54 protein-coding genes (2 of these 54 only partly in view) are annotated in these 56,142 nt (G+C 73.5%); 34 read left to right on the top strand and 20 right to left on the bottom strand.

All coding sequences use genetic code 11. The annotated features are described in order from the left end of the window. A protein-coding gene (locus tag ACSDG8_RS04530; protein ID WP_210890873.1) for a Gfo/Idh/MocA family protein crosses the window boundary here: on the bottom strand, positions 1-562 show its 5' portion. The gene continues 497 nt to the left of window position 1, outside the view; 562 of the gene's 1,059 nt are visible here — the first part of the coding sequence; it begins with the start codon at positions 560-562; its stop codon lies off the left edge, out of view. A gap of 102 nt (positions 563-664) precedes the next feature. On the opposite strand from ACSDG8_RS04530, the gene ACSDG8_RS04525 reads away from it, so the two are divergent. The 18 genes from ACSDG8_RS04525 to ACSDG8_RS04440 all read left to right on the top strand — a co-directional run bounded on the left by ACSDG8_RS04525 (position 665) and on the right by ACSDG8_RS04440 (position 20,234). Further along, complete coding sequence (locus tag ACSDG8_RS04525; RefSeq protein ID WP_210942718.1) at positions 665-1,990, top strand: Zn-ribbon domain-containing OB-fold protein; 1,326 nt, start codon at positions 665-667, stop codon at positions 1,988-1,990. After that, entirely contained in the window at positions 1,983-3,176 is a 1,194-nt protein-coding gene (locus ACSDG8_RS04520) for a thiolase family protein (protein WP_210942717.1), read from the top strand. Before ACSDG8_RS04525 ends, ACSDG8_RS04520 begins: the two co-directional genes overlap by 8 nt. Beyond that, on the top strand, positions 3,173-4,957 hold the full coding sequence (locus ACSDG8_RS04515; protein WP_210890879.1) for a CoA-transferase: 1,785 nt from the start codon (positions 3,173-3,175) through the stop codon (positions 4,955-4,957). Before ACSDG8_RS04520 ends, ACSDG8_RS04515 begins: the two co-directional genes overlap by 4 nt. Beyond that, complete coding sequence (locus tag ACSDG8_RS04510) at positions 4,935-5,459, top strand: gamma carbonic anhydrase family protein (RefSeq protein ID WP_210942716.1); 525 nt, start codon at positions 4,935-4,937, stop codon at positions 5,457-5,459. Before ACSDG8_RS04515 ends, ACSDG8_RS04510 begins: the two co-directional genes overlap by 23 nt. Positions 5,460-5,478: 19 nt before the next feature. Then, the gene (locus ACSDG8_RS04505; RefSeq protein ID WP_210890883.1) at positions 5,479-6,273 is read left to right on the top strand and encodes an enoyl-CoA hydratase/isomerase family protein; all 795 of its coding nucleotides are present in this window, start codon (positions 5,479-5,481) and stop codon (positions 6,271-6,273) included. After that, complete coding sequence (locus tag ACSDG8_RS04500; RefSeq protein ID WP_210890885.1) at positions 6,270-7,058, top strand: enoyl-CoA hydratase-related protein; 789 nt, start codon at positions 6,270-6,272, stop codon at positions 7,056-7,058. The genes ACSDG8_RS04505 and ACSDG8_RS04500 overlap by 4 nt, the downstream gene beginning before the upstream one ends. 12 nt (positions 7,059-7,070) lie before the next feature. After that, positions 7,071-7,820 carry an SDR family NAD(P)-dependent oxidoreductase gene (locus ACSDG8_RS04495; RefSeq protein WP_210890887.1) on the top strand — a complete coding sequence of 250 codons (750 nt, stop codon included), beginning with the start codon at positions 7,071-7,073 and terminating at the stop codon, positions 7,818-7,820. A 5-nt stretch (positions 7,821-7,825) separates the two neighbouring features. Continuing rightward, positions 7,826-8,983 carry an acyl-CoA dehydrogenase family protein gene (locus tag ACSDG8_RS04490; protein ID WP_210890889.1) on the top strand — a complete coding sequence of 386 codons (1,158 nt, stop codon included), beginning with the start codon at positions 7,826-7,828 and terminating at the stop codon, positions 8,981-8,983. Further along, the gene (locus ACSDG8_RS04485) at positions 8,980-9,732 is read left to right on the top strand and encodes an SDR family NAD(P)-dependent oxidoreductase (protein ID WP_210890891.1); all 753 of its coding nucleotides are present in this window, start codon (positions 8,980-8,982) and stop codon (positions 9,730-9,732) included. Before ACSDG8_RS04490 ends, ACSDG8_RS04485 begins: the two co-directional genes overlap by 4 nt. A 13-nt stretch (positions 9,733-9,745) precedes the next feature. Continuing rightward, a complete protein-coding gene (locus tag ACSDG8_RS04480) occupies positions 9,746-10,888 on the top strand; it encodes a CaiB/BaiF CoA transferase family protein (RefSeq protein ID WP_210890893.1) in 1,143 nt (380 codons plus the stop codon). A 228-nt stretch (positions 10,889-11,116) separates the two neighbouring features. After that, the gene (locus ACSDG8_RS04475) at positions 11,117-12,316 is read left to right on the top strand and encodes an ABC transporter substrate-binding protein (protein WP_210890895.1); all 1,200 of its coding nucleotides are present in this window, start codon (positions 11,117-11,119) and stop codon (positions 12,314-12,316) included. 60 nt (positions 12,317-12,376) lie between these two features. Continuing rightward, positions 12,377-13,243: a branched-chain amino acid ABC transporter permease gene (locus ACSDG8_RS04470; protein WP_210890897.1), complete on the top strand. Its 867-nt coding sequence runs from the start codon at positions 12,377-12,379 to the stop codon at positions 13,241-13,243. Positions 13,244-13,247: 4 nt separating this feature from the next. After that, a complete protein-coding gene (locus ACSDG8_RS04465; protein WP_210890899.1) occupies positions 13,248-15,140 on the top strand; it encodes a branched-chain amino acid ABC transporter ATP-binding protein/permease in 1,893 nt (630 codons plus the stop codon). Beyond that, positions 15,137-15,871 (top strand): ABC transporter ATP-binding protein, encoded by a 735-nt coding sequence (locus tag ACSDG8_RS04460; RefSeq protein WP_210890901.1) that lies wholly within the window; start codon positions 15,137-15,139, stop codon positions 15,869-15,871. The genes ACSDG8_RS04465 and ACSDG8_RS04460 overlap by 4 nt, the downstream gene beginning before the upstream one ends. Next, positions 15,871-16,605 (top strand): SDR family NAD(P)-dependent oxidoreductase, encoded by a 735-nt coding sequence (locus ACSDG8_RS04455; protein ID WP_210890903.1) that lies wholly within the window; start codon positions 15,871-15,873, stop codon positions 16,603-16,605. The genes ACSDG8_RS04460 and ACSDG8_RS04455 overlap by 1 nt, the downstream gene beginning before the upstream one ends. After that, positions 16,596-18,266 (top strand): AMP-binding protein, encoded by a 1,671-nt coding sequence (locus ACSDG8_RS04450; protein ID WP_210890905.1) that lies wholly within the window; start codon positions 16,596-16,598, stop codon positions 18,264-18,266. The genes ACSDG8_RS04455 and ACSDG8_RS04450 overlap by 10 nt, the downstream gene beginning before the upstream one ends. A 29-nt stretch (positions 18,267-18,295) precedes the next feature. Beyond that, positions 18,296-19,603, top strand: coding sequence for a hypothetical protein (locus tag ACSDG8_RS04445; RefSeq protein ID WP_210890907.1), 1,308 nt, complete (start codon positions 18,296-18,298; stop codon positions 19,601-19,603). Between the two features lie 10 nt (positions 19,604-19,613). Continuing rightward, positions 19,614-20,234 carry a maleylpyruvate isomerase family mycothiol-dependent enzyme gene (locus ACSDG8_RS04440; RefSeq protein WP_210890909.1) on the top strand — a complete coding sequence of 207 codons (621 nt, stop codon included), beginning with the start codon at positions 19,614-19,616 and terminating at the stop codon, positions 20,232-20,234. A 4-nt stretch (positions 20,235-20,238) separates the two neighbouring features. On the opposite strand, the gene ACSDG8_RS04435 is transcribed toward ACSDG8_RS04440, so the two are convergent. Beyond that, positions 20,239-21,174 (bottom strand): LLM class flavin-dependent oxidoreductase, encoded by a 936-nt coding sequence (locus ACSDG8_RS04435; protein ID WP_210890911.1) that lies wholly within the window; start codon positions 21,172-21,174, stop codon positions 20,239-20,241. Positions 21,175-21,230: 56 nt separating this feature from the next. Between ACSDG8_RS04435 and ACSDG8_RS04430 the strand changes: the two genes are divergently transcribed. Genes ACSDG8_RS04430 through ACSDG8_RS04420 form a run of 3 tightly spaced genes read left to right on the top strand, consistent with a single transcriptional unit; the run spans position 21,231 to position 23,479 of the window. Next, positions 21,231-22,403 carry an acyl-CoA dehydrogenase family protein gene (locus ACSDG8_RS04430; protein ID WP_210890913.1) on the top strand — a complete coding sequence of 391 codons (1,173 nt, stop codon included), beginning with the start codon at positions 21,231-21,233 and terminating at the stop codon, positions 22,401-22,403. Then, a complete protein-coding gene (locus ACSDG8_RS04425; protein ID WP_210890915.1) occupies positions 22,396-22,842 on the top strand; it encodes an acyl-CoA thioesterase in 447 nt (148 codons plus the stop codon). Before ACSDG8_RS04430 ends, ACSDG8_RS04425 begins: the two co-directional genes overlap by 8 nt. Further along, positions 22,832-23,479 carry a carboxymuconolactone decarboxylase family protein gene (locus ACSDG8_RS04420; protein WP_210890917.1) on the top strand — a complete coding sequence of 216 codons (648 nt, stop codon included), beginning with the start codon at positions 22,832-22,834 and terminating at the stop codon, positions 23,477-23,479. The genes ACSDG8_RS04425 and ACSDG8_RS04420 overlap by 11 nt, the downstream gene beginning before the upstream one ends. Positions 23,480-23,490: 11 nt before the next feature. Here the strand turns inward: ACSDG8_RS04420 and ACSDG8_RS04415 are convergent, their stop codons facing one another. Further along, positions 23,491-24,159: a GntR family transcriptional regulator gene (locus ACSDG8_RS04415; RefSeq protein WP_210890919.1), complete on the bottom strand. Its 669-nt coding sequence runs from the start codon at positions 24,157-24,159 to the stop codon at positions 23,491-23,493. A gap of 133 nt (positions 24,160-24,292) precedes the next feature. Here ACSDG8_RS04415 and ACSDG8_RS04410 point away from each other — a divergent pair, with 133 nt between their 5' ends. Genes ACSDG8_RS04410 through ACSDG8_RS04395 form a run of 4 tightly spaced genes read left to right on the top strand, consistent with a single transcriptional unit; the run spans position 24,293 to position 28,631 of the window. Beyond that, the gene (locus ACSDG8_RS04410) at positions 24,293-25,456 is read left to right on the top strand and encodes an acyl-CoA dehydrogenase family protein (protein ID WP_210890922.1); all 1,164 of its coding nucleotides are present in this window, start codon (positions 24,293-24,295) and stop codon (positions 25,454-25,456) included. After that, positions 25,453-26,283 carry an SDR family NAD(P)-dependent oxidoreductase gene (locus ACSDG8_RS04405; protein WP_210890924.1) on the top strand — a complete coding sequence of 277 codons (831 nt, stop codon included), beginning with the start codon at positions 25,453-25,455 and terminating at the stop codon, positions 26,281-26,283. The genes ACSDG8_RS04410 and ACSDG8_RS04405 overlap by 4 nt, the downstream gene beginning before the upstream one ends. 18 nt (positions 26,284-26,301) lie before the next feature. After that, a complete protein-coding gene (locus ACSDG8_RS04400; RefSeq protein WP_210890926.1) occupies positions 26,302-27,150 on the top strand; it encodes an amidohydrolase family protein in 849 nt (282 codons plus the stop codon). An 11-nt stretch (positions 27,151-27,161) separates the two neighbouring features. Further along, a complete protein-coding gene (locus ACSDG8_RS04395) occupies positions 27,162-28,631 on the top strand; it encodes a class I adenylate-forming enzyme family protein (protein WP_210890928.1) in 1,470 nt (489 codons plus the stop codon). Positions 28,632-28,633: 2 nt separating this feature from the next. Here ACSDG8_RS04395 and ACSDG8_RS04390 read toward each other — a convergent pair whose 3' ends face one another. Then, positions 28,634-29,380, bottom strand: a complete 747-nt coding sequence (locus tag ACSDG8_RS04390; protein ID WP_210890930.1) for a DUF6193 family natural product biosynthesis protein — start codon at positions 29,378-29,380, stop codon at positions 28,634-28,636. 89 nt (positions 29,381-29,469) lie between these two features. On the opposite strand from ACSDG8_RS04390, the gene ACSDG8_RS04385 reads away from it, so the two are divergent. From ACSDG8_RS04385 to ACSDG8_RS04375, 3 genes are all read left to right on the top strand, one after another. Continuing rightward, on the top strand, positions 29,470-29,934 hold the full coding sequence (locus tag ACSDG8_RS04385; protein ID WP_210890932.1) for a hypothetical protein: 465 nt from the start codon (positions 29,470-29,472) through the stop codon (positions 29,932-29,934). Between the two features lie 93 nt (positions 29,935-30,027). After that, a complete protein-coding gene (locus ACSDG8_RS04380) occupies positions 30,028-30,444 on the top strand; it encodes a hypothetical protein (RefSeq protein ID WP_210890935.1) in 417 nt (138 codons plus the stop codon). A 490-nt stretch (positions 30,445-30,934) separates the two neighbouring features. Beyond that, the gene (locus ACSDG8_RS04375) at positions 30,935-31,672 is read left to right on the top strand and encodes an alpha/beta fold hydrolase (protein ID WP_247677900.1); all 738 of its coding nucleotides are present in this window, start codon (positions 30,935-30,937) and stop codon (positions 31,670-31,672) included. Positions 31,673-31,713: 41 nt separating this feature from the next. Here the strand turns inward: ACSDG8_RS04375 and ACSDG8_RS04370 are convergent, their stop codons facing one another. The 12 genes from ACSDG8_RS04370 to ACSDG8_RS04315 form a co-directional block, all read right to left on the bottom strand. Continuing rightward, on the bottom strand, positions 31,714-31,890 hold the full coding sequence (locus ACSDG8_RS04370; protein WP_247677901.1) for a hypothetical protein: 177 nt from the start codon (positions 31,888-31,890) through the stop codon (positions 31,714-31,716). A gap of 46 nt (positions 31,891-31,936) precedes the next feature. Further along, positions 31,937-33,127: a cellulose binding domain-containing protein gene (locus ACSDG8_RS04365; protein WP_210942712.1), complete on the bottom strand. Its 1,191-nt coding sequence runs from the start codon at positions 33,125-33,127 to the stop codon at positions 31,937-31,939. Between the two features lie 148 nt (positions 33,128-33,275). Continuing rightward, complete coding sequence (locus tag ACSDG8_RS04360) at positions 33,276-35,399, bottom strand: AfsR/SARP family transcriptional regulator (RefSeq protein WP_210890939.1); 2,124 nt, start codon at positions 35,397-35,399, stop codon at positions 33,276-33,278. Between the two features lie 85 nt (positions 35,400-35,484). Further along, positions 35,485-36,285 carry a methyltransferase domain-containing protein gene (locus ACSDG8_RS04355; RefSeq protein WP_210890941.1) on the bottom strand — a complete coding sequence of 267 codons (801 nt, stop codon included), beginning with the start codon at positions 36,283-36,285 and terminating at the stop codon, positions 35,485-35,487. Next, entirely contained in the window at positions 36,270-37,421 is a 1,152-nt protein-coding gene (locus tag ACSDG8_RS04350) for an aminotransferase class V-fold PLP-dependent enzyme (protein ID WP_210890943.1), read from the bottom strand. The genes ACSDG8_RS04355 and ACSDG8_RS04350 overlap by 16 nt, the downstream gene beginning before the upstream one ends. Further along, positions 37,418-38,395, bottom strand: a complete 978-nt coding sequence (locus tag ACSDG8_RS04345) for an NAD-dependent epimerase/dehydratase family protein (RefSeq protein WP_210890944.1) — start codon at positions 38,393-38,395, stop codon at positions 37,418-37,420. The genes ACSDG8_RS04350 and ACSDG8_RS04345 overlap by 4 nt, the downstream gene beginning before the upstream one ends. 41 nt (positions 38,396-38,436) lie before the next feature. Beyond that, positions 38,437-39,492 (bottom strand): NAD-dependent epimerase/dehydratase family protein, encoded by a 1,056-nt coding sequence (locus ACSDG8_RS04340; protein ID WP_210890946.1) that lies wholly within the window; start codon positions 39,490-39,492, stop codon positions 38,437-38,439. A 335-nt stretch (positions 39,493-39,827) separates the two neighbouring features. Next, on the bottom strand, positions 39,828-40,874 hold the full coding sequence (locus tag ACSDG8_RS04335; protein ID WP_210890948.1) for a glycosyltransferase: 1,047 nt from the start codon (positions 40,872-40,874) through the stop codon (positions 39,828-39,830). Further along, the gene (locus ACSDG8_RS04330) at positions 40,871-42,133 is read right to left on the bottom strand and encodes an FAD-binding oxidoreductase (protein WP_210890950.1); all 1,263 of its coding nucleotides are present in this window, start codon (positions 42,131-42,133) and stop codon (positions 40,871-40,873) included. Before ACSDG8_RS04330 ends, ACSDG8_RS04335 begins: the two co-directional genes overlap by 4 nt. After that, entirely contained in the window at positions 42,126-44,255 is a 2,130-nt protein-coding gene (locus ACSDG8_RS04325; protein ID WP_210890952.1) for an ATP-binding cassette domain-containing protein, read from the bottom strand. The genes ACSDG8_RS04330 and ACSDG8_RS04325 overlap by 8 nt, the downstream gene beginning before the upstream one ends. After that, entirely contained in the window at positions 44,252-45,415 is a 1,164-nt protein-coding gene (locus tag ACSDG8_RS04320; RefSeq protein WP_210890953.1) for a hypothetical protein, read from the bottom strand. The genes ACSDG8_RS04325 and ACSDG8_RS04320 overlap by 4 nt, the downstream gene beginning before the upstream one ends. After that, positions 45,412-46,416: a hypothetical protein gene (locus tag ACSDG8_RS04315; protein ID WP_210890955.1), complete on the bottom strand. Its 1,005-nt coding sequence runs from the start codon at positions 46,414-46,416 to the stop codon at positions 45,412-45,414. Before ACSDG8_RS04315 ends, ACSDG8_RS04320 begins: the two co-directional genes overlap by 4 nt. 222 nt (positions 46,417-46,638) lie before the next feature. Between ACSDG8_RS04315 and ACSDG8_RS04310 the strand changes: the two genes are divergently transcribed. Beyond that, positions 46,639-47,589 (top strand): hypothetical protein, encoded by a 951-nt coding sequence (locus ACSDG8_RS04310; protein WP_439427671.1) that lies wholly within the window; start codon positions 46,639-46,641, stop codon positions 47,587-47,589. Here the strand turns inward: ACSDG8_RS04310 and ACSDG8_RS04305 are convergent. The 4 genes from ACSDG8_RS04305 to ACSDG8_RS04290 all read right to left on the bottom strand — a co-directional run bounded on the left by ACSDG8_RS04305 (position 47,541) and on the right by ACSDG8_RS04290 (position 52,164). Further along, complete coding sequence (locus ACSDG8_RS04305) at positions 47,541-48,377, bottom strand: hypothetical protein (RefSeq protein WP_210942708.1); 837 nt, start codon at positions 48,375-48,377, stop codon at positions 47,541-47,543. The genes ACSDG8_RS04310 and ACSDG8_RS04305 overlap by 49 nt on opposite strands. Continuing rightward, on the bottom strand, positions 48,370-51,060 hold the full coding sequence (locus ACSDG8_RS04300; RefSeq protein WP_210942707.1) for a thiopeptide-type bacteriocin biosynthesis protein: 2,691 nt from the start codon (positions 51,058-51,060) through the stop codon (positions 48,370-48,372). Before ACSDG8_RS04300 ends, ACSDG8_RS04305 begins: the two co-directional genes overlap by 8 nt. A gap of 95 nt (positions 51,061-51,155) precedes the next feature. After that, positions 51,156-51,344 (bottom strand): hypothetical protein, encoded by a 189-nt coding sequence (locus tag ACSDG8_RS04295; RefSeq protein WP_210890963.1) that lies wholly within the window; start codon positions 51,342-51,344, stop codon positions 51,156-51,158. Positions 51,345-51,450: 106 nt separating this feature from the next. Next, complete coding sequence (locus ACSDG8_RS04290; protein WP_210942706.1) at positions 51,451-52,164, bottom strand: Clp protease N-terminal domain-containing protein; 714 nt, start codon at positions 52,162-52,164, stop codon at positions 51,451-51,453. 224 nt (positions 52,165-52,388) lie between these two features. Here ACSDG8_RS04290 and ACSDG8_RS04285 point away from each other — a divergent pair, with 224 nt between their 5' ends. The 5 genes in view from ACSDG8_RS04285 to ACSDG8_RS04265 are tightly spaced (each overlapping or abutting the next) and all read left to right on the top strand, a layout consistent with a single transcriptional unit that may run on beyond the window. Beyond that, positions 52,389-53,108: a class II aldolase/adducin family protein gene (locus tag ACSDG8_RS04285; protein ID WP_210890967.1), complete on the top strand. Its 720-nt coding sequence runs from the start codon at positions 52,389-52,391 to the stop codon at positions 53,106-53,108. Further along, positions 53,105-54,079 carry an ABC transporter substrate-binding protein gene (locus ACSDG8_RS04280; protein ID WP_210890969.1) on the top strand — a complete coding sequence of 325 codons (975 nt, stop codon included), beginning with the start codon at positions 53,105-53,107 and terminating at the stop codon, positions 54,077-54,079. Before ACSDG8_RS04285 ends, ACSDG8_RS04280 begins: the two co-directional genes overlap by 4 nt. Continuing rightward, the gene (locus ACSDG8_RS04275; protein ID WP_210890971.1) at positions 54,076-54,837 is read left to right on the top strand and encodes an ABC transporter permease; all 762 of its coding nucleotides are present in this window, start codon (positions 54,076-54,078) and stop codon (positions 54,835-54,837) included. The genes ACSDG8_RS04280 and ACSDG8_RS04275 overlap by 4 nt, the downstream gene beginning before the upstream one ends. Then, complete coding sequence (locus ACSDG8_RS04270) at positions 54,834-55,598, top strand: ABC transporter permease (protein ID WP_439427670.1); 765 nt, start codon at positions 54,834-54,836, stop codon at positions 55,596-55,598. Before ACSDG8_RS04275 ends, ACSDG8_RS04270 begins: the two co-directional genes overlap by 4 nt. Further along, a protein-coding gene (locus ACSDG8_RS04265) for an ABC transporter ATP-binding protein (RefSeq protein ID WP_210942704.1) crosses the window boundary here: on the top strand, positions 55,595-56,142 show its 5' portion. 268 nt of this gene lie beyond the right edge of the window; 548 of the gene's 816 nt are visible here — the first part of the coding sequence; it begins with the start codon at positions 55,595-55,597; its stop codon lies beyond the right edge, outside the window. Before ACSDG8_RS04270 ends, ACSDG8_RS04265 begins: the two co-directional genes overlap by 4 nt.

Below are 56,142 nucleotides of genomic sequence, written 5' to 3'. Positions count from 1 at the left end.
GTCCGAACGGCACGGACAGCAGCGTCGCTCCGTACGCGGGGTCGAGGGTGTAGGCCGCGTAGGAGCCGTAGGTCGGTCCCCACAGCCCGCCGGCGCCGGTCATCGTGGTCGACAGCACCCGGCCGACGTAGCCGTCGGCCACCAGGTCGCGCAGGTACCGGATCGGCGCCGCCGACCGGGCCTGGAGGCCGACGGCGGTGCGTGTGCCGCGCGCGGCGGCGGCGAGTTCCTCGGCCTCGGCGAGGCCGGTTCCCAGCGGCCATTCGCAGAGCACGGGTTTGCCGGCCGCGAGCGCCGGCAGCAGGCAGGCCCGGTGCCGGTCGGCCCGCACGGCGACGACGACCAGGTCGACGCTCTCGTCGGCGACCAGGTCATCGACGGTGCCGTACGCGCGCGGGACGCCGTACCGTCGCCCGGCCTCGGCCGCCGCGGCGTCGTCGCTGGCCGCGAGCGCCCGCAGTTCGTAGCCCGGGAGCGCGGCGAGCGCGGGCAGGTGGGCCCGTGCGGCCCAGCCGCCCTTCGCGCTGAGGCCTACCAGGCCCACACCTACAACATCGGTCATGGGAGCACACCTTAGCGTCAATCTCCGTTGCTCGTATCCGGGATTCGGTATACAGTCTGCCCCACGACCGATCACGACGGACAGGGGCCGAGCGTGCATGAGGTGGGGATTTCCGATGTCTCCGGATACGTGCCGGCATACCGGCTCGACGACTACCTGACGCGCGAGACAGCGACCTCGCCGGACGTCCCGGTGCCCGGCCCGGACGAGGACGCGTTCACTCTCATGTGGACCTCCCTGAGCGGCCTGCCCCGCGCCGAGACGGAGGGCCCGGTACTGCTTCGCGTGCCGGACAGTGACATCGAGACGCGTGCCCTCGTGGCGCACGCCCGGGCGACCGGCGTGCTCGGCGAGCCGGCTGCGGTGGTTCCACTCGCCCCCGACGCCGGGGTGCCGGACCTGCTGGCGATCGCCACCCGGCTGGCGCAGCCCGGCCTCGGCCTGCTGGTCGACCACCGCCGCCCGGCCGGGGCCGGCGTGCCGGCGACGGCCTCCGCCGCGGCCGCGGTCCGCTTCGGCCCGCCACGGGTGGCCCGGGTGGCGGCGGTCGCGTCCCGCCACACGCTGACCTTCGACAGGTGGCGCACCGGCCCGGCGCCGGACCAGCAGGACGCGCGGTTCGTCGAGGAGGCACTCGTCGCGGCGGAGGGCGACGCGCTGCTCGCCGATCTGCTCAAGTCCGCCGGCCGGACCGCTGCCGACCTCGCCGGTGTCGTCGTCACGTGCGGCACCCGGCTGCGCGGCGCGCGCTGGGCCAAGCGGTGGGAGGTGCCCTCGGTGTGGCAGTCCGGCGGCGCGGCAGACGGCCCCGGCGCCTCGGCCGCGCACGCGTTGCTCACCGCGCTCGACCGCCTGCGCGTCGCCGGGCCCGACGGCGCCGTGGCCATCCTCGACCTCGGCTGGGGCGGCGGCGGCGCGATCCTCACCGCGGGCACCGACACCGCGGAGGACACCGCGAAGCCGGCCGCGAGCGCGGCGACCACGGCGCGCGGCACGAAGGCGTACGGCCTCGCCGCCTGGCACGGACGCGCCACCGAGGCCCCCGGGCCGTGGACGTCGCCGGCCGAGCTGTGGCGGGAGATGCCGGCCCTGCTCGGGCCCGTCGGATACCGGTGCTCCGACTGCGGCGGCATCGGCTTCCCGCGGGCCGGCGTCTGCGAGCTGTGCGGGTCGTTCGAGGTCACCGACCAGCCGCTGCGGCGCACCGGCGTCGTGGCGACCCACTCGGTCGACCACCTCTTCGACGCGTCCGACCCGGTGCAGATGGTCGTGGTGGACCTCGACGGAGGCGGCCGATTCTTCGGGCAGGCGGTTCGCGACGTGCCACGCCGGCTCGCCGTCGGCGACCGCGTCCGGCTCGTGCTCCGCCGGCTGCACACCGCATCCGGTCTGCCGCACTACTTCTGGAAGGTCGATCTCGATGGGTGAAGACGTCGTCGCCATCGGCGCGGCGAGCACGAAGTTCGGCGAGTTCTTCGACCGCGGGTACGCCGACCTCGTCCGCGACGTGGTGCGGGCGGTCACCGCCGACGCCGGCATCACGCTCGCCGACGTCGACGCCGCGTGGCTCGGCACCGCGTTCGCCTACACCTACTCCGACGAGGGCAACGCCGGCACGTCGCTCGCCGAGCCGATCGGCATGCACGGACGGCCGGTCACCCGGGTCGCGGCGTACTGCGCGTCCGGCCTGGACGCGATCCGGCAGGCCGTGGCCGCGCTGCGCGCGCACGCCTGCGACGTCGCGCTGGTCGTGGGCGCGGAGAAGATGCGCGACGTGGGCCCCCGCGGCAGCCTCGTCATGCAACACGTCAACCGCGGCCATCCGGTGCTCAGCAAGGGCCGGACAGCGCCGGGCATCTTCGGACTGGTCGCCGAGCGGTACCGGGCCGTCTACGGGGATCCACGACCGGCGATGACGGCCGTCGCGATGAAGAACCACGCGTACGGCGAACTCAATCCCCGGGCCCACTTCCGCCGGACTGTCACGGCGGAGCAGGTCGAGGCGGCGCCGCCGCTGTCGGGCCCGATCGGCCTGCTCGACGCCTGCCCGACCACCGACGGCGCCGCGGCGCTGATCCTGGTGCGCGAGTCCGACGCCCGCGGGCGACGGGCCGCCGCGATCAGCGGTATCGCGATGTCCAACGACCTCGGGTACTTCACCGCGAACACGAGTTCCCGCTCGGACCTGCTGGGGTTCGAGTCCACCCGCTCGGCCGCCGCGAGCGCGTACCGGCAGGCGGGCGTCCTTCGGCCGTTCGACGAGATCGACGTCGTCGAACTGCACGACTGCTTCACGATCACCGAGGTCGTCAACTACGAGGACCTGGGCCTGTGCGGCAAGGGGGAAGGGCGTGACCTGGTGCTGAGCGGCGCCACCGGTCCGGGCGGCGCGCTGCCGGTCAACACCAGCGGTGGCCTCAAGGCATGCGGGCACCCGATCGGCGCGACCGGCGTACGGATGGTCGTCGACGTGTGCGACCAGGTGTGGGGACGCGCAGGCGTTCGGCAGGTGCCCGGCGCCCGCACGGGTCTCGCCCACGCGCTCGGCGGTCCGGGATCGCTGGCCTGCGTCGCCGTGGTCACCGACGCCGGTCCCGCGCGGGCGGCGGCGTGACGGCGGCGACCGGTGCGCGTCCGGACGGGCGGTCGCCGGACAAGGTCAGCACGCTCGCGGCCGCTGTCGAGAGGCACGTGCGGCCGGGCGACGTCGTGCACGTCGCGTACGCCGATGCCCGGCCCAACGCGGCGCTGCACCAACTGGTCCGCCGGTTCGCCGGCCGGCCTGCCGGGTTGACGCTGGTCACCGCCGGCCTGGTCAGCAGCCAGCATGCGCTCGTCGAACTCGGCGTGCTCGACCGTCTGGTGGCCTCGTTCGCCGGCGAGAACCTTCCCGCGCCCCGCCCGAACCGGGCGTTCCAGCGGGCGGTGCGCGAGGGCCGGATCGAGGTGGAGAGCTGGTCGCTGTGGTCGCTGACGGCCCGCCTCATGGCCGCCGCGCTGGGCGTGCCGCACCTGCCCGTCCGGTCGCTCGCCGGCAGCGACCTCGGCGCCGCGCTGCACGGCCGCGGCTTCGCCGAGGTCGCCGACCCGTTCGGCGGACCGCCGTCCGGTGTCGTCGCCGCCCTCCGGCCGGACGTGGTGCTGCTGCACGGCGTGGCCGCCGACCGGGCCGGCAACGTGGTGCTCTCCGCGCCGTACGGCGAGGGGGCGTGGGGCGCGCTCGCGGCGCGGCGCGGCGCGATCGCCTCCGTCGAGCGCATCGTCGACACCGAGACGATCCGCGAGCACGGCGCTCTCGTGCGCGTACCGGCGCACGCTGTCCTCGCGGTCTGCGAGGTGCCCCTGGGCTCACACCCGTACGGGCTGTTCAACCCCGGCCTCGACGGGGTCGCCGGCTACGTGCCGGACGAGGAGTTCATGGCCGACGTGGTGCGGGCGTCCAACGACCCGGTCGACTTCCGCCGGTGGATCGACGAATGGCTGCTCGGCACCGCCGACCACGACGCCTACCTGGCCAAGCTCGGGCCGGAGCGGATCGCCGCGCTGCGGGCCCAGGCCGAGGAGGACGGCTGGCGCTCAACGCTGACCGTCGCGGCGGACCCGCCGGACCGGTGGACCGACGCGGAGGCGATGGTCGTCACGGCCGCCCGCCGGATCGCCGGCCGGGTGCGCAAGCAGGAATTCGACGCGGTCCTGGCCGGCGTCGGCCAGGCCAACCTGGCCTCGTGGCTGGCGGTGACCGGCCTGCAGGCCGTCGGCGCCGACGTGGAGCTGATGGCCGAGATCGGCATGTTCGGCTACCGCCCCCGCCCCGGCGAGCCGTTCATCTTCGCGCACCGCAACCTGCCCACGTGCGCCCTGCTCACCGACGTCGCCACAGTGCTCGGCGCGTTCGTCGGCGGGCCGGCCACCCGGTCCCTGGGCGTGATCGGCGCCGGGCAGGTCGACGCCGACGGCAACACCAACTCGACGTACGCCGAGGACGGCAGCTACATCGTGGGCTCCGGCGGCGCCAACGACATCGCGACCGCGGCCGAGGAGGTGCTCGTGACAGTGGCGCACGGCAGCCACCGCCTGGTCCGGCGGGTGCCGTACGTGACGTCGCCCGGCCACGGTGTCCGGACCGTCGTCTCCACCGCCGGGGTGCTGGAGCGGGTGGACGGACGGTTCGTGGCCACGGCGTTCGTCGCGCGGTCGGGCGAGTCGGACGCCGACGCGGTCGAGCGGTTGCGCGCCGGCTGCGGCTGGGACCTCGACATCGCCCGTGGTGTCACCCGCGAGCCGGACCCGACGTCCGCTGAGCTGTCCGCGTTGCGGCGCTACGACCCGGCCCGGACGTTCCTCGGCCGGCTCTCCGGAAAGGCGGACGGCGATGCCTCTGTACGCACTCGGTGACCGGACACCGCGGGTCGACCCGACGGCGTACGTGCACCCGGACGCCGTCGTGATCGGTTCGGTGGAGCTGGGACCGGAGTCGAGCGTGTGGCCGGGCGCGGTGCTGCGCGGCGACTACGGCGTGATCCGGGTCGGCGCCCGGACTTCCGTCCAGGACGGAACGGTCCTGCACAGCGTGGCGGACTGTCCCACGGAGATCGGTGCCGACTGCGTCGTCGGGCACCTGGCACACCTGGAGGGTTGCGCGGTCGCGGACCGGTGCCTGATCGGCTCGGGCTCGATCGTGCTCAACCGGGTGCGGATCGGCGCCGGCAGCGTGGTGGCCGCCGGCGCCCTCGTGCGGGAGGGCGCGGAGGTCCCGCCCGGACGGCTCGCCGTCGGCGTGCCGGCCCGCCTGCGCGACCTGCCCGCCGGCCACGAGGACTGGCAGGCACACGCGGTGCGGGCCTACGTCGAGAACGGGGCCCGCTTCCGGCGTGAGTTGCGGCGCATCGACACCTAGACCCGCGGAGGAGCAACGGATGCCCGAGGAAGTGCTACTGGAACGCGCGGACGGAGTCGCCCACGTGGTGCTCAACCGTCCCGACCGGCTGAACGCGATCGACCCGGCCACGTTGCGGCTGCTGCGCGAGCACATCGCCACGATCGAGGCCGACCCGGGGGTGCGGGCGGTCGTCGTGCGCGGCAACGGCCGGGTGTTCAGCGCCGGCGCCGACATGCACGCCCTCGGCGACATCGTCGGCGACCCGGCGGCGTTCGCCGCGTTCATGCAGGACTGGCACGACGCGTTCGACGCGGTCGCGGCGTGCAGCCGGCCCACCGTCGCGGCGGTGCACGGGATCGCCTTCGCCGGCGGCTTCGAGCTGTTCCAGGTGTGCGACGTCGCTGTCGTCGCCGACGACGCCCGGCTGGGCGACCAGCACGCCCGTTACGGGCTCTTCCCCGGTGGGGGCAGCGCCCAGCGCCTGCCCCGCCTGATCGGTGACCGGCGGGCCCGGTGGCTGCTGCTGTCCGGTGAGGAGATCCCGGCGGCCGAGGCCGTGGCCGCGGGCCTGGCCAACGAGGCGGTACCGGCCGACCGGGTCGTCGCCCGGGCGAGCGAGATGGCCGCCCTCCTGGCCACCCGCAGCCCGCTCGCCAGCGCGGCGATCAAACGCGCGCTGGCCGCCGGCGCCGGACTCGACGTGGGCGCGGCCCTCGCCGCCGAACGCCCGATCGCGCTGGCACACATGGCCTCCGCCGACGCGCGGGCCGGCCTGGATGCCTTCTACCGACGTGTGGCCCCGAGATTCCCCAGCAACCAGGGAGAGGCATGAGCAGCTACAGCGACATCCTGTACGAGGTCGTCGACAACGTCGCGACCATCACCATCAATCGGCCGGAGCGGCGTAACGCCTTCCGGTCGGAGACGCTCGACGAGCTGATCGACGCGTTCCGGGCCGCGGAGGCCGACCGCGAGGTGGGCGTGATCGTGCTGACCGGCGCCGGGGACAAGGCGTTCTGCGCCGGTGGGGACATCCACTGGGAGGAGGCGTCCGACGAGTCCGGCGCCATCCAGATGGCCCGCCGTACGACGATCCTGTCGCTGGTCATGCGCGGCTGCGGCAAGCCGATCATCGCGCGGGTGCGCGGCTTCGCCGTCGGCGGCGGCAACGAGCTGCAGATGCTGTGCGATCTCACGGTCGCCTCCGAGGACTCCCGCTTCGGGCAGTCCGGGCCGAAGATGGGCTCGGTGCCGGTCTGGTGGGGCACGCAACTGCTGCCGCGGATGGTGGGCGAGAAGAAGGCCCGCGAGATCATCTTCCTCTGCGAGCAGTACACCGCGCGCGAGGCGCTCGACATGGGCCTCATCAACAAGGTCGTGCCGGTGGAGGAACTCGACACCACGGTACGCGCGTGGTGCGACCGGATGCTGACACTCAGCCCGCAGGCGCTGCGGGTGGCGAAGATCTCGCTCAACTACGAGTCCGACCAGCTGTGGCCGTCGGTGCTGCACGGCAACCAGATGATCTCGTTCATCCACGGCACCGAGGAGTTCCACGAGGGCACCCGTGCCTTCCTGGAGAAGCGCCCGCCGGAGTTCGGCAAGTTCCGCAAATGAGGGGAGACGCAGGTGCGGTGTGACGGAAAGGTGGCGCTCGTCGTCGGCGCCGGCAGCGGCATCGGGGCATCGACAGCCGAGGTGTTCCACGCCAACGGGGCCACTGTGGCGGTCGCCGACATCAATCTCGCGGGAGCCCAGGAGACGGCGGGCCGGCTGGTCGAGGCGGGCGCCAAGTCCTCCGCGTTCGCCGTCGACATCACCCGCCGGGACCAGACCGAAGATCTGGTACGCGACGTGCTGGCCGAGTACGGGCGGATCGACATCCTGGTCAGCACGGTCGGATGGTCGGACACGACGTTCCTGGTGGACGAGGACGAGGCGTACTGGCGCCGGATCATCGACATCAACCTGATGGGGTCGATCTTCCTGTGCCGGGCGGTGCTCGACCACATGATCGAGCGGCGTTCCGGGTCGATCGTGCTGACCAGCTCCGACGCCGGAAAGGTCGGCACCATGGGGGAGACGGTGTACGCGGCGGCCAAGGCCGGCGTGATCGGCTTCGTCAAGTCGCTGGCCCGGGAGGTCGCCCGGCACCAGCTGCGGATCAACGCGATCTCGCCCGGGCCCACCGACACCCCGCTCATCCAGGCCCAGACCGACCAGCGGGTGATCGAGAAGATGGTCCGAGCGGTGCCGCTCAAGCGCATGGGCCAGCCCGTCGAGCAGGCCAACGCGCTGGTCTTCCTGGCCTCGGACGCCGCCTCGTACATCACCGGCCAGACGGTGAGCGTCAGCGGCGGCCTCACCATGACGTCGTAGCGGCCATGGCCACCATGGACGACGTCGAGTTGTCGGCCGAGGACCGGGCGCTGCGCGAGATGGTCCGGCGGCTGGCGCGGGAGCGGATCGCCGGACAGGCCCGGCGGATCGACGAGGCGGAGGAGTACCCGCACGAGTCGATGCGGCTGCTCGGCGAGGCCGGGCTGTTCGGGCTGCTGATCCCGGAGCGGTTCGGTGGTCAGGGCGCCGGCATGCGCCAGTACGCCCTGGCCACCGAGGAATTGGCGCGTGCCTGCGCGGCCACCACCACCGCGTTCATCACGCAGACCCACGCGATGCTGCCGATCCTGGCCGTCGGCGACGAGGAGCAGAAACGCCGGTGGCTGCCCGGCCTCGCCGCCGGGCGGGCGCTCGGCGCGATCGCCATCACCGAGCCGGAGGCCGGCACCGACGTGCCGGCCCTCGCGACCCGGGCGGTCCGGGACGGCGACGGGTACGTCATCTCCGGCCGGAAGATGTTCATCACCAGCGGCGGCGTCGCCGACCTGGTCACGCTGTTCGCCCGTACGTCGCCGGGACGCGACGGGATCAGCGTCTTCGTGGTCGAGGCGCGTTCGCCGGGAGTACGGCCGGGCCGGCCGCTGGCGAAGATGGGCATCCGCGCGTCCAACACGGTCGAGCTGGCGCTCGACGAGGTGCGGGTGCCGGCCACGGCCCGGCTCGGGCCCGAGGGGATCGGCTTCCACACGGCCGTGCACGTGCTGTCCGACGCGCGGATCAGCACCGCGGCCCAGGCGGTGGGCATCGCGCAGCGCGCGTACGACATCGCCGACGGGTTCACCCGGCAGCGGCGCCAGTTCGGGCGGCCGGTGGCGGAGTTCCAGGCCGTGCAGTTGCGGCTCGCCGACATGTACATCGCCGTGGTCACCGCCCGGCTGCTCGTGCAGCGGCTCGCCCGGTTCGTCGACGCGGCGCCGGACGGGAACCGGGCGGTCGAGGCCGCCGCGGCGAAGGTCTACTGCTCCGACGTGGCGATGCGGGTCGCCGGCGACGCCGTACAGCTGATGGGCGGCTACGGCTACATGCGCGAATTCGAGGCGGAGCGGTGCATGCGCGACGCGAAGATCACGCAGATCTACGACGGCACCAACGACGTCAACCGGCTGGTGCTGGCCCGGCAGCTCGCGAAGAGGTCGGCATGACGCCGCTGTCGGGCCGGGTCGCGGTCGTCACCGGCGCCAGCCGCGGGCTCGGCCGGCAGGCCGCCCTGGCGCTGGCCGGCGCCGGCGCCGCCGTGGTGGCCGCCGGCCGCGACCGCGCGGCGCTCGACGAGACGTGCGCGCTGGTCGCGTCGGTGGGCCCCTCGGCCCTGCCGGTGGTCTGCGACGTGACCGACGAGGACCAGGTGGACGCCCTCACCCGGTCGGCGATCGACCGGTACGGGCGCATCGACGTGCTGGTCAACAACGCCGGCATCGCCTCGGAGCACCGGGCGCTGGACCTCGACGTCGCGGAGTTCCGCCGGGTCCTGGAGACCAACGTGATCGGCACGTTCCTGCCGGCCCGGGCGGTCGCCGCGCACATGCGCGATCGGGGCGGCGGCGCCGTGGTCAACATCGGGTCGGTGATGGGCCGCTCGGGCACGTCCGGGCTGTCGCACTACGGCGCCAGCAAGGCCGCCGTCTTCCAGCTCACCCGCGGCTGGGCGGTGGAGTGGGCGCGGTACGGCATCCGCGTTAACTGCCTCGCCCTCGGCTACTTCCCGACCGGCATCAACCGGGGCCGGCTGGCCGAGGAGGGGGTGGCCGAGCGCGTGCTGGCGCGGGTGCCGGCCCGCCGGTTCGGCGACCCGGAGGAGATCGGGCCGACGGTGGTCCACCTGGCGTCCGACGCCAGCCGCTACATGACCGGGCAGGTCGTCTACCTGGACGGCGGGATGTCCGCACGCTGAGGAGGTACGGGAGATGGCGGGACCGTTGACGGGTGTCCGCGTGGTGGAGCTGGCCGGACTGGGGCCGGCGCCGTACGGCGTGATGCTCCTGGCCGACCTCGGCGCCGACGTGGTCCGGGTCGACCGGGCCCCGTCGGACCCGGCGGATCTGGGCCGGCTCATGGCCGGCTGCTGGCGGGGCCGGCGGTCGGTGGCGGTGAACCTCAAGCACGACGCCGGCCTGCGGATCCTGCTCGACCTCGCCGACGGCGCCGACGTCCTGGTGGAGGGTTTCCGGCCGGGCGTGGCCGAGCGGCTCGGCTTCGGGCCGCAGGTGTGTCTGGCCCGCAATCCGCGCCTGGTCTACGCGCGGATGACCGGCTGGGGGCAGGACGGCCCACTGTCCGCCGCGGCCGGCCATGACCTGAACTTCCTCGCCGTCGCCGGCCTGCTGCACGGGATGGGGCGGGCGGACGCGCCGCCTCCACCGCTGCCCGGCTACGTCGGCGACTTCGGCGGCGGCGGCGCGTTCCTGGCGATCGGCGTGCTGGCCGCGCTGCTGGACCGGCGGCGCACCGGGCTGGGCCAGGTGGTCGACGCCTCCGTACTGGACGGAGCGGCGTCGCTCGGCTCGTTCGTGTACGGGCTGGCCGGGCTGGGGGAGTGGTCGGACGAGCGGGAGGCCAACCTCAGCGACGGCGGGTGCCCCTTCTACGACACGTACGAGACCGCTGACGGCGGATACGTGGCGGTCGGGGCGCTGGAGCCGCGCTTCTACACGGAGATGCTGCACGGCGTCGGCCTGGACCCGGCCGACTGGCCGCAGTACGACCGGACGCGGTGGCCGGCGTTGCGGTCCGCGCTGACCGCGCGGTTCGCGACGTCCAGCCGGGACGAGTGGGCGCAGCGGTTCGCGGGGCGGGACGCCTGTGTCAGCCCGGTGTTGCGGCTGGCCGAGGCGCCGCACCATCCGCACAACGTCGCCCGGGGCGTGTTCGAGGAGGCGGCGGGCCGGTGGCAGCCGGCGCCGGCGCCACGCCTGTCCCGTACGCCGCTCTCGGCGGGCCGTCCGGCGCCGCGGATCGGCGAGCACACCGCCGAGGTGCTGGCTGAGCTGGGCCGAACGGCGGATGACGTGGCACGTCTTCGGGCGATCGGCACGGTCGACGAAAACTGAATACTGGACACTGGATACCGTTTTTCCTATGCTCCTGAGGCAGCCCGGTTGAGGCGACGAGTCCGGCCGACAGGGCGATGAGCAGGTGCTCTTCCGCCCGGTGACCTTCGGAGCCGGCCTGGCGAGTGACGGCTTCACCCGACGCCTTCCGCGTCGTCCGCCGTCGCGGCCACAGTTTGGAGGCAGCTCATGGTGCGAAAGTCGGTTACGGCGATCGCCCTGTTGGCGTTGGCGCTTGCGGGTTGCACAACCACCTCGAGTGAGGGCGGCGGCACGCAGGTCAGCACACAGGGCGTCACCGACACGGAGATCTACATCCAGGGGTTCGGCCCCATCACCGGTCCGGCCAGCTGGGTCGGCCTCGGCAACCGCGACGGCTTCGCCCTCGCGGTCAAGGAGATCAACGCTGCGGGCGGTGTGCACGGCCGCAAGATCCGGTTCGAGTTCCACGACGACGCGTTCCAGGTCGCGCAGGCCCAGCAGGTCGCGCGGCGCATCATCCAGCAGGACAAGCCGTTCCTGGTCTACGCCGGCACGGGCAGCACGACCTTCCTCGCCGTCGCCGACCAGCTGCGGCAGAGCGGACTGCCGGTCTACAACGGCTTCTCCGGCAGCGAAGCCGCCCGCAAGACCCCCGAGGTCGACAACATGTTCCACGGCGAGGCGGTCTCCACCAAGTGGGTCGCGCCCAGCATCGCCGACATGGTCGCGGACAACCTCAAGGCCACCCGGGTCGGGATCCTGCACGAGGACGGCGAGTGGGGCCGCACGCTGTGCGCCCAGGTCACGACCGAGCTGCAGGGCAAGAGCGGCCTGCAGGTGGTCGCCAACGAGACCTACCCGGCCGCCGGCAACGACTTCACCGGCCAGCTCGTGGCGATCCGCAACGCCAACCCGCAGGTCGTCGTCAACTGTGGCCTGTTCCCGGCCGCGAAGATCATCCTGCGGCAGGCTCGTGAGCTGGGGCTGAAGGCCCAGTTCGTCGGCGACGCGGGGCAGGCCAACGCCACCGTCTGGACGGGCAACGAAGCGGCCGCCGAGGACTGGCTGTTCAACTGGTACGAGCCGCAGTTCCTCACCGACACCACCGGCGCGCAGGGCGAGTTCCTGCAGAAGTACAAGGCCGAGTACCCCTCGGCGCCGACCGGGCGGCCCAACCACGCCGACAACTTCTCCTACACCGCGGCCTACCTGCTCAAGGGCGCGCTGGAGAAGGCCGGCAAGGACCTCACGGCGGAGAAGTTCATCGAGGCGCTCGCCGCCGTCAAGGACGCCAAGCCGACGCCGATCAGCCCCAACGTCAGCTGCGCCAACGAACGCCACGAGTGCTTCGTCGACCTGGTCTGGATGCGGATCCAGGGCGGCAAGGCGGTACCGGTGGACGACGCCGGTCTCGCCCAGATCGCCGGCAAGGTCTCCGGCTCCTGACTCAACCCCTCCCGGGCCCGGCCGCACCGGCCGGGCCCGCGGCGCAAGCGAGGTACTGATGTGACAGTCATCCAACTGCTGGTCAACTCGCTCACGCTCGGCGCGATCTATGCGCTCGTAGCGCTGGGTCTCGTACTGGTCTTCAAGTCCTCCGACCTGGTCAACTTCGGGGCCGGCGACTGGGTGCTCGCCGGCGCGTACATCGCGCTCGCCCTGCTGACCGCCGGCCTGCCCCTGTACCTGGTGCTGATCCTGGCGCCGCTGGGCGGCGCGCTGATGGGGCTGATCATCGACCGCGCGGTGTTCCGCCGGATCATGAGCGCCTCGCCGTGGACATTCGTCGTCGCGAGCCTCGCGGTCGGCGGGCTGCTGCGCGAGCTTGCCGTCCTGCGCTACCAGTCCAACCACTTCCCGTTCCCGCCGGTGCTGTCCCGCGACCCCGTCGAGGTCCTCGGCGTCCGCATCACACCGCAGAACCTGTGGGTGCTCGGCGCGACGGTCGTCGTGGTGATCGCGCTGCTGCTGTTCTTCCGCTACACCACGTACGGGCGCGCGCTGGAGGCGGTCGCGCAGAACCGGGTGGGCGCCCAGATCGTCGGCATCAACCTTTCCCGGGCCCTGATGGTCACCTGGGCACTCGCCGGCGCGGTGAGCGCTGTCGCCGCCGTCCTGATCGCCCCGTCGACCGACGTCTCGCCGGAGATCGGCCTGCTGCTGGTGAAGGGATTCGTCGCGGCGGCGCTCGGCGGCCTGGACAGCCTCGAAGGCGCGGTGATGGGCGGCGTCGCGGTGGCCGCGATCGAGACCTTCACCCAGGTCTACCTCAACCAGGCAGCCGTCGACGTGGTCGTCTACGGCCTGCTGCTCGTCGTCATGTGGGTGCGGCCGGCCGGCCTGCTCGGCCGCCGCGTGGTCCGGAGGGTCTGAGCGGATGAGCAACCAGACCGTAGGCAGCACCAAGAAGGCCCCGGCGGCCACCGTCCCGGCGCCGCAGACAGCCGGCAACGGTCGCCTGCCGCGCGCGGCCCGGGCTGCGGCATGGCTCCTCGTCGGAGTCGTCCTGCTGGCGCTTCCACTGCTGCTACCACCGTTCCGGACCTATCTGGCGACAGTGGTCCTCGTCTACGTGATCGCCGTGGTCGGCCTCAACGTCGTGATGGGCTTCTCCGGGCAGATCTCCATCTCGCACGCGGCGTTCATGGGCGTCGGCGCCTACACCACCGCCGTCCTCATGGGCCGGTGGGAGCTGCCGTTCCCGCTCGCCGCGCTGGTCGGAGTCGTGCTCGCCACCCTGCTCGGCTACGTGGTCGGCCTGCCGGCGCTGCGCATCGCGGGGCACTACCTGGCCCTGGCCACGCTGGCGTTCCAGCTCATCGTGCAGAGCGTCATCTTCAACTGGGAATCGGTCACCAACGGGCCACGCGGCATCGCCGTCCCGCCCGCCGTGGTCGGGGTGTTCCCGCTGGCCGACCGCAACCTGTACTACCTCGTCCTCGTCGCCGCGCTGCTCAGCCTGCTCTTCGTGCGCAACGTGGTGCGGTCCCGGGTCGGGCGGGCGTGGCGGGCGATCCGGGACAAGGAGATCGCCGCGTCCGTGTTCGGCGTCGACGTGGCCCGGTTCAAGACGCTCGCCTTCGGAGTGAGCGCCGCGTACGCGGGCTTGGCCGGCGCGCTGTTCGCCATCACCGTCGGCTTCCTCGACCCGGCCGCGTTCAACCTGTGGGAGTCGGTCAAGCAGCTCACCATGGTGCTCTTCGGTGGGCTCGGCACGCTCGTCGGACCGCCGCTCGGCGCGGCGCTCCTCGTCCTCGCGCCGGAGTTCCTGACGCCGTTCCGCGAGCACTCGCTGCTGGTGTTCTACGTCGTACTCCTGCTTGTCCTGATCTTCCTGCGGGGCGGACTCGCCTCCGGGGTGAGCCGGACCGCCGCGTGGATCCGGCGCCGCCGCTCCGGCGCGCCGCCCTCCGACGCCGTCGTCACCGACGCCGCGGTGACCGAGGTCCGCGACCGGCCGGCGCCGCCGGCGGAGCGGTCCGCGGTGGCCGGCGGCGCCGTGGGGGAGCCGATGCTGACGGCCGACGGCGTCACCGTGCGCTTCGGCGGGTTGATCGCGCTCGACGGCGTCGACCTGGGGGTACGCGACGGCGAGATCAAGGGACTGATCGGCCCGAACGGCGCCGGCAAGACGACGCTGTTCAACGTCCTGACCCGGGTCTACCCCGTGCACGAGGGGTCGGTCACCTTCGCCGGCCGCGACATGCTCCGGCTGCGCCCGCACCAGGTGGTCGGGGCGGGCCTGGCCCGCACGTTCCAGAACGTGGAGATGTTCCGCTCGATGACCGCGCTGGAGAACGTGCTCGTCGGCCGGCACCACCGCGACGCCTGCGGGCTCTGGCGGACCGGGCTGCGCCTGCCGTCCGCCCGGGCGGAGGAGCGGCAGGCCCGCGACGCCGCGCGGGCGGCGCTGGCGACACTGGGCCTGGAACGCTACGCGGACACCCCGGCCGAGAGCCTGCCGCTCGGCGTCCAGCGGCGACTGGAGATCGCCCGGGCCATGGTCGCCGAGCCTCGGCTGCTCATGCTCGACGAGCCGGCGTCCGGCCTCACCGCGGCCGAGGCGGCCGCGCTGATGGACGACGTACGCCGCATCCGGGCCGCCGGGGTCACCGTGCTGCTGATCGAGCACAACATGCGGTTCGTCATGGGCCTCTCGGACTCGGTCACGGTGCTCGACCACGGCCGGGTCATCTTCGACGGCTCACCGCAGCGGGCGCAGAGCGACCCCGCGGTGGTGGCCGCCTACCTGGGCGAGGTGGAGTCATGACAGCGCTGCTCGAACTCGATCGCGTGACTCTCGGCTACGGCAAGATCGTCGTCGTCCATGAGCTGTCGCTGCGTCTGGACGCGGGGCGGATCGTCTCCGTCCTCGGCCCCAACGGCGCCGGCAAGACCACCACGGTCCGCGGCGTCGCCGGCCTGCTGCCGCTGCGCGGCGGCGAGGTACGGCTGGGCGGCAAGCGGGTCAGCGGCTTCCCGCCGCACCGCATCGTCGCCGAGCGGCTGGCCTACGTACCCCAGGGGCGCGAGCTGTTCGCGGACATGTCGGTGCGGGACAACCTGCGTCTCGGCGGCTTCACCATGCGCCGTCGTGACGTCCCGGCCCGGATGGAGGAGCTGTTCGAGTTCTTCCCGCGGCTGCGGGAGCGGGCCGGACAGACCGCGGGCAGCCTGTCCGGCGGCGAGCAGCAGATGCTGGCCATCGCCCGGGCGCTGATGCCCCGGCCGACAGTGCTGATGCTCGACGAACCGTCGGCCGGGCTGGCGCCGCGCACCATGCGGCACGTCTTCGACATCGTCGCCGACGTCGCGCGCTCGGAGGGCGCCGCCGTGCTGATCGCCGAGCAGAACGCCCACCAGGCGCTGCGCGTCACCGACCACGCCTACGTGCTGAACACCGGCGTGATCGAGGCGTCCGGCCCGCCGGCGGAACTGCTCGCCGACGACCGGATCCGGGCTGCCTACCTCGGTGAGGCCGTCGAGAAAGGGCCGGTCTGATGGTCGCGGTGGTGACCGGCGCGGCCGGGGCGATGGGCGGCGCCATCGCGGCGGAGCTGGGCGCCCGCGGGCACGCCCTGGTGCTGGCCGACATCTCCGGCCGCCGGCTCGCCGAGGCCGCGGACCGGTTGACCGCGGACGGCCGGGCGGCGCACCCGTACCGGTGCGACGTCACCGACCGGGCCGAGGCCGAGGCGCTGGCCGCGTCGGCGCTCGCCGCCTTCGGCCGGGTCGACGTGCTCGTCAACGTGGTCGGCGGTTACCGCGGCCGGATGTACGAGGACGTCCTCGACATCCCGCTGGAGCGGTTCGACGAGGCCGTGCGGCTCAACCTGCGCGGCACGTTCAACCTCACCCAGCTGTTCGGCCGGCACATGCGCGACCGCGGCGCGGGCCGGATCGTCAACATCTCCTCGGTGGCCAAGGACGGGGCGTCCGGCCAGGCCGACTACGCCGCGGCCAAGGCGGGTGTCGTCGCGTTCACGCGCAGTTGCGCGCTCGAACTCGGCCCGGCGGTCACCGTCAACGCCGTCGCGCCCGGCGTCATCCGCACCTCGGTGATGGAGCGGATCCCGGCCGACGTCCAGGCGCGCTACCGCGAGCGGATCCCGCTCGGTGACTTCGGTGATCCGGTCGACGTGGCCAGGGCCGTGGCGTTCCTGGCCGGGGACGACGGCCGGTACGTCACCGGCGAGGTGATCCACGTGTCAGGAGGGTTCTTCGGATGTCTGTGACCGTACCGGGTGTCATCACCTCGGCCAGTGACGTGTACACCCCCGAGCGGATAGCCGCGTTCAAGGCGTCCGGGCAGTGGCGGGACCAGCTGATCGTCGACTTCCTCGACCGGCACCGGAGACAGCGCCCGGACCGGACCGCGGTGGTCGACGAGAACGGCCGGATCACCTGGGCCGCCCTCGCCGACCGCGTCGACCGGCTCGCCGCGGCCTTCGTGGACGCCGGGCTGCGGCCGGGCGAGTTCGTGGCCGTGCAGATGCCCAACCGGATCGAGTTCGTGGAGATCTACCTCGCGATCCAGCGGGCCGGCCTGCGCGCGCTCACCATGATGTCCATCTACCGGGAGCACGACGTCGCGTACATGCTGCGCACCACCGGCGCCCGGGCGTACATCGTGCCGGACACGCACCGCCGGTTCGACTTCGTCGCGATGGCGCAGCGGCTGCGCTCGCAGGCGCCCGACCTGCGCACCGTCATCGTGCTCGGCGAGGCGGGCGAGGGCATGGTGCCGTACGAGCGGTTCCTGGCCGAACGCGCGCCGGCCCCGGGCGCCTTCGCGCACCTGCGGCCCGACCCGGACCAGGTGTCCAAGGTGAGCTTCACCTCGGGCACGACCGGGCTGCCCAAGGGCGTCGTGCACACGCACAACACCGACCTGTCGCCGCCCACGATGATCGCCGGCGCGCTCGGTCTCGGCCCGGAGACGCCGATCTGGATGCCGAGTCCCATCGCGCACGCCACCGGCCTGCTGTTCGGCGTCTACGACTCGCTGCTGTGCGGGGCCAAGCTCGTGCTCCAGGACCAGTGGGATCCGCAGCGCGCGCTGGAGATGATCAGCCGGGAGCGGGCCACCTTCACGGTGAGCGCCACCCCGTTCATCGGCGACCTCGTCGAGCAGGACAACCTTTCCTCGTACGACCTGTCGTCGTTCCGCTACTTCGTCTCCGGCGGCGCGCGGGTGGCGCCGGCGCTCGTCGAGCGGGCCCGCTCGGAGCTGGGGTGCCTGCTGCTGCGCGTCTTCGGCCAGTCCGAGGCGCCGCTGCACACGCTCAACTTCCCGGACGACCCGTGGGAGAAGGTGACCGGTCGTGACGGCCGGCCGTTCGACGGCATCGACGTCACGATCGTGGATCCGTCCGACCGCGCGACACCCGTGCCGGTGGGCGAGGTCGGCGAGTACTCCACCGCCGGGCCGCACGTGTTCCTCGGCTACTACGGCAGCCCGGAAGCCACGGCGGAGGCCCGCGACGATTCCGGCCGCTACTACAGCGGCGACCTCTGCACCGTCGACGAGGACGGCTACGTGCTGTACGTCGACCGCATGAAGGACATCGTCAACCGCGGTGGCGTGAAGATCAGCGCGCTGGAGGTCGAGAACCTGCTCGCCGCGCATCCGCTGGTTCAGGCGGCCGCCGTCGTCGCCGTACCCGATCAGCGCCTCGGCGAGCGGGCCTGCGCCTTCGTGGTCACCCGGGGCGGCGCGGAGCTGACCCTGGCGCAGCTCTCCGCGTTCCTCGACGAGATGGGGGTCACCCGGCAGAAGTGGCCGGAACGGCTCGAGGTGATCGAGGCGCTGCCGGCCACTCCCACCGGGAAGATCCAGAAGAACGTGCTGCGCCAGCGGCTCACTGCCGATTCGGCGTCGTCCGGCCGGGCATGACCCGGGCCGGCGTCGCGCCGCGGTTGGGTGTGCCCGACGCCGTCCTGTGGCTGAGCGCGGCCGCCGGCGTCGGCACGCTTGTCGTGCCGGCCGCGCTGCCCGGTACGGCGCCGCTGCTCGTCGCCGGGGTGGTGGTCGTCGCCGCGACGGCCTGGTCCACGCTGCGCCGGCCGGTGCGTCGCACCGTGCTCGCCATGATGCTCGCCGGCGCGGTGCTCTGCCTGATGGCGGGCGCCCGGTGGTCCGACGTGTCGGCCGCGTTCGCCACGATGTGCGGCGTCTTCTCGTTCGTCGCCGTCGTGCGGCTGCTGGAGCTGCCGATGCTGCGTCGCGGCTACCACACGGCGATCGCCGAGGTCACACTCGTGTGGCTGCGCCGCACGCGCGCGGTCTGGTCCGCGGCCACGCTGACCTACCTGCTCTCGCTGGCGCTGTCGTTCGGCGGGGTCGCCCTGGCGTACCGGTCGGTGCGGGCGATGGACTCGGCCGCCGACGAGGCGGGCTCGGCCGGAGTCGTCTGCCGCGCGTTCATCGCGGCCAACCTGGTGACGCCGCTGTCGCCGCCGCTGGCCGTGGTGCTGACGCTGACCGGCCTGACCTGGACCGGTTTCCTGCCGTACGCGCTGACGCTGGGCCTCGTCGCCGCCGTGCTGGTGTCGCTCGGGCCGGCGCCGCGGGCCCGGGCGCTGCCGGCGCCGCGGCCGGACCGGGGACGGCTGGCCGCCGGGTTCGCCGCGATGATCGGCTGTGTCGTGGTCGTGCTCGTGGCGCTGGAGATGGTCACGCCGCTCAGCCATCCGGCCGCGACGATGACGGCGGTCCTGCTCGTCGTGCCGCTCTGGGAGCGCGGAACCCGCCTGCCGGCCCGCGCCGTGGCCCTGGCGCGCTCGGAGGCCGGCTCCTGGCGCGAGCAGTTCCTGCTCTTCGGCGCCGGCGGCTTCGTGGTCGCCGCGGCCGGCCGGTGGACCGCCGACGGAGCGGTCGGGCGGCTGCTCGACGCCGCCGGGCTGCCCGCGTGGGCGCTGCTGGCCGGTGGCGCGCTGGCCATCACCGTGCTGGGGCTCGCCGGACTGTACCCGCTGACCACCCTCATCGTGGTGACGACGGTGCTCGCCCCGCTGGGCACCGGCGCCTGGCCGGCGCTGGTCGCGGCGGCCGCGCTGGTGGGCACGATGGCGGCCTTCGCGTTGTCCCCGCTCAGCGGCCTGACACTGCTGGTGTCGGCGCTGAGCGGGCGCAGCGCCGTCCACATCGGACTGCGCTGGAACCTGCCGTTCGGCCTGGCGCTGCTGGGCGCCGGCGGCGCCGCGATCGGGTTGACCGCGGCACTGACCTGAGAGGAGTCCCATGCGTACGGAGACGGAGGTCCTCGGGGACCTGTGGCGGGTCTGGGGCGCCTGGGGCGCGGACCTCGACGAGACGCAGTGGACGGCGCCGACGCGCTGCGCCGGGTGGGACGTGGCCGCGCTCTACGCCCACGTCTCGCAGGGCGTCGGCGGTCTGGCGGCGCTGGCGCAGCGGCGCCGGGCCGACGGTCCGCCGGAGCACGGCGACGCGGTGGCCCTGCTGCGTGCCCTCAAGCCGGACGAGCGCGTCGCGGCGGACCTCGCCGCCCGCAACGCGGACGCGGCGGTGGCGGACGCCCGCGCGGCCGGTACCGCGGAGCTGGTACGCCGACTGACCGAGGACGGCCCTGCGGCGGTGGCGCTGGCCGCGGCCGATCCCGACCAGACGGTCGAGTACTTCCGCCGGGGCACCACGACAGTGCGCGCCGCGACCGTCGTACGGCTCGTGGAGGCCACCGTCCACCTGCTCGACCTCGCGGCGGCGCTGGGCCGCGAACCGGACCTGCCGGACGGGGCCACCGCGCACACGGTGCGCTTCCTGACCGGCATGGCGCCGCCGCTCGCCCTCATCGAGGTGGCCACCGGCCGGCGGGCGCCGGACATCTTTCCGGTGTTCGGCTGACGGGTCAGCGCAGCGCCGGCACGACCTCGGCCGCGAGCCGGCGCAGCTGCCCGCGCGGGTCCGGCCCGGCGATGTTGAACACGACATCGGTCATGCCGGCCTCGACGTACGGGGCCAGGTACTCGCGGATGTCGTCGGCGGTGCCGTAGGCGCTGTACCGCTCGAAGCTCTCGAACGGCAGCCCGTACGCCGTGGCGAGGTGGTTCGACACCGCGTCGCGGGCCGCCTCGCGGGTGTCGGCGATGGTGGTGAAGAGATTCAGCGCGAAGGCGAAGCCGGAGAGGTCGCCGCGGATCGTGCCCACGGTGTCCGCGGCCGCCTGGAAGCGGCCGGCGCTGACCCACACCGGGAACCAGCCCTCGGCGCCGCGGGCCGCGCGCTCGACGACGGCGGACGCGCGCCCGCCGAGCCACAGCGGCACGGGCCGCTGCACCGGCAGCGGCTCCATCGTGAACGCCGGCAGGTTGACCACGCGCCCCTGGTACGGCTCGCCGCTGCCGGCCAGCAGGCCACGGACGGCGGCGGCCGTCTCCTCGAAGCGGCGGGCCCGCCGGCCCGGGTCGACGCCCAGGGCCCGGTACTCCTCGGGGTTGTCGCCGCCGATGCCGGCGCCCAGCACCAGCCGGCCGCCGGAGAGCACGTCCACTGTCGCGACGTCCTTCGCGGTCAGCGCCGGATGCCGCAGGTTCAGCAGGTAGACGCCGGTGCCGAGGCGGACCCGCCGGGTCACCGCGGCGACCGCGGCCAGCGCCGGCAGGGGCGAGAGCATGCCGACGTTCCAGAGGTAGTGGTCGCCCACCCAGACGTGGTCGAGGCCGAGCTCCTCCGCGTCACGGGCCATGTCGAGCACCGACGCGGGCTCGATCGGACCACTCGCGGAGTAGGTGGGCAGGAAGCATCCGACGTTCACCATGACGACCCCCTTCAGCAAAAACAGCATACGGGATACAGTATGTCGACCGCTAGGAGCCGTCTCATCGACCGACGGAGGCCCTCATGACCCTCGTACCGTCCGCGGCCCCCGCCGAGCAGGTCCTCGAGCCGCTCGACGGGCCTGAGCACGACGCGGTGAACCGCGCCCGGGAACTCGTCGCCCGGATCGACGACGAGACGGCCGCCGACCTGGCCGCCCGCACCGAGTTTCCCGGCGACCTGTGGGACTGGGCCGCGGAGCACGCCCTGCACCGGGTCGGGATCGCCGAGGAGCACGGCGGCGAACCGGCCGACATCGTCGCCAAGATGCGCATCGCCGAGGTGCTGGCCGAGCGGGTCGGCGTACTGGCCTGGGTGTGGGGCATCTCCAACTGCTTCGCCGCGCCGCTGCTGGCCACGCTGGCCGACGAGCCCACCCGCAAGGAACTGCTGCCGGGGCTGGCCGCCGGCCGCCGGCGCTTCGCGTTCGGGGTCACCGAGCCGGGCGGCGGATCCGACCTGTTCGGCGCGCTGGACACCACCCTGGCCGACGGGCGGGTCAGCGGTCGCAAGCGCTACTGCACCGCCGCCGCCTCGGCCGACCACCTCTTCCTGCTGGTCCGGGAGGCGGGGGCGCCGGCCGGCGGGACGAGCGGACTGGCGTTCGCGCTCGTGCGCACGGACGCGCCCGGACTGTCGATGACCCGGGTGCCGACGCCCAGCTTCGCGTCCTCGTTCGGCACCTACGAGGTCGACCTCGACGGGGTGGCCGTCGACCACACGTTCACCGGCCCGGCGGTCAAGGCGGCGCTGCGCACGGTGCTGGTGGAGGAGCGGCTGCTGATTCCGGCCATCGTGATCGGCGCCGCGCACGGTGCGCTGCGGCGCGGGCTGGCCTACGCGGCCCGGCGTACCGCGTTCGGCACCCGCGTGGACAGCTACCAGGCGCTTCAGCATCAGGTCGCCGACGCGGTCATGGACCTCGAGACGGCCCGCCACTACGCGTACGCCATGGCGCGGCGGTGGGCGGCCGGCGCGCCGGTCACAGTGGGCGCGGACGTCGCGAAGTCGCGCAGCGTCGACGCGGCGCAGCGGGTCGCCGACGTCGCGATGCAGCTGATGGGCGGCATCGGCTTCACCCGCTGGGGCGGCGTCGAGCACGTGTGGCGGGATCTGCGCGCCTTCCAACTCGCGCCGATCACCGAGGAACTCGTGCGCAACCGGGTGGCCCGGGCGCTGGGAATGGGCCGTGACTGACGGCGCCGCGCCGCTGCTCGCCCGGCTCGGGCTGCGGGTGCCGATGCGCGACGTCGATCAGGCCGGTGTCATCTACTACCCGGCGCCGCTGGCCTGGCACGAGCAGCTCTACACCGGCTGGCTCGACGCGATCGGCCATCCGCTGAGCGGCCTGCTGCGGGCCGGCGAGGCGACGGCCACGGTGAACGCGAACGCCGACTACCTCGCGCCGGTCAGTCTCGACGACCGGGTCGACCTGGAGCTGCGGTCCGGATCGGTGGGGCGCAGCTCGTTCACGCTGTGCTCGGTCGGCTTCCGCCGGACCGACCGGCGCGAGGCGGTGCGCGTGCGCACCGTGCACGTGTGGTCGCGGCTGGACGGTGGCCGGCTGAGGGCGGCACCGATGCCGGACTGGCTGCGCGAGGCGCTGTCCGGCGGGGCGGTGCCCGATGTCAGTTGACCGCACCCTGGCCGACCGCTACCTGGGAGGACGGTGGACGCCGGCCTTCGACGCGATCGCGGCCGAGGCGCCACAGGTGCTGGAGGCGTACCTGCGCCTGGCGGCCGTGCCGTGGCGCGGGCGGGAGCTGCCGGTGGCGCTCAAGGAGCTGATCTGCGTCGCGTTGAGCGCGGCGCCGGGTCACCTCTATCCGGCCGGGGTGCGCATGCACGTCGCCGGCGCGCTGCGAGCCGGCGCGCCACGCGCGCACGTGATGCACGCGGCGGCGGTGGCCGGCTCGGTCGGCATCCGGGCCGCGACGCTGGCGCTGCCGATCCTCGCCGACCTTGCCGGCCCGGCAGTGGACGGCGACGCCGGACCGCCGCCGGTCGGCACCGGGCTCGCGGCGGCCCACGCCGAGGTGGTCGACGCGGGCGGGGCGGCGGGATTGCCGGCCGTCGACCGGGAGCTGATCGCGGTCGCCGTCGCGGCGGCGGTCACCCTCGCCGACGCGGACGTCGTCCGCGAGCACATCCGGACCGCCCTGGACCTGGGCGCCACGGCGGGGCAGGTCGCCGAGGCCGTGGCGCTGGCCTGCGGCATCGGATTGCACGGGTGCCTGCTCGTCGCCGACGAACTCGCGGCGGCAGCGCCATGACCGCCACCGGCTCAGGTCAGGTCGACGCCCTTCTTCTCCAGGTAGCGGACGAGGTCGCGGCCGGCCTCGGCCACATGGTCGCGCATGAGGGCGGCGGCCTGCTCGCCGCGGCCCGCCGCGACCGCCGCGATGATCTGCGCGTGCTCGTCGTTGGCCCGGTCGATCCACTGCGGGAACTCCAGGAGCAGGTCGCGCGGGATCGTGACCGCCAGGGCCCGCAGCGCGACGATCAGCCGGCGCGACTGCGCCATCTGGTTGATCCGCCGGTGCAGGTGCCAGTTCAGATCGGCGGCCAGCTGGGCATCCTCGGCGGCGCCGCACATCTGCGCGTGGCGCTCGGCCAGCTCGGCCAGGTGCGCCGGGTCGCCCTGCTCGGCCACCCGGCGGGTGGCGATGCCGTGCAGTTGACCCTCGATGAGGAAGCTGTCCTCGATGTCGTGTCGGCGCAGGGGCGCCACGACGCTGTGCCCGCCGCCGTCGCCGGTCAGGAAGCCCTCGTACGTCAGCTGTCGCAGCGCGTCGCGGACCGGCATCCGGCTGGTGCCGAACCGCTCGCACACCTGGAGCTGGGCCAGCTTGGTGCCCGGCGCGAGTCGCCCGAACAGGATGTCGTGCCGCAGCGCGTCGGCGATCCGCCGGCCGAGCGGCGTGCGGTCGAGCCGTTCCGACGTCAGACTCACAGGTCCTCCTCTGCGGCCGGTTTGTTCGCTTCCGCCGCTTACTGCCATTTTGCCGCACCGCGTCCGAAGTCGCGGTCATCCCGTCCCTTCCAATATCCCGTATACCGGTGCCAGAAATGAAAGGGATCGCCACGTGTTCTTCGACATGTTGCCCACGGAGCTACGCGACCTCGCGGCGGTCGCCCGCGACGTCGCGACGGAGCGGATCGCGCCGCTCGTGCCCGACCTGGAGCGCGGCCGTACGTTCTCACCGGAGCTGCGCAAGATCCTGGCCGGCGCCGGCTTCACCGGGCTCGTGGTGCCCGAGCGGTTCGGCGGCGTCGACACCGATGTGCGGGCCGAGGCCGTCGTCCTCGAGGAGATCTCCAAGGTCTACCCGAGCGCGTCCACCGTGCTGACCGCGACCTGGTTCCCGACCAAGGTGATGGTGCGGGCGGCCGACCGGCCCGACGCGCCGTCCTGGCTGCCCGGCGTGCTGCGGGACGTCGCATCCGGCGACCGGCTCGGCGCGATCGCGGCCACCGAACCCGAAGCGGGCTCGGACCTCGGCGGCGTGGCGACCACCGCGCGGCGCGAAGGCGACGAGTGGGTGATCAACGGCAGCAAGCGGTTCATCACCAACGGCGGCCACGCCGACTTCTACGTCGTCGTCGCCCGGACCGGTGGTCCCGGGCCGCGCGGCGTGTCCGCCTTCTACGTCGAGGCCGACCGGCCCGGCGTCGAGGCGGTGCGGTTCGAGGAGAAGATGGGCCTGCACGCCTCGGCGACCGCCGAGATGGTCTTCGCCGACGTCCGGGTGCCGGCCGACCACCTGCTCGGGCCGGAGAACGGCGGCTTCCCCCTGCTGATGCAGGGCTTCGACGAGGGGCGCATCGTCGTCGCGGCCCTCTCGCTCGGCATCGCCGAGGGCGCGTTCGACGCGGCCGTCCGGTACGCCGGCGAGCGGCGGCAGTTCGGCCGGCCGATCGCCGCGTTCCAGGGCATGCAGTTCCTCATCGCCGACATGGCGATCCCGTTGCACGCCGCCCGGTCGCTGGTCTACGACGCGGCGCAGGCCTACGTCGACGGCCATCCGGACGCCGCCCGGCTGGCCTCGATCGCCAAGACGTACGCGAGCGACATGGCGATGGCGGTCACGACCGACGCCGTCCAGGTGCACGGCGGCTACGGCTACGTCACCGACTTCCCGGTCGAGATGTTCATGCGCGACGCGAAGATCAACCAGATCTACGAGGGGACCAACCAGATCCAGCGGATGATCATCGCGCGCTCGTACTTCCCGGACATCGCCCGATGACCGTGCCGGCGGGCGAAGCGCGCGGCGACGTCACCGGACGGCTGCGCGACCGCGTCGTGATCGTCACCGGGGCCGGGTCGCTCGGCGCCGGATGGGGCAACGGGAAGGCGGCGAGCGTGCTGTTCGCCCGGGCCGGCGCCCGCGTCTTCGCCGTCGACCGGCGCGCCGACGCGGCAGAGCAGACGGCCGGGATCGTGCGGGCCGAAGGCGGCGAATGCGAGCCGTTCGCCGCCGACGTGTCCCGCCCGGACGGAGTGTCCGCGCTGGTCGAGGCATGCCTGCGCCGGTACGGGCGGGTCGACGTGCTGCTCAACAACGTCGGCGTCGGCGTCGTCGCGGGTATCGAGGACACCGAGCCGCGGCACTGGGATCTGGTCCACCGGATCAACCTCACCTCCGCCTACCTCACCACGCGGGCCGTCGTCCCGCACATGCGAGAGCAGGGCGGCGGCGCGATCGTCAACATCTCGTCGGTCGCCTCGCTCGGCGCGACCGGCGACCTGCTGACCGCGTACGGCGTGAGCAAGGCCGGCCTCAACCACCTCACCCGCGCCGTCGCCGCCGAGCACGCGGCGACCGGCGTCCGCTGCAACGCCGTCGTCGTGGGTCTGGTGGACACGCCGACCGTGTACGCCGGCCAGCCGGACGCCGACCCGGCGGTCCTGCGCGCGCGCCGGGCCCGACGCTGCCCGACCGGCGCCATGGGTGACGCGTGGGACGTCGCCCACGCGGCGCTGTTCCTGGCGAGCGAGGAGGCCCGGTACGTGACCGGCGCCCTGCTCGTCGTCGACGGAGGACTGTCGCTGCGCTTCGGCGCGGCGGTGTGAGCAACGAGAGGAGCAGAGATGAGTGAACGCCCGTACGGCATCGTGGACGCCTGGGCGATGCCCTGCCACCCGCCGATCTCCGACCGGTGGAACGCCGACCCCAAGCGGACCCACGGAATGGCGCTGTTCGGCGCGTCCGGCTTCGGCGGCTGGTCGATCGACGAGCAGGTCGAGGAGATGGACCGGTGGGGCGTCGAGATCGCCGTGTTGTCCGCCATCCGCGAGGCCGACGACGTGAAGATCAGCAACGAGGAGGTCGCCGCCTGCGTCGAGAAGTACCCGACGCGATTCCGCGGCAGCCTGGCCGTCGACCCGCGCCGGCCGATGGCCGCGCTGCGCGAGATGCAGACATGGGTACGTGACTACGGCTTCGTGAACGTGAAGGTGTGCCCGTACGCGTACGGCTACGACAACCCGCCGAACAGCAAGCTCTGGTACCCCATCTACGCGAAGGCCTGCGAACTCGGCGTCTCCGTCACCATCCAGGTGGGACACACCGGGCCACTGCTGCCGTCGGAACCCGGCCGGCCGATCTACCTCGACGAGGTCGCGCTCACGTTCCCCGAACTGACCATCGTCGGGGCGCACATCGGGTGGCCGTGGGAGGAGGAGATGGGCATGCTCGCCTGGAAACACGACAACGTGTACGTCGACACGTCGGCCCACGCGCCCACCCGCTACCCGGAGCGGTTCGTCCGATTCCTCAAGCGCCGCGCGCCGCACAAGGTGCTGTTCGGCACCGACTACCCGGCGCTTCGCTACGACCGCGCCGTCGGCGAGGTGTCCACCCTGGATCTTCCGGCCGATGTCGAGCGCATGTTCCTGCGCGACAACGCCTGGAAGGTGTTCGGCCTGGACCGGAGCTGAGGGAGGGAACGGTGCTGCATCCGTACGCCCACTACCTGCGGCGCGCCGCGCTGCTGTTCCCGGACCGGCCGGCGGTCGAGGATCCGGCCCGGGGCGTCGAGCTGACCTGGCGGGAGCTGGCCGACCGGGTGGCCCGCCGCGCCGCCACCCTGGCCCGGGCCGGAGTCGGCCCCGGCGACCGTGTCCTCGTCCGGCAGGCGAACACGCACGGCTACCTGGAGGCGGTGCTGGCCGTGGCCTGGCGGGGGGCCGCGTACGTGCCGGTGCTCGGGGTGCTCTCCGCGGGCGAGCGCAGCTACATCGAGGAGACGGTGGAGCCGGCAGCCGTGCTCGACGCCGCCGACCCCGGTCCGCCCGGCGATCACGGCGGTGCGGCGCCGGTGGACTTGCCACCGGGCGCCGTCTCCCAGGTCCTGTTCACGTCCGGCTCGTCCGGCCGGCCCAAGGGCGTCGTGCACAGCTTCGACAGCACGGCCGGGGCGATGGGGGCGTGGGCCGCCGTGACGAAGGCGGGACCCGACCAGGTCGTCCTGGTGACGACGCCGATGAGTCATGCCGCCGGGCGGCTGGTGGAGTCCGCCCTGGTCGCCGGCGGACGGGTGGTGATCGCCGAGTCGCCCCGGCCCGGCCCGGTCGCCGCCGCGATCGAGCGGTACGGCGTGACCCACATGCTGCTGGTGCCGACGGTGCTCCAGGACCTCGTCGACGGCTCGGCCGGAGCCGACCTGTCGTCGTTGCGGCAGGTGGTGTACTCGTCGGCTCCGGCGTCGCCGTCGTTGGTGCGGCGGGCACACGAGCGGCTCGGCCCGGTCGTGGCGTCGGTGTACGGGTCGACGGAGGCGCCGGCTCCGGTGACGGTGCTGGACACGGCCGACCACGAGCGGGCGATGGCCGGTGCTGCGCATCTGCTGACCTCGTGCGGGCGGGAACACCCGTGGGGCGTGCAGACACGCATCGTCGACGACGACCTGCGCGAGGTGCCGAACGGTGAGGTCGGACAGCTCGCTCTGTGCACGCCGTGGCTGGCGTCCGGCTACTGGCGCCAGCAGGAGGCCTGGGCCGAGCGGTGCCGGGACGGCTGGTTCCTCACCGGCGACCTCGGCCGGTACGAGGACGGCTACCTCTACCTGGTCGACAGGCGCGACGACATGATCATCTCCGGTGGGTACAACGTGTTCCCGACCGAGGTCGAGCACGTGCTCGGCGAACACCCGAGCGTGCGCGAGGTGGCGGTGTTCGGCGCGCCCGACGGACGGTGGGGCGAGGCGGTCGTCGCCGCGGTGGCGCTGCGGCAGCCCGCGCCCGCCGACCCGCCGGCCGCGCTGATCGCCCATTGCCGCGACCACCTGCCGCGCTACAAGGTGCCGAAGCGGATCGTGGTGCTCGACGATCTGCCCAAGTCGGGGCACGGCAAACTCTCCCGCCGCCTGACCCGGCAGCGCGTCGTCGGCGACGGCGCGGTCGTCCATGGCGCGGAGTGAGGTCAGCTCGGTTCGGCTGCGCCGTATCGCACCGGGCCGAGGTTCGGGGGCAGACTGCTCACCGCCAGGGCCACGGCGCCCTCCGCGGTGGCCGTCCGGCCGAGTTGCCATCCCGCGAGGCCCATCGTGACGACGTAGTCCCCGCCTCGCCCGGCGTGCAGGCACACCAGGACGTCGTGGGAGAGGCCGGGCCGGGTGCTGGTGGAGAACCGCAGCGACCAGTGGCTGGTGAAGGGGTAGAGCCGCCGTAGCCGTGGTTCGGCGTACGCGGTCTCGACGAGCGCGTGGTGCTCCGGCCAGTTCGCCTGCGCCGCCTTCATCCGCAGGTGCCGCCACTCCGATTCGACCAGTCGTACCGGATCGCGGTCGGGCACCTCGAACCGTCCGGTCAGTGTCACGAACGGCGCGACCCGTGGGATCTCGGTGAGGGGCGTTGCGTCGTGCCACGCCTGGGCGGCCCGCGCCACCTGCGCGAGGTCCACCGTGTCTCCCCGGATCAGGGCCAGGCCCTGATCTCGCTCGCAACCGCGGAGGAACCACCGCCGCTCCACGTGACTGACTGACACCTCCAGCGCCTTGCGGTGCGCGACGGTGCTGGGAACGACAGCGACCTGGAACGAGCTGGACGCCGTGACCGGCACGGGGACGGCCAGCCCGTCCCGGGCGGCGACGGCCCGCAACGCCGCCGCCAGGCTGCCCTCGGCGGCAACCTCCGGATAGAGGACAGCGGGATCGGGGTAGGTCGGCACGGCTCACCAATCTGCGTCGACGACAGCCGGGGTCATCCGAGCCGGACCCCCGCCGAGAATCAAAGCACCTGGATGTACGGTCCATCGTCATGAGCTACGACCTGATCTTCGTACCCCGGAGGGACGACCAGGCCTGGGAGGACGCGCTGGAGGCGGCGGCGGAGGCCGACAGCGACGAGCGTCCGCGTGCCGAGGCGTGGGACGGGATCGTGACGGCGGCGCGGCAGGTGCTCGGTGAGGTCTCCGTGTTCGAGGGGGCCGACAACTACGAGCTGACGCACGAGCCGACCGGCGTCCAGGTCAGCTACTACGCGGACGAGGTCAGCGTCACCGTGCCGTACTGGTACCGGGGCGGTGACGCCCGGGCCGTCGTCGCGGCGGTGTACCAGCTCGGCGCGGCCGTCGAGGCGGTCACCGGCCTGTCCGGCTACGACCCTCAGGTGGAGCTGCCGTTGGCCGAGGCCGCCGCGCGGCCGGAGCTGGCAGTCGCGGCCTTCGACGAGGTCGCCGAGTCCTTCGCGAGGCGCGGGGTCTCCAGTCCCAGCAACGGCTGAGCGCCTGCCCGCCCGCCGGCAGGTCGCAGCGGCGGGGACGCCCATGGTCGGGAGGGAGCGGTCGGATCGGCTGCGGCGTGCGACGCTCGTGGCGTGCGTAGCGTCTTTGTCTTCCCGGCCGTGCCGCAGGCCGCCGTCGTCGCCCTGCTCGACCGGCTGTCGCCGGATCAGAGACATCCGTGGCTGGTGGACGGATGCCTGTACCCGGATCTGACCGACGAGGACGAGCACCTGTACGCGGACTGGGAGCCGGCGGCGGTGCGGGCCCTGAGCCGCGCCCGCGGTGACCGGCCCAGGTGGGCGGTGCAGGTAGACGTCTCGGGCCGGGTCGACGGGACGGTGGAGGTTCGTCGCCTGACGTTGGCGCTGCTCGGTCGGGGCGGCGTCGCAATGGACGACTACTCCGACCATGTCTGGACGGCGGACCAGATCGCTGCCGACGTGACCGTGGACGGGCTGCGCTTCTTCGACTTCAGAGGCCACTACGAGCGGAACAGGCCCGCCCGGTAGCCGGCCGACCGGGCAGCCCTCCGACGCGCTCAGCCGCCGACGCAACCCGTCACCGCCCGGCTAGTTGGTGCCACGAGGAACATTGGCGGTGGACGATGGCACCCTGATGGGCCCGGATGATTCTCGTCCGGATATTCCGCCGCCGCATTGAGAAAAGCGCAGCCCCGAAAACCGGGGGACTGGATTGTGGCGGCCGAATGGATGCCCTCGGCGCAGAAGCGAACGTTCGGTCCCGGCGACGGCCGTCCGCCTCGCCGTACTCTCAGCTTCTTCTCAGGCGGAGAATTGTGGGAACCGGTTGCGCGGAGCCGGTTCCTCGCATAGCGGCGGGAGGACGCGCAGCCTTTGCGGCGGCGTTTTCCGAATCCCGCTGACAGGCGTTCCGCCAGTGCCGGATATTGGGTTTCGCAAACGTCGAACCGGCGTCGCCGGCCGGTCGCCCTGTGCTGTCCGACTCTCCGTGCGGCAGATCACCCGAAAGGAATGTCAGATGAACGCTGCGCCTGACACGACCGGAATGCCCACCGTCGTACTCGTTCACGGGGCGTTCGTGGACGGGTCCAGCTGGAACGGGGTGATCGCCGATCTGCAGCGCCGTGGCTACCCGGTCATCGCGGTCGCGAACCCGCTGCGCAGCGTGCAGGGGGACGCCGCCTACCTGCGCGCGCTCGTGGACAGCCTGCCCGGGCCGGTCGTGCTCGCCGCCCACTCGTACGGCGGCGCGGTCATCACCGAGGCCGCGGACGGCGCGGCCAACGTCCGGGCCCTGGTGTACGTCGCCAGCTTCAGCCCGGACGTCGGCGAGTCGGTGGCCGACCTGAACGCACGGTTCCCCGGCAGCCGACTCGCCGACAACGTCAACGCGGTGCCGATCCCCGCCCAGGACGGCAGCGCGGACATGGACCAGTACGTCAAGCAGGAGACCTACCCCGACTTCTTCGCCCCCGACGTCCCCCGGGACGCCGCCGCGGTGATGGCGGCAACGCAGCGGCCGACCGCGGCGAACACGCTGACCGACAGCGTGACCCGGGCCGCCTGGCGGAGCATTCCGTCCTGGACGCTGATCACCGGCCAGGACCTGGCGATCCCGCCGGATCTGCAGCGCTTCCTGGCCGAGCGCGCCGGGTCCACGACCGTCGAGGTCGCCGCGTCGCACGCGGTGACGGTTTCCCAGCCCGGCGCCGTCGCGGACCTCATCGACACCGCCGCCCGCGCCACGTCGATGTGACGTCACCGGGTCAGCAACCCGGTGTCGGTGGCAGGCGCTGATCAGAGCAGCACGAGTTCCTGGGCCAGCATGTCGGTCCAGGTGCGCCGGGTGACGTTGCAGCCGGTGTGTTCCACGAACTGCCGCAGGGCGCGTCGTCGAAGGATTCCGGCGGCGGGCTCGCACCGGCCGTGACGGCGGTGCGGCGGCCGTCCGGCGCCCGGCGAGACGTCACTCACCTCCCGCCGGGCCGGACGCGGCCGTCGCCGCCGCGTCAGCCGTGTCTCAGCTTCCTGCGCACGTGACGGTGGCGCCGCCGCCGTTGCCGACGCCCTGGAATCCGAAGGTGGTGGTCTGGCCCGCGCCGACCCGCCCGTTGTAGCTCTGGTTCGCCACGGTGACGGTGCCGCTGGTGCCGCTGGGCACACCGTTCCACAACGAGCTGATCGATGCTCCGGCCGGCAGGGTGAGCGTCACGCGCCAGCCGTTCAGTGCCGTGTTGCCGGCGGTGACCGTGACGGTGGCGACGAACCCGCCGTTCCACTGGTCCTGCACCACGTAGGCGGCCGAACAGGACGGGCCTCCGCCGGGCGGCGGCGTGGTGGGCGGCGGCGTCGTGGGCGGCGGGTCGCCGTCGAGCGTCAGGTTCTTCTGCTGGACCGTCCACTGGGTGCGGCACAGGCCACAGTCCGGGCCGACGAAGTTGGCCCCGGCGCTCACGTCGCCCTTCAGGCGCCACTTCAGGTAGAGCACCGCCACCCGGCCGAACTCGCCGCCGTTGGGCTGGTCGTAGGTGCCGCCGTGGCCGACGTTCAGGTTGCCCATGAACGCGGGCAGCCCGGACGGCAGCTTGCCCCAGTCGTCCATGGCGTTGGGGTAGGCGATGTCGCTGGGCCCGCCGACGAAGTACGCGATGGGTTTGGTCAGCCGGCGCAACTGGTAGTCGTCGGCGTCGTTCAGCAGGCCGCTGCTGAAGATGCCGGTCGTGGTGACGCGCGGGTCGTTGGAGACGGCGTACGCCTCCAGGCCGCCGCAGGAGAAGCCGGCGACGGCGATCTTCGTGGTGTCGAGCCGGTTGTAGTACTTGCTGCCGGACCGGGAGTTCTCCGCCACCGCCCAGTCGATGGACTGGGTGAGCATCTGGGCGTTGGTGGAGCCGGAGCCGTTCGGCGCGCCGTTGGCGATGGCGAGGAAGCCGTGGGAGGCGATCTCGCGGAGGAAGTTGCCCTGGGACAGGCCGTTGGCCGAACACGCGCCGTTGCCCCACACCAGGACGGGAAGGCGTTCGGACGGGAGCGTCTGTGGCCGGAAGATGGTGTGGTTGGCCAGGGTGGACGAGGTTTCGTAGTCGGCGGGGTAGGGGCCGGAGCCGCCGATCGCGGCGCCCGCGGGTGTCGCGCCGAACGCCATGATCACGGAGGCGGCCGAAACGACTGCGGCCGCCAGTCCCGCGTAGATGCTCGATCTCCTTCTCATCGGTCCTCCAGCGACTGACGCGACGGCGCCCTTGGTGGTGACGGTGTGCGGTTACTATCACCGTCGTAACGAAAAGTGTCAATGTAACGTCCGCTGGGTGGGCGCGACTTCGCGCTGGTCGGGCGGCCGGGGCGGCGCCCCGGCTCGATCAGTTGGCGGTCGGCAGCGGCGGATCGCCCCGGCCGTCGTCGCCCTCGCCGGCAAGCGCGGCGGTCATCCGCAGGGCCAGCTCCGGCCAGTCGCGGGCGTGGGCGAGGGCCAGCACCGCCGCGAGGTTCGGCCGCTCCTCCCGCAGCCACCTGCCCGGGTCGGCGAGGGCCCGGTCGCGCAGATCCACCGGCGACGTGCCGCACGGGGCCCGGGGCGCGTCGATGCGGCGCAGCGCCTCGGTGGCCAGCACGCCCCACGTCTGCGCGGCGCGGGTCACCGCGTCGCCGGACGCGCCGGGGCCGCGGGCGCCGTCGAGCGTCAACGCGGCGACCAGCCGGTGCACCCGGTAGCGGTTCGGTCCGGGCGTCGTCTGCGGGGCGAGCGTGAGCAGGTGGCAGCGGACCAGCTCGTCCAGCGCCCGGACCGCCTCGCGTGGGTCCAGCCCGGCGCAGGTCATCGGCACCCAGTCCGGCACCGTGGGTGTGGGCAGCCCGGCCATCGCCGCGAGCACCCGGGCCGCGGCCGGGCTCAACGCCCCGTACACCGCAGCGAGGCTCTCCCGGACCGAGATCCCGTCGACGACCAGCTCGTCCAGCACGTGCCGGGGACTGCCGAGCAGGTCCGCGAGATCGGCCAGCCACGTCCCGGACCGGACACGGGCCGCCGCGACACGCAGCGCGAGGGGATGCCCGCCGCAGGCCCGTACGACGGCCCGGGCCGCATCCGGCTCCGCCGCCCGGTCGGTGTCGAGGTGGGCCGCGAGGGCATCCAGCGCCGCCTCCTCGGGCAGCGGGTCGACCCGGTGGCGCAGCGCGCCGGGCAGGTCCAGCAGGTACCGGCTGGTCACGATGACGCCACAGCCCGGCGCGGCCGGAACGAGCGGCTGGACCTGGTCGACCGAGCCGGCGTCGTCCAGCATGACCAGCAGCCGCCGGCGGGCGAGCAGGCTGCGGTACAGGGCTGCCCGCTCGGCCAGGGAGTTCGGGATGTCCCGGGGGTCCATGCCGAGACCGCGCAGGGCCTGCGCCACCACGTGCCGTGGGCTGCACGGCTCCGCGGCGCTGCCGCGCAGGTCGAGGTAGAGGTGCCCGTCCGGGTGCCCGGCCGCGGCGGCGTGCGCGACGTGCACCGCCAGCGCGGTCTTGCCGACGCCGGGCATGCCGTGCAGCAGCAGCACCGGCGGCGAGGGGCAGCCGTGCGGGCGCGGCGCGCCGGTCAGGGCGCCGGCGAGGAGGGCGACGTCGTCGGCGCGGCCGGCGAACGGGAGCGTGGCCGGCGGCAACTGGGCCGGCGCATGCGGCGCGGGCGGGCCGGCGGGTCCGTCGTCGGCCGCCGCGACCGGCTCGCCCGGCGTCTCGTGCGCCAGGTTCAGCGCCGGGTCCTGGCGCAGGATCGCCGTCTCCATCTCGGACAGGGCCGGCCCCGGGTCCAGTCCGTACTCCGCGGCGAGGAGCTGGCGGCCCTCGCGGCCGACCCGCAGGGCGTCCGGCTGCCGGCCGCCGCGGTACAGCGCCAGCATCAGTTGTACGCGCAGCCGCTCGCGCAGCGGATGCTCGGTGACGTGCTCGGTCAGCTCCGCGATCAGCCGGTGGTGCCGCCCCAGCATCAGTTCCAGGTTGACCAGCCATTCGTACTCGTCGAGCCGGAGTTCCTCCAGCCGGGCGCGGGCCGGCGCGAGCTGGTCGCCGCCGACCCCGGCCAGGGCCGGGCCGCGCCACAGCGACAGGGCCGCGCGCATCAGCTCGGCGGCCGAGGCCAGCCGCCCCCGGTCGGCCTCGGCCCGGGCGCGTGCCGCCTGGTCGGTGAAGAGGTTCAGGTCCAGTTGTTCCGGGCGCAGGTCCAACCGGTATCCGCCCGGCTGGGTCGAGATCGGCTCCTCCGGGGAGCCGGCGGCCCGGATGGCCCGGCGCAGCGCGTGGATGTCGGACTGGATCTGCGCGCGGGCCGTGGCCGGTGGCGCGGGACCCCAGGTCGCGTCGATCAACCGGTCCACGGTCACCAGCTGGTTGGCGTTGAGCAGCAGGTACGCCAGTACCGTGAGCCGGCGCGGCCGGGGGATCTCCACAGTGCGCCCCGCCACGGTGACGGCCACCGGGCCGAGGACGGTGAACCGCAGCGTCATGGCCTCAGGACCGGTTTCCCGATCCGCGCCAGCGGGACCGCCGGAGGGTGGGCGCAGACCCCGGAGCGGATCGACGCGACGGCGCTCATCGCTTCTCCCCGACCAGGTGGACGTACCGGGCCACCTGGGACAGCACCGGATCGTCCCCGGCGGCGCGGTCGAGGGCGAACACGGCCTCCGGGTCGGGGGTACGGCCGCCCGGCGCGGCGGCCATCAGGTCGTTGAGGACCCGCACGCCGTAGCGTCCGACGACGTGCGATCCGGCGGCCCGCATCCACCCGGCCACGTCCTCGACGGGCAGCGGCGGGCGTGTGAAGCGGCGCCCGTCGAGCCCGACGGTGAGAGTGCCGGCGCGGAGCCGGTCGAGCAGGTCGACGGGGTCCGCGCCGCGCGCGGCGTCGGCCAGCAGCTGCCCGTACGGGTTGCCGACCACCACCGAGACCAGGCAGCCGGATGGAAGTGGGCGCAGGCACTCGTCCAGGGCGCGCTCGGCGTCCGGCAGGTACTCCAGGACGTTGTGCAGGCTGAGCCCCTGCGTCGGGCGCCCGGTCAGCAGGCGGGGGACGTCGTCGACACTGCCCGCGACGACCTCGCAGGAATCGAGCAGCCCGGCCGAGGTCAGCCGCTGCCGCGCCACGTCCCGCAGGTCGGCGGCGGGTTCGACAAGGGTGACCCGACGGCCCCGGGTGGCCAGCTCGACGGCGAGCAGGCCGTCCCCGGCGCCCACGTCCAGCCAGCTCCGGTGGGCGGCGGTCAGGTGCCGGTCGAGGTTGGCGGTGATCAGCCGATGACGCAGCCGCTGCCACGGCGTGCTCGTGAGGGCCACGTACTGGGCGGCGAGACCGTCGAAGGCGTGCGGCGCGCCGGGGTTCACAGCGCCGCCCACAACCGCTCCAGGTCCTCGTCGGCGGTGTAGTAGTGCGGAGCCAGCCGGATGTGTGCGATCCCGGAGCCGGGCATCCGGCGTACCGACGTCACCACCCCGGCGGTCAGCAGACGCCGGGCCAGGACGTCGGCCTCGACGTGGTCGGGGCGGAACGCGGTGATGCCGCTCCACTCCGGCACGTCCGCGCCGGGCACGTGGAACCCGCGTTCGGTCAGGCCGGTGACCAGCGTCCGGCGCAGGGCGCGCAGCCGGTCGGCGACGGCGGCGGAGCCGACCGCGGCGAGCAGGGTCAGCGCGGCCCTGAGCCCGAGCAGCCCCAGCACGTTGAGGGAACCGGGCTCGAACCGCCGGGCGTCCCCGGCGAGCGGTCCGTCGGCGGTGTAGCGCTTGGGGTCGCGCAGGCTGTGCCAGCCGACCGCCGGCACCCGCAGCCGGTCCAGCAGCGCACGGCGGACGTAGAGCACGCCCATCCCGGCCGGGGCGAGCAGCCACTTGTGGCCGTCCGCGGCGAGGAAGTCGACGTCGCGGGCGTCCAGGGGGAACGCGCCGAGCGTCTGGATCGCGTCGACGGCCAGCAGCACCGAACGCCCGCGCAGGGCACGCCCCAGACCGGACAGATCGGCCACCGGGCGGCCGGTCACGAAGTGGGCGGTGGAGAGGACCACCAGCCGGGTCCGGCCGTCCACGGCGTCGAGCACCTCGGCGGTGCCCAGCGGTGTGTCCCGGTAGGGCAGGAAGGCCACCTCGACGCCCTGCTCGCGCAGGTTGAGCCAGGGCAGCGGCAGGCTCGGGAAGTCGTCGGCGAGCACCAGGATCCGGTCCCCGCGCCGCCAGCGCAGCGCGCCGGCGACCGTGCTCAGGGAGGCCGATGTGGAGGGGCTCAGGGCGATCTCGTCGGCGTCGACGTGGAGCAGGTCGGCGGCGAGCCGCCGGGTGTCGTCGGCCAGGCCGGGGCAGAGCAGGTCGAACTGGCCCTCCCCGGCGGCCCGCTCCAGGTAGCCGGTGACCGCCTCGACCACCGGCCGGGGCAGCGGCGCCACGGCGGCGTGGGCGAGGAAGGTCCGGTCCCGGGACACCGGGAAGACCTCGCAGCGGTACGCGGCGTCGCGCAGGAGCCGCTCCAGCGGCCCGCTCATCCGGCCGGCACCGCCTCGGCGGAGCGGACGGTGCGGGCGAGCCCTTCGGCGAGGGGGACCGCCGGCGTCCAGCCCAGGTCGGTCCGCGCCCGGGTGATGTCCAGGCTCTTGACGATCGGCCGGTCCCGTCGAGGGCCCCGGAAGATCGGCACCCGGGCCACCCCGTCGTACGCCTGGCTGACCATCTGCGCCACGTCGCGGATGGCGGTCGGCCGCCCGGAGCCGAAGTTGTAGCAGGCGCCGGGATGTGTGGCGAGCCGCTCGGCGACGCGCAGGTAGCCCTCGACCATGTCACCGACGTACAGGAAGTCGAGCCGGGTCGTGCCGTCGTCGCGCGACCCGAAGTCGTACGGGCTGCCCTCGCGCAGCAGCCGGATCGCGTGCGGCACGAGGCGCGAGGTCTGCCGGTCACCGGGCCCGTAGGTGTTCATGAACCGGCACACCGAGGCGCGCAGGCCGAACGTGCGGGCGTACGCCTGTACTGCCACGTCCGCGGCGATCTTGGAAGCGCCGTAGAGGTTCGCGCCGGCGCGCGCGGGGTCGTCCTCGCGCAGCGGCCGGTCGTCGTGGTTCTCCCCGTAGTAGCCGCCGGTGGAGGCGAGGACGAACGCCTCGACGCGCTCGTCCCTGCGGACCGCCTCCAGCAGCGTGTAGGTGCCGCCCGCGTTCACCGCGAGCGTCTCCGCCGGCTCGCGGACACTCTCGGGTACCAGCGGCTGGGCGGCCAGGTGGAACACCGCCTGCGGTCGCCACCGGCGCAGCGAATCCCCGACGGCCGTCTCGTCGCGGACGTCGCCCCGGCGCACCTCGACGTGCCTGCGAATCGGCCCCGCGGCCAGGACCCCGGGCTGCTCCGGGTCGCGGTCGAGCACGCCCACCTCGGCGCCGAGCGCGACCAGCCGGGTCACCAGGTGCCCGCCGCCGAAGCCGCAGCCGCCGGTGACCAGCACCCGGCGGCCGGCCCAGAACGTCACCGAGTCCATTGTGGACATAAGCGACGCGGGAGTGGGGGCGTTCATCGCGCCGTGCCGGCGAGCACCGGCCGTGCCGTCGGGTCGAGGTGCCAGGCGCGGGCCGCCCGTACGGTCCGGGTGAGCCCCTGGTCGAAGTCGACGCTCGGACGGAAGGAGGTGATCTCGCCGAACTTCGTGCCGTCGAGGTGCTGCCGGCTGATCGTCGTCACCCCTGACGTCTGCCCCCGCACCACCACCCGGAACCCGTTTTCCATGATTCTCTCGGCTCGCCGCGGGTCGTGACCCTCCTCGTGGTCGGCCGCGACCTCGACGACCCGCCGCAGAACCTCAGGCGTGCTCAGGTTGACGCAGCCGGCGATGTTGAACACCTCACCCCGGCAGGCGGGCCGGACGGCGGCCAGCAGCAGCGCCGCCACCACGTCGTCGACGAAGATGTAGTCCCGCCAGTGGCCGATGGACTCGAAGTACAGCTCCGGCGCCACCGGGCCGGCCGGGTCGAAGAGGAAAGACAGCGCCCGGGGGATGAGCCGATAGCGGCGGTTCGGGTCGTCCGGACCGAACACGTTGCACAGTCGCAGGACGACGGTGGGGACGTGAAAGCACTGGTGGAAGGCCTGGCCCATGACGTCTCCGGCGAGCTTGGCCGCGTCGTAGACGCCGATGCCCCGCAGCGCGCTCTGCTCCGTGTAGCGGGCGCCCTCCATCTCGCCGTACACCTTGTCGGTGGAGGCGATGACCACCGAGTCCGGCAGGGTGGCCGGGGCGCGGCGCAGCGCTTCGAGCAGGTTGACAGTGCCGAGCGCGTTCGTGGCGATCGCGCCGGCCGGGTCCTGGGCCGCCCGCTCGATCACCGAGTACGCCGCCAGGTGGAACACCGACCGGAACGGGCTGTCGGCCAGGGCCTGCTGGATGTCCTCGGGACGCCGGATGTCGCCGGCCACGACGCGCAGCCGATCCGCGGCCGCTGCCGGCACCGCGGCCCGCAGTCGCGCCGTCCGCGCCGCCGTCACGTCCTTGTCGAAGACGGTCACCTCGCCGCCGAGGGCCAGCAGACGGCGTACGAGGTGGCCGCCGAGGAAGCCGAGTCCGCCGGTCACCAGGTATCGGCCATCCGCCATCGAGGCGGGCGCCGGCTCCGTGGCGGGTTGTCGAGGACAGTCCGGAGACTCTGATTCCACCACGACCTCGCTCACTGTCAGTGACGTTCTGCTGTCGCGGAGGCTGTCAGTCGTCGCAGCCGGGTGATCCCGCGCCATGCCGTCCGTCGCGTCGCCGCCCGCGATGGGCGGGTACCGGATACCCCGTATCAATTTCAGGCTATGGGGCTCGCCGACCGAGCGACAACGCCACAGTGGTCTCGTATAGGTAACGCGGCGCTCACCATTCCGATGGGTTTACTCACTGAAGGTGACGAATTGCTGCTGGCGGACCGTCAGGCCGGCCCGAGTCCCAGTACCCTGCGGTACGACCGGAGACTGTCGGCGGCGGTGTGGGACAGCAGTCCGGGCCGGGGCCGGCGCCCGCGCCGCAACCCCGCGACGATCGCCTCCAGCCACGCCCGGATCTCGGGCCCGGTCATCCGTACCTGGTAGCCGTCCTCCCACTCCGGAGGGTCCAGGCAGATCCCGCCGTCACCGACAGCCTCGGGCAGCCCGCCGACCCGGGTGGCCACCACCGGGATCCCGTGGATCGCGGCCTCGCGGGCGACCATCCCGAAACTCTCCCGCCAGAGACTCGGCACCAGCAGGAGGTCCGTGTCGGCGTACCAGGAGCAGACGTCCGTCCGGTATCCGGCGATCTCCAGGCCGGGCGGATCTCCCGGCACGACGCCGAACCGGGCCAGGTCGGCGGCGGTCCACCGGCCCTCGACGAAGCGGAAGCGAAACGGAAGCCCGGCCTGGGCGCTGGCCCGGACCAGCCGCAGAACCACCCCGAGGCCCTTCGCCGGTTCCGGGTTGATGAAGGTGAGGCGGTACGGACCGGCCCGGCGCCGCCCGGCGGACCGGTCGCCGGACGCGTCGGGCGGGCAGGTGCAGGGACGCAGGAGCGGCTCGATCGGCTGGGCGTCGAGACCGGTCTGGGTGGCGAAGAGGCGCTGGGCGAAGCGGGACGGGACCACGACCCGGTCGGCCAGCCGGACGGTCTCCGGTACGGGCGGGAGGTCGGCGGCGGGATGCTCCAGCACGAGCGGCACGCCGGCCGCGCGCAGCGACCGGGCCAGCGGGGTCTCCTCGCCGAGATGCCCCCAGAGCAGGGCCGCGTCCGGGCGGTCCCGGCCGATCAGCTCGTCCAGCCGCCGGCCAAGCGATCCGAGGGCGGCAGGATCGGCGAGGGGCGTCCCCGGGTCCATCGGCCCGTCCAGCACCGTCACCCGGTCCCCGCCGGCTTGTATCGCCGTGGCGAGTTGCCGCAGGTGGCAGGCCTCTCCCGACTGCCCGGTGGAGATCCGGTGGACGCTGGTGACCAGGAGATGCCTCATCGGGGCGGGCGTGCCCCGCCGGAACGGTAGCGAGGGAGCCGGAACTCGTCGCGGATGCGGTGGAAGGCGGCCACGCGCCGGCGCAGCAGGTCGATGCCGGCCGGGTCGTCCTTTCGGTAGACGAAGGGGGACAGCCAGACGGCGGCGCGGGCGTCGAGCGGTCGCAGGGTCCAGAGCGTGTCCGTCAGGAGCGGCTCGGTCCGCACGGCCCGGGCGAAGGCGGTGATGACCGATGGCGCGAACGGCAGCGTCGCGGTGTGCCACTCCAGCCCCTGGGCGAGGTCGCCGACCACCTCGGGACGTTCGCTGTCACCACCGAGGATCGTCAGGTCGCCCGGGTACGCCGAGGTCTGGAGGGCCAGCCGCTGACCGTACTGTCGGGTCAGCCGCTGCACGTCGGTGGCCTTGGCCCGCAGGAGCGTGGCGGAACCGGCGGTGACCTGCAGGTCGAGGACGAGCCCGTCGTGGGCGGTGGCGATGCCCTGGGCCCGCCGGCGGGCCGGCGGCACCAGGATCGAGGCGCTCACCAGATCCTCCAGGAGCATCGTGCGCCAGCAGCGGATCAGGTCCTCGGTCGGCTCCGGACCGGCGAGCACCGCCAGCCGGGCCAGCCGTGCGGGCACCACCTGAAGGACGTGGGTCAGCTCGACCACGACCGGGCCGTACCCGGCGGTCTGGAACACCGACCCGTGGTGGTGCGGGCCGGGTGGGTAGGGCAGGGCCCGCCGGACCCGTTCGTCGTCCTCGTCCGTCCAGCCCAGCCGGGTGAGCGTGCCGTCGCGCGTCATGACCAGGAAGTCGCGACAGTAGCGTTCCCGTTCGCCGAGCCCGGCGAGCAGGCCCCGGTCCAGGGCGTTGCCGAGCACCGAGGTGTGCGGTCCGGACCCCGGCTCGGGCAGCTGGAACCGGGCGTCCGCGTCCCGCAGCGCCGTGTTGAGCTGTGCGAAGGTCACGCCGGGCTGCACCGTCGCGAGACCGAGTTCGAGGTCCAGGTGCAGTTTGTCCAGCCGGGCGAGCCGGACGATCAGTCCGGGTTCCCGTACCCGGGCGTCGTCGTAGCCCCAGTTGCGTCCGCGGGCGTCGACCCGCCACCGGACGCCGCTGTCGTCGAGGAGCCGCACGACAGCGGTGAGCGCGGCCAGCGAGCGCGGCTCCACCACCCAGTCCGGCGGGTGCCCGTCGAGCACCGTGGACCCGGACGGCCGCGCCACCGCGGCGCCGGTCCGCGCCAGCCGGTCGAGCAGGCCGGCGTCAGGCACCGGCGGCCACCGCGCGTTCACCGGTCACCACGCGGGAGACGCCGGTGTCGTCCCGGACGATGCTCACGTGCCGGCTGCCCAGGTGCTGACCGACCGGCCGGTGGCTGATCACCATCAACGTCTCCACCCGCTGCTGGATCACCGACAGCAGGCGCAACTCCATGTCCCGGTCCAGGGAGTTGGTGGCCTCGTCGAGGATCAGCAGCGAGGGCCGGCGCAGCAGGGCCCGGGCCAGCGCGAACCGCTGCACCTCGCCGGCGCTGAACGTGGAGCCGTTGATCCGCAGCGACGTACGCAGGCCGAGCCGCAGCGGACGCATCACCGCGTCCAGTTCCATCAGGGACAGCATCTCCAGGATCTCGCTGTCGTCGAGGTCCGGCGTGCCGCTGGACAGGCTGTCCCGGATGGTGGTGTGCAGGAAGTCCGAGCGCGGCGGCACGTAACAGACCCGGGGGCGGAGCCGGTCGGGGTTCCAGTCGGCGACCGGGACGCCGAAGACGACGGCGGCGCCGGTGGGCGCCGGGTCCAGGCCGCTGACGATCTGGGCCATCGTGGACTTGCCGATCCCGCTGACCCCGCCGACCGTGACCGTCTCGCCTCGCTCGACCCGCAGGTCCAGCCGCAGGTCGAACCGTTGCGCCGGCCGGTGGACGCGGACGCCGTCCAGCACCACCGCCGGCGCGTCCGGCACCGGCTCGGTGGCGGCGCCGGCGGGCATCACGGGCATCGTGAACAGCGACGCCACGTACCGCAGTTGACGTTCCAGGGTGGCGATGACCGGGAGGTTCTGTGCGATCGAGGTGGCCGCGAACAGCACCGCGCCGCCGAGGGTGAGGAAGCCGAACAGCTCGCCGGTGCTGACCAGACCGGCCGACAGCAGGACCGCGCCGAGGACGAGGACCACGTACAGGCCGGCGACGCGCAGGGCGTTCGTCGGTCCGTGCACCCGGGCCAGGCGGTACTCCAGCCCTCGTACCGACTCGATCAGCAGGTCGAAGCGGCGGCCGTGCTCGGCGCGCAGATGCGAGGCCGCGCCGAGGCCGCGGAACGTGGTCAGCCCGCGGCTCATGGTGATCAGGACCTCCTGGGCCTCGCTGTCCAGCCGCAACTGCTCCTCGTACGTCCGGTTGATCGGCCGTCGGGCGAGCAGCGACAGCGCGACCTGGACGGCGGCGAGGGCCACCACCACGCCCGTCAGGGGAAGCGACATCGACGCCATGAATCCCAGCAGGATCACCACGGCGACCGCGTCGGTGATCACCGACAGGGCCAGTTCGGTGCCAGCCGCCCGGACCTCCCGCGCGCTCTGCACGCGGTGCAGCAGCCCGCCGGAGGTCATCTCGGTCGTCGCCGACGTACGGGTCATCCGGTCGGCCAGGTGCGCGAGCATGGCCCGGTCGAACCTCAGCCCGAGAGCGACGGACTGACGGTGCTGGAACCAGTACAGCGCGCTGAGCGCGACGCAGAACACCGCCAGGGCGGCGATCAGGGCACCCAGCGAGCCCGGCTCGGAGGTGACCCGGTCGAGGTACGGCATCAGCACGGTGTTGAGCAGGGTCAGGCCGGTGTAGAGCAACAGGCTCACGGCGATCACCGGCAGCATCTGGCGGAAGGTGACCTGGCCGGCGCGCATCATCGGCCACAACCAGGCGGCACGGGCCGCCCGGCGGGCCCGCCGGGCCGAGGCGGCCCGGGACGTCCACCTGCTCCGGCGTGCGGGTGGGGGAGTGTCGCCGGGCGTGGCGGGGGTGACCGGCAGCAGCACCCAGCCGCTGGCCCGCTCCTGGTAGCCGCGCTCGTCCAGCCAGGTGGAGCCGAAAGCCGGGTCGAAGACCCGCACCCGGCGCCGGCGCCGCCGCTCGACGGTGACGAAGTGGTCGGCCCGCAGGTGCACTATGGCGCCGGTGGTCAGCGCGGTGAACGGGCAGTCCCGCTTGCCGCGGTAGCGGACCCCGCACACCGCGGCCGAGGCGTCCCGCAGGTCCCGCATGGAGCGTGCGCCGCGCATGGCCAGCGCCTCGCGCAGGGCCGGCACGGAGACGTCGTGCCCCAGCAGGTGCAGGCTGGTGGTCAGCGCCTGCACCCCGCAGTCGTTGTCCTCGATCTGCAGACTCTGCGTCATCCGTCCGCTCCGATCGCCGGGTGGCCGATCCCGGCCGGTGTGCCGTCGGGGAGGCTCACCGCGGCGCCCCACCACAGCGCGGTGGAGTTGGCGTTCTCGGCCAGCGCCAGCGCGACCCCGAACGGGTGCTCGAGCACGGAGCGGGCGAACGGCGTGTCGAAGACGGCCGCCACCTCCGCGTCCTCGACATGGTCGAGGTAGGTGGCGAGCCGCTCGGTCAGCCGCGCCCGGCGCTGCGGGCCGACCAGCTCGCGCCAGCACGGGGAGAGCCGGGCGCCGAGGCTGATCCCGCCGAGGCCGTGGCAGACGGTGACGTCGGCGGTCTCGTCGGCCAGCAGGTGGTCGAGCCGGTCCAGGCAGGCCCGGGTGACGGGGGCGTGGACGAACGCCGCCAGCACGGCCGGGTCGGCCGCCGGGCCGACGGCGGCGAGCATCCCGGCCGGGCCGGAACACAGGGTGACCCCGCCGGTGCCCAGGACGCCGGTGTCCACCACGGCCGGATCGAGCAGCTGGTAGTCCCGTACGACAGTGTCGACAGCGGTGGTCATCACCGCGTCCCGACCGTAGCGCCGGCCGAGCATGCGCAGCAGCAGGACGCCGCCGCTGCGGCCGTGGTACAGGTCGTTGCGCGGCCGCCGCACGATCGCCCGGGCGGTCTCCCGCAGCGACGGCAGCAGCTCCGCGCGGGTCGGCTCGCCGGCGGCCTCCCACAGCGCCATCCCGGCGCTCCCGGCGCCGTTGATCGGGTCCACGTCGCCGGCCGTGGTGGTGTAGCGGTAGCGGGCGAGCAGCACCTCGACCGCCCGCTCGCCGGTGCCCGCGAGCAGCGCGGCGTGGTCCTCGCTCCCCGCCAGGCAGTGACCGGCCAGCCGGTGCAGCAACCAGGCGGTCCGGTAGTCGTAGGGCGCCTGGTCACGCAGCGCCACCCGGGTCAGCGACGCCGCCAGCGAACGGTGGCCGAGACGCGCGGCGAGCAGGGCGAGGGCCGCCAGCGCGTCCGCGCTGGCCCGGCCGCGTACCTGCAGGTGGGCCACCAACCGGCGGAGCAACCGGCGCGCCGGCTCGACGTCCGGCGCCGGGGCGTTCTGCCCCGCGGCCGCCGGGACGGCAGGGCGGTGGCCGGGACGCGGCGGCGCGTCGGGTGACGGGCCCGGGGTCATACGAGTGCCTCCTGCGGGGTGGACGCGGGTGCCGGCGGGACGGCGGGCCGCATCGCTCCGTGGGGCTTCATCGTGAGCGCGTCCACGCGTGCCTGTGTCAACTGCTCTCGCAGGTCGGCGTCGTCCGTGTCGCACGCCCCGGTCAGCGTGACGACCGCGTCGAGGCAGACGTGGTAGGCGGCGCAGAGGACGGCGTTGTACTCGGCGCGCAGGACCGGCGCCAACGGTCCGAGCCGGCCCTCGCGGGCGAGCGCGTCGAGGCCCTGCAGCAGCCCGGTGAGGCTGCGCCGGGCGAGGACCGTGCGGGCGAAGGCGTCGGCGTACGAGGCGTGCCAGGACGACCCGGCCGGCAGGCCCGGGCCGAGCAGTTCCAGCAACCGTTCGGCCAGCCCGATCGCCACGCCCGGCATGTTGGCCAGGAAGAGCTGGCCGTCGGCGTAGATGCCCGTCGGCCGGCCGGACGGTACGACCGACATGTCGAGCACGTCGTCGGGGCGCAGCCGCACGCCGTCCGCGCGGAGGGTGTGGCTCCCGGTGGCGAGCAGCCCCGGACCCGCCCATACGGATTCGACCCGCAGGTGCGCGCGTTCGATCAGGACGGTGGTCCGCCGCCCGGCGACCGGCTCGCAGCCCATGGCCATGTACGCGGCCCGGTTCGCTCCGGAGCCGAACCGCCAGCAGCCGTCGACCACCGCGCCGCCGTCCGCGCCCGTGCCGAGCCGGCCGACCGGGGCGACCACGCCGTACACCTCGTTGGCCCCGGCGTACAGCCTGGCAAGCACCTCGTCGCTCGCGTACGTCGACAGGTAGTGCGCAGTGCCGTTGCCGATCATGCAGAGCCAGGCCTCGCTGGTGTCCTCGCGTGCGACCTGTCGGACGAGATCGAGGCCGGCCACCAGGCTCCGGACCTCGTCCGGGCCGCCGCGCAGCCACAGCCGGGTGGCGGCGAGCCGGTACGCCGGCCGCGTTGGCGCGCCGCTGACAGTGATGGTGTGGCTCATGCCCGTCTTTCCGCAGCCGATCCGTTCACCCGCCGTACCGTCGAATTCCACCGGCACCACCCCCGAAAGCGATTCCGCCAGCCGAATACATCGGGGACGGTAACCGCGCCCGGTCTCCGCACGTTATGCGTCCGCTATTCGCCGGCCGGGAGTTGCCCCCACGACAAGCCTCACCTAGCCTTGCCCGGAATTCACGAACAATTGTCTCCGCGTGATCGGTGAATGACTGTGGATGACGTTTTCCCGCGGATGCCGGCGTTCCACACCCTCTGGACCGCGCCCGGCCGCGCCCGGTCGGACCACCACACGATCCCGCCGTGGGAGGTCGTCACGATCCTCCTGTCGGTCCGGTCGTGGCAGCGGTTCCACGGGCCGGTCCGCCTGCACACCGACGCGCACGGCGCCCACGTCCTGGACCGGCTCGGCCTGCTGGACCTCTACGCCGACGTCGACACGGCGCTGGACGGCATCGACCCGGGGGAGATCGACCCGGTCGTCTACTTCACCGGCGGCAAGCTCGTGGCGCTGTCCGCCGAGCGTGCCCCGGTGGCGATGCTGGACCTCGATCTGTTCCTGCTCGCGCCGCTGGCACTCGGCGGCGCCGACTTCGTCTTCGCGCACAAGGAATTCGCCCGTGGCGACGTCTATCCGCCAGTGGAGCGGTTGCCGGGGGCGGACCGGGTCGTCGCGGGCGTACCGGTGCGGGACTGGGCCGCGAACACCGCGGTGGCGGTGTTCCACGACGACGCGCACCGGGCGGCCTTCACCGACGCGGCGATGCGGTTCATGCGCGGCAACGCGGCTCCGGCGGGCCTGAATCCCGTCGCTCTGCCCGCGTTCTGCGAACAGCGTCTGGTGCTCGTCGAGGCGGACCGGCTGGGGCTGAGCCACGCGGCGGTCGTGCCCGCGGTCTGGGACCCGCCGCGGCGCGGGTGGTCGGGCGACACCGCCGGCGGGCCGTTCCACCACACGTGGATCCGCAAGCGGATGCTTGCCCACGACCGGACGTACCGGGCCCGCTATCTGCTGCGGCTGGTGACCGAGGTGGCGCGGCACTACCCGGCTGATCTCGACCGGCTCGCGCCGATCGACGAGCTCACGCCGATCGTGGCCGCCGCGACGGATCAGGCGCGCCGCAGCGACGAGCGGATCCGCTCGTCGTCGACTCCGTAGACCGCGGCGAGGTGCTGACGAAGTCCCTGGAACGCCACGACGACGTCCTCGGCGGTCTCGGCGCGTTTGACGTGCCACAGGTGGCCGTAGGCGGGAGGGGCGGTCAGCCAGCCGTGCCCGAATCGCCAGACCGCGCCGAAGATGTTCGCCATCGGCGCTCCGGACCGGAGCGTGAGATGGGTGGCGAGGACCTGCTCGGCGACGGTCATGTGCAGGTGCACGTCGCGTCCCGGGGTGGTGGGGTTGTGTGCCAGGAAGGCGAGTCCGGCCGCGCTGATGCGGCGGGCGAGCCCGGCGTCGGCCGCCCGGAACAACGAGGTGTTCCCCACCAGGTCCAGGTTGTCCGGCAGGTCCACCCCCGCCGGGTTGGACAGCGCCCGCAAGTTGGCGTAGAAGTCCACGTCGCCGCTCTCCAGGTGGGCGAAGTGCGAACCGGGGCCGCTCAGCCGCAGCGGCGCGAGCAGGTAGGCGTCGGTGTCGACGAGCACCGCGGTCGGGTGGCGCTCCAGCGCGAGCAGTTTAGGCAGCGCGAAGCAGGTGGCCCGGTCGTACCGGTCGTCGAGGCCGGTGTCGTCGAGCCGCGTGACCCGGTCGTAGTGCTGGAGGTGCCCGATCGAGTCGAGCCACTCGACGGTCGGCTCGTCGGCGAACAGCTCCATCGGGCCGGCGTGGCGCTGCCACGACAGGATGCTCAGCAGCCAGGTCAGCGCGACGAGCTGACGGTAGCCGCGCGGGTGCGACCGGGACACCTGCCAGTAGGCGTGCACCCCGACCAGACCCTCAGGCATCGTGTCCCAGCCGGGCCGCGTGCGACTTCAGCACCCGGGCGGCGGCCAGCACGATCTCCCGCTCGCGGGGTACCGCCTCGACCACCGGCATGCCCCGGTTGACCGTCATGTGGATCATGCTGTTGAGCGTGAGCCGGTAGGCGTCGGGGTCCAGCCCGGACAGGAGGTCCAGGGTCGGGTCCGGGCGGTCCAGCTCACGGCTCAGCCCACGCTCCAGGTCGCGCCGGTTCGTCCGGTAGGTGGCCATCCACTCCCGTTGGTCACGTGAGCTGGGCAGCCGGGGATCCAGCCCGCGCAGGTCAGCGAACAGCGACAACGCGTCGGTCCCGGCGAGCTGGTGCGCCCACGCCGCGATCCGGGCGGCCGCGAGCGTGTAGCGCGCCGGCTGCCTGGGTCGGGCGGCGAGGTGACGGGCCCACCACGCGGAGTCCGCGCAGAAGTGCCGCAGGACCGCCGGCCGCGCTTCCCGACCGCCGTAGCGGTGGTCCTCCGGCGTCCAGGGCCGCTCGTCGATCTCGCAGTGGTGGTGCGGGGACTGCGCGTCCAGATGCGCCCGCAGGCTCGCCAGCAGGTCGTCGCGGGGGACCGTCGACCGTAGCCGGATGCGCAGGTGCGGCCGCTCGTCCCGGTACCTGATGTAGAACAACTCGGCCCGGTCCATCAGGTCGACCACGTCGGCGCGGGCGAGCCAGCTCTCCACCACCAGGTCCGGCGCGTACACGTACCAGCTCGTCCAGTCCGGGTCCGGCGTCGGCGGCCGGTCGACCATCCGGGTGGTGGACAGCCGCGGGCTCGGCGGCACGTCGGTCCGCAGCCACGGCACCCAGACGTCGTGGAGGTGCTCGCCGAGGCCGGAGGTGACCGGACTGGCCAGGGGCAGCACCTCCTGCAGCAGCAGGCGGCCCGTGCGGCGCAACCGGCGTCGCAGCCACAGCCGCTGTTCCGGGTCGGTGACGTCGATCCGCATGACGCGGTCCGGGACCTCCTCGGTCACCTCCACCACCGGCCCGAGGCCGACCTCGGTGAGCACGCCGGACAACGCCGCCGGGTCGTCGGCCAGCGCGAGCAGGTCGGCCCGGTGCTGCGCGTCGAGCACGACGCCGCGCCGGGCGAACAGACAGCGCCCGCCGACGATTCGCGGCACCACGGCGCCGGGCGGCAGCACGTAGAGCGGGTCGGCCATGCACCCGCCGGTGTCCTCGGCGATCAGGGCCAGCAGCCGCACCACCCACGGGTTGAGCGGATGCCCCAGCGTGACCATGCTGTCGAAGCGCAGGTCGACGAGGCGTCCGTCATGCCGGTGCACCAGGTGGAGCCGGCCTTCGAGCACCGTCACCATCAGGTCGTCCGGCCCGATGTCCCCGGGGCGCCGGGGCAGGTTGACGTTGAATCGGCGGCGCCGGGCCTCCGCCGGCCGGCGGTTCAGCGGCCACCGCTTGTCCAGGGGCGTCCAGCCCAGCTCCACGACGAGTCGGCCGGAGCCGTCGGTCGCCGGCTGCGGCGGCAGCTTCAACCGGTCGGCGATGCGGGCGGCCGGCCCGGCCGAGAGCTTGGGCATCACCCCCTTCAACCAGACGTCGGCGCCCGAGACCGGCTCGCCGAGCACCGCACCGTGCGCCAGGCCGTGGCGGGGGCCGTCGACCGGCGCGGGCGGCGCCTCGTCCGGGGGGAACCATCTGTCGAAGTCGTGATCGGCGTGCCACCACTCGACCAGGGTGTGGTCGCGTTGCGCGGCCGGCACGAACAGCCGTCGCGGCGCCGTGGGGTAGCGGTGCGGCTCCGGCTCGACGGACTCGCGCGGCTCGCGCCGCCAGCCTCCCAGCGGATGGTCCCGCGGCGCGCTCAGCAGCCAGGACAGGGGCACCGCCGCGCCGGTCACGCTGGATTCCAGGTACGACCGCACCGGCTGCATCAGCTCCGAGGGCGGCACGGCCCGCAGCGCACGCTCTGCGCCCGCCACCAGCGCCCCGGCGGCGGCCCGGCCGATGGTGGGACGCACCTCGGTGTACGCCTCGACGAACTGGTCGGGCCGGAACGGCCGTTCCTCGATCCGTACCGCGCCGACCGGATCCGCGACCTGTTCCGCCGTCCCGCCGGGGTCGAGGAACGGTTCCGGCGTGTGGGCCCGGAGCAGGAGTTGCCGCTGCCCGTACTGCTCGAACAGGTCCGGGCCGAGATCCGCGATCCATGCCGAGGCGGGGCGCGGTCCGGCGTCGCGGAGGGACACCACGTGCCGCACACCGGCGGTGTCGGGCGCGGAGACGGAACCGTTGCGGTCGCTGCGGACGTACATCCACCGGCCGGAGTCGGCGGCGAGGGTCGGGTTGACGAACCAGTCGTCGGTGGCCTGGGCCGGGTCCACCCGGTGCACCAGCACCTCGGTCGCCAGGTCGACCCGCGTGGGCCCGGCGTGCTCCACCACGTCGGCGAGGGCGCTGAAGGTGAACAGGCCGAACGGGACCGGCCGGTGCCGGGCGCGGTTGGCGTACACGGCCCCGAGGGCCGGGTCGTCGCGCCAGCTCTGGTCCTCGTCGGGAGAGCGGCCGTAGGTCGCCACGTAGTGGAGCGCCAGGTCGAGCAGCCGCTGCGGGAGGTCTTCCTCGACGGCGTCCCCGCCGGGGCGTCCGGCCGCGGGCAGCATCGGCACCCGCACGAGGCACCACTCCAGGGCGGACAGTTCCACGTCGTGCCTCACCTAGCCTTGACAGTCAGGGCATGGGCCGTCCGGGGTGTGAGCCGGAAGCCGACCCGCACCCCGGACGGGCTGATCCTTGTCGCTCAGTACTTGAACCCGCACTTGTCGCCACAGGTCATCGTGGCGGTCAGCTTGCTGGCGCAGTTCTGGCCGCTGGTGCCGCCGGCGATGCCTTCGAGGTTCTCCAGCTCGATGTCGGGAAGCTCCAGGTCATCGAGATCGATGAAGCTCTCCTCCCAGGTCTGGCCGGGCGCGTTCTGATCGACGGACATGATCGCTCTCCTGTTGTCGGGGCCACGGAGAACCCAGTCTCACGAACGGCGCTACCCGCTCCCTATCTGGGCGCTATGCGAAGCTGGTCGATCTCGGCGCCGCGCGTCAGCCGCCGGTCGCGTCGAGCCGCTTCTGCAGCCGGTCGAGCCGCTCGAGGACGTCGTGCATCATCACGCGCAGGACCGTCGTGTCGGCGTCGCGCCCGGGCAGCATCCGCCCGAACGCGACGCCGTGGTAGAGAGCGGAGAGCGCGGCGGGCGTGACGACGGCGCTCACCCCGGTGCGGCGCAGCGCGTCGCCCGCGTCGCCGTCGTCGCGCAGCAGCCCGAGCAGCAGGTGGCTGCCGGTGGTGACGGCCGAGGCGTGCGCGGTGGCCTGCGCGGCGGCGGCCGCCAGCACCGCCCGGGCGGCCGGCGACGTGACGGGCTCGGTCGGTGTCGCCGCGGCGGCGGGGGTCTCGCCCAGGGCCGCGCGGATCGTGGCGGCGGGGAAGCCGAGCAGTTCGACGGTGTTCAGCACCAGGCTCTCGCCCTCGTCGAGGAAGGCCCGCAGCAGGTGGACCGGCTCCAACGTGCCCGCGCCGGAGGCGGACGCGAGGGCGTACGCCTGGTGCAGGATCGCCGCGACGTGGTGGTTGGCCGGCGGGGTCAGGGTGAGCCCGGCGGGCAGCGCCCGGGTGGCGGGTGTCTCGTGGGCCGCGCCCGCGGCGCCGTCCAGCGCCTCGGTCAGCGCGGTCTGGCAGATCCGGGAGACCGGCAGCCGGGCGTCGCGCACGCGGTCGGCGAGGGCGTCGGGCAGATAAACGTTGACCTTGGGCACCTGACCGATCCTGTCACGCGAGAGCCGAGCCGGTCACCCCTTGATCGCCTACATTTCCTAGGGTTATAGTAGGGTTATGCCCGCGCTGCTGACCACCCGACGTGCCCTCGACCAGGGCCGTACGTCCAGCGCGCTCTGTCGCCGCTGAGCCCCACCGGCTCGCTTCGCACACGTCGCCTCGTCGTGCCTCCGCGCACGGCCGACTCCTTAAGGCCCCTCACGCCATGACTCAGCACGACCCTGTCCAGAAAGCCCGCGCCGACCTGACCGCCGGCATCAACAAGCTCTTCGCCGCCTCGGCCATGTCGGCCAGCGGACACGGCAACATCAGCGTCCGGATCCCCGGCCACGACGACCGCCTGCTCGTCAACGCCGGGGAACTGCTGCGCCCGTGGCCCGCCGACGACCTGCGGGTCGCGGCGCCCGCGCTGCGCACCGTCAACGACGACGTCGTCGTGGTCGGCCTCGACGGCACCGTCCACGAAGGGACGCCCAGCCCGTCGGTGGCCGCGATCCTGAAGATGCACATCGGCGTCTACCAGGCCCGGCCCGACGTCAACGCCGTCATCCACACCCATTCGCCGTACGCCACCAGCTACGCCCTCGCCGGAGTGTCGCTGCCGGCCCGGTACGAGGCCCTGCTGGTGCACGGTCAGCCGGTCGACATCCCGGTCGCGCCGTGGGCGCCACGCGGCACCGAGGAGGCGGTGCGGTCGATCGCCGAGACGTTCGCAGCGCACCCCCGCACGTACGCGATCCTGCTCGGCAACCACGGCCTGCTCGTCGCCGGCGACTCCGCCCGGCACGCCGCGAGCCTCGTCGTGGCCATCGAGGAGGCGGCCGTCTCCAGCATCGGCGCCGAGCCGCTGGGCGGCCCGGCCCCGTTCCCCGACCACGTCCACGACCTCGACCTGCGCCTGCGTTTTGAGGAGAAGCCCGCATGACCACCAGGAGCCGCCGCATCGCCGGCGCCCTCACCGCTGTCCTGCTCACCACGTCGCTCGCCGCGTGCGGCGAGGGCGACGAGCCCGCCGCGGCGAGCGCCGACGGCCTCACCACCGTCCGGCTCGCCTCGGCGCCGCTGGGCCACCTCGCGCCCATCTACCTCGCCCAGGAGCGGGGCATCTTCGCCAGGCACGGCCTCAAGGTCGAGGTCGACACCGAGGCGTCCGACCTGACCTCTGTGCCGGCCGTGCTGGCCGGCAAGGTCGACTTCGCCACCGGCGACCTCACCACGCTGATCGTCGCCCGGTCCAAGGGCCTGGACGTCAAGGCCGTGGTGCCGGCCTCCGCGTCCACCGGCAAGGCCGGCGCCGACTACGGCGCCCTGGTGGTCAAGGGCGACTCCGGCATCACCAGCGCGAAGCAGCTCGAAGGCAGGACCGTCTCGGTCAACATCCTCACCAACATCGCCGCGGCGGCGGCCCGCGAGGCGGTCCGCGCCGACGGCGGTGACCCGGCGAAGGTCAAGCTGGTCGAGATCCCGTTCCCGCAGGCGCCGGCGGCGGTCGGCACGGGCCGGGTGGACGGCGCCTGGGTCGTCGAGCCGTTCCTGTCGGCGGCCAAGGCGCAGGGCGCGGTGCCGGTCGGCTGGGGCTTCACCGACCTGGCCCCCGACCTCACGGTCTCCGCGTGGTACGCGGCCGGCTCGTACGCCTCGAAGAACGCGAAGACCGTCACGGCGTTCCGGGACGCGGTACGGGAGGCGTACGCGTACGCCCGCGACCACGAGGACGAGGTGCGCGCGAAGATCCCCACGTTCACCGAGATCAAGCCGGAGGTGGCCGCGAAGATCACCCTGACCGGTCTGCGTGACGAGGTCAGCCGTCAGGCCGCCGAGAAGCTCGCCGGCTACGCCCAGCGCGACGGGCTCATCACCACCACACCCGACCTCGACGAACTGATCCTCAAGTGAGCAGGAGGTGGCTCGGCGCCGTGGGCCTGGCGGGCGCGGCCGCGGCGTACGAGATCCTCGCCCGCCTGTTCTTCGACCCCGAGCACGTGCCGCCGCTGAGCGCTGTGGTACCCGAGGCGCTGCGCCTGCTCACCGAGGAGCGGTTCTGGACGGCGACCGGTCGTACGCTGGCGGCGGTGGCGGTCGGCCTGGTCATCGCGCTGGCCGCCGGCATCCTGGCCGGGTTCGCGCTGGGCTCGGTGCCGCAGGTGCGCCGGGCCACCTCCTCCACTCTCGACTTCCTGCGGCCGGTCCCGTCGATCGTGCTGATCCCGGTGCTGGTGCTCGTGCTCGACGTCCGGCAGATCACGGTGCTGCTGGTCGCCGTGTCCTGCTTCTGGATCGTCGTGTTCCAGGTGCTCTACGGTCTGCGCGACGTCGACCGGGTGGCGGTGGAGACCGCCCGCGCGTTCCGGCTCGGCCGGCTGGCCCGGATCGTGCACGTCACCTGGCCGACGGTGCTGCCGTACCTCGGCACGGCGCTGCGCCTGATCGTCTCGGTCGCGCTGGCGCTGGCCCTGACCGGCGGACTGGTGATGGGCGCCGCCGGGCTCGGCGAGATGATCTGGAGCAGCCAGGAGTCCGGCGAGTCCACCGGCATGTACGCGCTGGTGCTGCTCACCGGCGGGCTCGGCATCGGCCTCGACCAGCTCGCCCGGCTGGCCGAGCGGCGGCTGCTGCACTGGCACGTGGCGACCCGCCGGGAGGCCGTCGCATGAGGGCCCTCGGTTACGCGCTCGGCCTGCCCGCGGCGCTCGTGGCCGCCTGGTGGGTGGCCAGCGACGGCAGCACCAACGTGTTCCTGCCGCCGCTGCGCACGATCGTCGAGGCGTTCGGGGACGTGTGGTTCTCCGACACGTTCGTCAGCGACGTGGTGCCCAGCCTGTGGCGTCTCGCCGCCGGTTACGCGATCGCGCTCGCCGCCGGTGTCGTACTCGGCTTCGTGATCGGGCGGTGGGCGGCGCCGCGCGCGCTGACCGGCCCGCTGCTGGCGTACTTCCGGGTGCTGCCCGCCCCGGTGCTGATCCCGGTGCTGCTGGTGGCGGTCGGCATCGGCGACGCGACCAAACTGGTCGTCATCACGGTGGGCGCGGTCTGGCCGATCCTGCTCAACACCGCCGACGGCGTCCGCGCCGCCGACGAGGTGGGGCTGGAGACCGCCGCGGCGTACCGGCTGCCGCGCCGCACCCGGCACCTGCTCGTGCTGCGCGGCGCGAGCCCGCAGATCTTCGCCGGCGCCCGTCAGGCCCTCGGCCTGTCGATCATCCTGATGGTGGTCAGCGAGATGCTGATGAGCACCGACGGGCTCGGCTTCACAGTGGTGCAGTTCCAGCGCAGTTTCGCCATCCCGCAGATGTGGAGCGGGGTGCTGCTGATCGGCCTGCTCGGGTTCGGGCTCGCCAAACTCTTCGAACTCGTCGAGCGGCGCGCGTTGCGCTGGCATCGCGGCCACACCGGACAACTCACGGAGCCACAATGACCTCCCTGCTCGAGATCGCCGGGGTCGGCAAGACCTACCGGGCCCGGGAACGCACCGTCGAGGTGCTGACCGCGATCGACCTGACCGTGTCCGAGGGCGAGTTCGTCGCGCTCGTCGGCCCGTCCGGCTGCGGCAAGACCACCCTGCTCAAGATCGTCGCCGGGCTGCTGCCGGCCACCGCCGGGCAGGTCCGGTTCGCCGGCCGTCCGGTCACCGAACCGCCGCCCGGCCTCGGCGTCGTCTTCCAGGAGTACGGCCGCAGCCTGTACGCCTGGAAGACGGTCCGGCAGAACGTCGAGCTGCCGCTGCGGCACCTGGACCTGAGCCGGGCGCGGCGGCGGGAACTCGTCGCCGACGCGCTCGACGCGGTCGGCCTCGGCGCGGCCGGCGGCGCGTACCCCTGGCAGCTCTCCGGCGGCATGCAGCAGCGCGTCGCGATCGCCCGCGCGGTCGCCTACCGGCCCCGGCTGCTGCTGATGGACGAGCCGTTCTCCGCCGTCGACGCGCAGACCCGCGCCGACCTGGAGGACCTGGTGGCCGCGCT

Source organism: Micromonospora sp. LA-10 (genome assembly GCF_051853095.1).
Taxonomy (GTDB): Bacteria; Actinomycetota; Actinomycetes; order Mycobacteriales; family Micromonosporaceae; genus Micromonospora; species Micromonospora echinospora_A.
Note: the sequence above shows the minus strand (reverse complement) of the source record. Positions and strands in the feature narration are given on the sequence as shown.

Coding starts and splice junctions, on each gene's coding strand:
- ACSDG8_RS04375 (WP_247677900.1), top strand. CDS start 30,935: ATGAACGCTGCGCCTGACACGACCGGAATGCCCACCGTCGTACTCGTT.
- ACSDG8_RS04270 (WP_439427670.1), top strand. CDS start 54,834: ATGAGGGCCCTCGGTTACGCGCTCGGCCTGCCCGCGGCGCTCGTGGCC.
- ACSDG8_RS04310 (WP_439427671.1), top strand. CDS start 46,639: ATGACTGTGGATGACGTTTTCCCGCGGATGCCGGCGTTCCACACCCTC.
- ACSDG8_RS04500 (WP_210890885.1), top strand. CDS start 6,270: ATGAGCAGCTACAGCGACATCCTGTACGAGGTCGTCGACAACGTCGCG.
- ACSDG8_RS04360 (WP_210890939.1), bottom strand. CDS start 35,399: ATGACGCTGCGGTTCACCGTCCTCGGCCCGGTGGCCGTCACCGTGGCG.
- ACSDG8_RS04490 (WP_210890889.1), top strand. CDS start 7,826: ATGGCCACCATGGACGACGTCGAGTTGTCGGCCGAGGACCGGGCGCTG.
- ACSDG8_RS04430 (WP_210890913.1), top strand. CDS start 21,231: ATGACCCTCGTACCGTCCGCGGCCCCCGCCGAGCAGGTCCTCGAGCCG.
- ACSDG8_RS04350 (WP_210890943.1), bottom strand. CDS start 37,421: ATGAGCGGGCCGCTGGAGCGGCTCCTGCGCGACGCCGCGTACCGCTGC.
- ACSDG8_RS04295 (WP_210890963.1), bottom strand. CDS start 51,344: ATGTCCGTCGATCAGAACGCGCCCGGCCAGACCTGGGAGGAGAGCTTC.
- ACSDG8_RS04305 (WP_210942708.1), bottom strand. CDS start 48,377: ATGCCTGAGGGTCTGGTCGGGGTGCACGCCTACTGGCAGGTGTCCCGG.
- ACSDG8_RS04485 (WP_210890891.1), top strand. CDS start 8,980: ATGACGCCGCTGTCGGGCCGGGTCGCGGTCGTCACCGGCGCCAGCCGC.
- ACSDG8_RS04505 (WP_210890883.1), top strand. CDS start 5,479: ATGCCCGAGGAAGTGCTACTGGAACGCGCGGACGGAGTCGCCCACGTG.
- ACSDG8_RS04405 (WP_210890924.1), top strand. CDS start 25,453: ATGACCGTGCCGGCGGGCGAAGCGCGCGGCGACGTCACCGGACGGCTG.
- ACSDG8_RS04510 (WP_210942716.1), top strand. CDS start 4,935: ATGCCTCTGTACGCACTCGGTGACCGGACACCGCGGGTCGACCCGACG.
- ACSDG8_RS04420 (WP_210890917.1), top strand. CDS start 22,832: ATGTCAGTTGACCGCACCCTGGCCGACCGCTACCTGGGAGGACGGTGG.
- ACSDG8_RS04325 (WP_210890952.1), bottom strand. CDS start 44,255: ATGACGCAGAGTCTGCAGATCGAGGACAACGACTGCGGGGTGCAGGCG.
- ACSDG8_RS04450 (WP_210890905.1), top strand. CDS start 16,596: ATGTCTGTGACCGTACCGGGTGTCATCACCTCGGCCAGTGACGTGTAC.
- ACSDG8_RS04520 (WP_210942717.1), top strand. CDS start 1,983: ATGGGTGAAGACGTCGTCGCCATCGGCGCGGCGAGCACGAAGTTCGGC.
- ACSDG8_RS04335 (WP_210890948.1), bottom strand. CDS start 40,874: ATGAGGCATCTCCTGGTCACCAGCGTCCACCGGATCTCCACCGGGCAG.
- ACSDG8_RS04285 (WP_210890967.1), top strand. CDS start 52,389: ATGACTCAGCACGACCCTGTCCAGAAAGCCCGCGCCGACCTGACCGCC.
- ACSDG8_RS04365 (WP_210942712.1), bottom strand. CDS start 33,127: ATGAGAAGGAGATCGAGCATCTACGCGGGACTGGCGGCCGCAGTCGTT.
- ACSDG8_RS04385 (WP_210890932.1), top strand. CDS start 29,470: ATGAGCTACGACCTGATCTTCGTACCCCGGAGGGACGACCAGGCCTGG.
- ACSDG8_RS04280 (WP_210890969.1), top strand. CDS start 53,105: ATGACCACCAGGAGCCGCCGCATCGCCGGCGCCCTCACCGCTGTCCTG.
- ACSDG8_RS04315 (WP_210890955.1), bottom strand. CDS start 46,416: ATGAGCCACACCATCACTGTCAGCGGCGCGCCAACGCGGCCGGCGTAC.
- ACSDG8_RS04460 (WP_210890901.1), top strand. CDS start 15,137: ATGACAGCGCTGCTCGAACTCGATCGCGTGACTCTCGGCTACGGCAAG.
- ACSDG8_RS04440 (WP_210890909.1), top strand. CDS start 19,614: ATGCGTACGGAGACGGAGGTCCTCGGGGACCTGTGGCGGGTCTGGGGC.
- ACSDG8_RS04320 (WP_210890953.1), bottom strand. CDS start 45,415: ATGACCCCGGGCCCGTCACCCGACGCGCCGCCGCGTCCCGGCCACCGC.
- ACSDG8_RS04435 (WP_210890911.1), bottom strand. CDS start 21,174: ATGCTGTTTTTGCTGAAGGGGGTCGTCATGGTGAACGTCGGATGCTTC.
- ACSDG8_RS04480 (WP_210890893.1), top strand. CDS start 9,746: ATGGCGGGACCGTTGACGGGTGTCCGCGTGGTGGAGCTGGCCGGACTG.
- ACSDG8_RS04455 (WP_210890903.1), top strand. CDS start 15,871: ATGGTCGCGGTGGTGACCGGCGCGGCCGGGGCGATGGGCGGCGCCATC.
- ACSDG8_RS04465 (WP_210890899.1), top strand. CDS start 13,248: ATGAGCAACCAGACCGTAGGCAGCACCAAGAAGGCCCCGGCGGCCACC.
- ACSDG8_RS04400 (WP_210890926.1), top strand. CDS start 26,302: ATGAGTGAACGCCCGTACGGCATCGTGGACGCCTGGGCGATGCCCTGC.